This window comes from Clostridium sp. YIM B02506, from assembly GCF_022324845.1.
Classification (GTDB): domain Bacteria; phylum Bacillota; class Clostridia; order Clostridiales; family Clostridiaceae; genus Clostridium_T; species Clostridium_T intestinale.
Genome location: NZ_JAKGTG010000039.1, coordinates 1 through 42,003, shown reverse-complemented (window position 1 = coordinate 42,003; position 42,003 = coordinate 1). Strand labels below are relative to the sequence as shown.

50 protein-coding genes, 1 tRNA gene and 1 pseudogene are annotated in these 42,003 nt (G+C 30.7%); 40 read left to right on the top strand and 12 right to left on the bottom strand.

Features of this window, described 5'->3' with window-relative positions:
* A partial coding sequence (locus L1S49_RS20755) for a transposase (RefSeq protein WP_238907243.1) occupies positions 1-167 on the top strand: 167 nt, incomplete at its 5' end.
* Between the two features lie 163 nt (positions 168-330).
* Here L1S49_RS20755 and L1S49_RS20750 read toward each other — a convergent pair.
* The 5 genes from L1S49_RS20750 to L1S49_RS20730 are packed head-to-tail and all read right to left on the bottom strand — an operon-like array spanning position 331 to position 4,811.
* Positions 331-1,035 (bottom strand): ABC transporter ATP-binding protein, encoded by a 705-nt coding sequence (locus L1S49_RS20750; protein WP_021802831.1) that lies wholly within the window; start codon positions 1,033-1,035, stop codon positions 331-333.
* A 1-nt stretch (position 1,036) separates the two neighbouring features.
* Positions 1,037-1,795, bottom strand: a complete 759-nt coding sequence (locus L1S49_RS20745) for an ABC transporter ATP-binding protein (RefSeq protein WP_073017737.1) — start codon at positions 1,793-1,795, stop codon at positions 1,037-1,039.
* A gap of 3 nt (positions 1,796-1,798) precedes the next feature.
* Positions 1,799-2,755, bottom strand: a complete 957-nt coding sequence (locus tag L1S49_RS20740) for a branched-chain amino acid ABC transporter permease (protein ID WP_238907241.1) — start codon at positions 2,753-2,755, stop codon at positions 1,799-1,801.
* A gap of 9 nt (positions 2,756-2,764) precedes the next feature.
* Positions 2,765-3,640, bottom strand: a complete 876-nt coding sequence (locus L1S49_RS20735; RefSeq protein WP_073017732.1) for a branched-chain amino acid ABC transporter permease — start codon at positions 3,638-3,640, stop codon at positions 2,765-2,767.
* 31 nt (positions 3,641-3,671) lie between these two features.
* Positions 3,672-4,811, bottom strand: a complete 1,140-nt coding sequence (locus L1S49_RS20730) for an ABC transporter substrate-binding protein (RefSeq protein ID WP_238907240.1) — start codon at positions 4,809-4,811, stop codon at positions 3,672-3,674.
* Positions 4,812-5,054: 243 nt separating this feature from the next.
* Between L1S49_RS20730 and L1S49_RS20725 the strand changes: the two genes are divergently transcribed.
* Positions 5,055-5,288, top strand: coding sequence for a phage holin (locus L1S49_RS20725; RefSeq protein ID WP_073017729.1), 234 nt, complete (start codon positions 5,055-5,057; stop codon positions 5,286-5,288).
* Between the two features lie 38 nt (positions 5,289-5,326).
* On the opposite strand, the gene L1S49_RS20720 is transcribed toward L1S49_RS20725, so the two are convergent.
* On the bottom strand, positions 5,327-6,154 hold the full coding sequence (locus tag L1S49_RS20720; protein WP_238907239.1) for a PHP domain-containing protein: 828 nt from the start codon (positions 6,152-6,154) through the stop codon (positions 5,327-5,329).
* Positions 6,155-6,276: 122 nt separating this feature from the next.
* Between L1S49_RS20720 and L1S49_RS20715 the strand changes: the two genes are divergently transcribed.
* Genes L1S49_RS20715 through folK form a run of 7 tightly spaced genes read left to right on the top strand, consistent with a single transcriptional unit; the run spans position 6,277 to position 11,660 of the window.
* Positions 6,277-6,876 (top strand): aminodeoxychorismate/anthranilate synthase component II, encoded by a 600-nt coding sequence (locus L1S49_RS20715; protein WP_238907238.1) that lies wholly within the window; start codon positions 6,277-6,279, stop codon positions 6,874-6,876.
* Positions 6,860-8,218, top strand: coding sequence for an aminodeoxychorismate synthase component I (gene pabB, locus L1S49_RS20710; RefSeq protein ID WP_238907237.1), 1,359 nt, complete (start codon positions 6,860-6,862; stop codon positions 8,216-8,218). Before L1S49_RS20715 ends, pabB begins: the two co-directional genes overlap by 17 nt.
* Complete coding sequence (locus L1S49_RS20705) at positions 8,219-8,980, top strand: aminotransferase class IV (RefSeq protein WP_238907236.1); 762 nt, start codon at positions 8,219-8,221, stop codon at positions 8,978-8,980.
* A gap of 3 nt (positions 8,981-8,983) precedes the next feature.
* The gene (gene folE / locus L1S49_RS20700) at positions 8,984-9,538 is read left to right on the top strand and encodes a GTP cyclohydrolase I FolE (RefSeq protein WP_207722198.1); all 555 of its coding nucleotides are present in this window, start codon (positions 8,984-8,986) and stop codon (positions 9,536-9,538) included.
* Entirely contained in the window at positions 9,531-10,007 is a 477-nt protein-coding gene (locus tag L1S49_RS20695; RefSeq protein WP_238907235.1) for an HD domain-containing protein, read from the top strand. Before folE ends, L1S49_RS20695 begins: the two co-directional genes overlap by 8 nt.
* An 11-nt stretch (positions 10,008-10,018) precedes the next feature.
* Positions 10,019-10,831, top strand: coding sequence for a dihydropteroate synthase (folP, locus tag L1S49_RS20690; RefSeq protein ID WP_238907234.1), 813 nt, complete (start codon positions 10,019-10,021; stop codon positions 10,829-10,831).
* Positions 10,832-10,835: 4 nt separating this feature from the next.
* Positions 10,836-11,660 carry a 2-amino-4-hydroxy-6-hydroxymethyldihydropteridine diphosphokinase gene (gene folK, locus L1S49_RS20685; protein ID WP_238907242.1) on the top strand — a complete coding sequence of 275 codons (825 nt, stop codon included), beginning with the start codon at positions 10,836-10,838 and terminating at the stop codon, positions 11,658-11,660.
* Positions 11,661-11,683: 23 nt separating this feature from the next.
* On the opposite strand, the gene L1S49_RS20680 is transcribed toward folK, so the two are convergent.
* On the bottom strand, positions 11,684-12,184 hold the full coding sequence (locus tag L1S49_RS20680) for a DUF4883 family protein (RefSeq protein WP_238907233.1): 501 nt from the start codon (positions 12,182-12,184) through the stop codon (positions 11,684-11,686).
* A 114-nt stretch (positions 12,185-12,298) separates the two neighbouring features.
* Here L1S49_RS20680 and L1S49_RS20675 point away from each other — a divergent pair, with 114 nt between their 5' ends.
* Positions 12,299-12,739: a hypothetical protein gene (locus L1S49_RS20675; protein ID WP_238907232.1), complete on the top strand. Its 441-nt coding sequence runs from the start codon at positions 12,299-12,301 to the stop codon at positions 12,737-12,739.
* Between the two features lie 42 nt (positions 12,740-12,781).
* Here the strand turns inward: L1S49_RS20675 and L1S49_RS20670 are convergent, their stop codons facing one another.
* Positions 12,782-13,231, bottom strand: a complete 450-nt coding sequence (locus tag L1S49_RS20670) for a hypothetical protein (protein WP_238907231.1) — start codon at positions 13,229-13,231, stop codon at positions 12,782-12,784.
* 127 nt (positions 13,232-13,358) lie between these two features.
* Between L1S49_RS20670 and L1S49_RS20665 the strand changes: the two genes are divergently transcribed.
* The 3 genes from L1S49_RS20665 (at position 13,359) to L1S49_RS20655 (ending at position 15,226) form a co-directional block, all read left to right on the top strand.
* Complete coding sequence (locus L1S49_RS20665; protein WP_238907230.1) at positions 13,359-14,369, top strand: pyruvate kinase; 1,011 nt, start codon at positions 13,359-13,361, stop codon at positions 14,367-14,369.
* Between the two features lie 89 nt (positions 14,370-14,458).
* Positions 14,459-15,082 (top strand): hypothetical protein, encoded by a 624-nt coding sequence (locus L1S49_RS20660; protein ID WP_238907229.1) that lies wholly within the window; start codon positions 14,459-14,461, stop codon positions 15,080-15,082.
* 58 nt (positions 15,083-15,140) lie between these two features.
* Positions 15,141-15,226: transfer RNA gene (locus L1S49_RS20655), tRNA-Leu, on the top strand.
* Positions 15,227-15,330: 104 nt separating this feature from the next.
* On the opposite strand, the gene L1S49_RS20650 is transcribed toward L1S49_RS20655, so the two are convergent.
* Together L1S49_RS20650 and L1S49_RS20645 are read right to left on the bottom strand one after the other, a co-directional pair.
* Complete coding sequence (locus L1S49_RS20650; RefSeq protein ID WP_238907228.1) at positions 15,331-16,509, bottom strand: site-specific integrase; 1,179 nt, start codon at positions 16,507-16,509, stop codon at positions 15,331-15,333.
* Positions 16,510-16,578: 69 nt separating this feature from the next.
* Positions 16,579-17,157 carry a helix-turn-helix transcriptional regulator gene (locus L1S49_RS20645; protein WP_238907227.1) on the bottom strand — a complete coding sequence of 193 codons (579 nt, stop codon included), beginning with the start codon at positions 17,155-17,157 and terminating at the stop codon, positions 16,579-16,581.
* Positions 17,158-17,287: 130 nt separating this feature from the next.
* Between L1S49_RS20645 and L1S49_RS20640 the strand changes: the two genes are divergently transcribed.
* The 15 genes and pseudogenes from L1S49_RS20640 (at position 17,288) to L1S49_RS20570 (ending at position 26,910) form a co-directional block, all read left to right on the top strand.
* Entirely contained in the window at positions 17,288-17,494 is a 207-nt protein-coding gene (locus tag L1S49_RS20640) for a helix-turn-helix transcriptional regulator (RefSeq protein ID WP_181602852.1), read from the top strand.
* A gap of 73 nt (positions 17,495-17,567) precedes the next feature.
* Positions 17,568-17,804, top strand: coding sequence for a helix-turn-helix domain-containing protein (locus L1S49_RS20635; RefSeq protein WP_238907226.1), 237 nt, complete (start codon positions 17,568-17,570; stop codon positions 17,802-17,804).
* A gap of 157 nt (positions 17,805-17,961) precedes the next feature.
* A complete protein-coding gene (locus L1S49_RS20630; protein ID WP_238907225.1) occupies positions 17,962-18,885 on the top strand; it encodes a phage replisome organizer N-terminal domain-containing protein in 924 nt (307 codons plus the stop codon).
* Positions 18,860-19,561, top strand: coding sequence for an ATP-binding protein (locus L1S49_RS20625; protein ID WP_238907224.1), 702 nt, complete (start codon positions 18,860-18,862; stop codon positions 19,559-19,561). The genes L1S49_RS20630 and L1S49_RS20625 overlap by 26 nt, the downstream gene beginning before the upstream one ends.
* Positions 19,562-19,795: 234 nt before the next feature.
* Positions 19,796-20,334: pseudogene (locus L1S49_RS20620) on the top strand (CatA-like O-acetyltransferase).
* Positions 20,335-20,391: 57 nt separating this feature from the next.
* Positions 20,392-20,592, top strand: a complete 201-nt coding sequence (locus L1S49_RS20615) for a hypothetical protein (RefSeq protein ID WP_238907223.1) — start codon at positions 20,392-20,394, stop codon at positions 20,590-20,592.
* 293 nt (positions 20,593-20,885) lie between these two features.
* Positions 20,886-21,086, top strand: coding sequence for a hypothetical protein (locus tag L1S49_RS20610; protein WP_238907222.1), 201 nt, complete (start codon positions 20,886-20,888; stop codon positions 21,084-21,086).
* A gap of 185 nt (positions 21,087-21,271) precedes the next feature.
* On the top strand, positions 21,272-22,192 hold the full coding sequence (locus L1S49_RS20605; RefSeq protein ID WP_238907221.1) for a chloride channel protein: 921 nt from the start codon (positions 21,272-21,274) through the stop codon (positions 22,190-22,192).
* Between the two features lie 68 nt (positions 22,193-22,260).
* Positions 22,261-23,073: a hypothetical protein gene (locus tag L1S49_RS20600; RefSeq protein WP_238907220.1), complete on the top strand. Its 813-nt coding sequence runs from the start codon at positions 22,261-22,263 to the stop codon at positions 23,071-23,073.
* A gap of 48 nt (positions 23,074-23,121) precedes the next feature.
* A complete protein-coding gene (locus tag L1S49_RS20595) occupies positions 23,122-23,511 on the top strand; it encodes a hypothetical protein (protein ID WP_238907219.1) in 390 nt (129 codons plus the stop codon).
* A 142-nt stretch (positions 23,512-23,653) separates the two neighbouring features.
* The gene (locus L1S49_RS20590; protein WP_238907218.1) at positions 23,654-24,151 is read left to right on the top strand and encodes a DUF2947 family protein; all 498 of its coding nucleotides are present in this window, start codon (positions 23,654-23,656) and stop codon (positions 24,149-24,151) included.
* A gap of 68 nt (positions 24,152-24,219) precedes the next feature.
* Positions 24,220-24,585 carry a hypothetical protein gene (locus tag L1S49_RS20585; RefSeq protein ID WP_238907217.1) on the top strand — a complete coding sequence of 122 codons (366 nt, stop codon included), beginning with the start codon at positions 24,220-24,222 and terminating at the stop codon, positions 24,583-24,585.
* A 192-nt stretch (positions 24,586-24,777) separates the two neighbouring features.
* Positions 24,778-25,143 carry a hypothetical protein gene (locus L1S49_RS20580; RefSeq protein WP_238907216.1) on the top strand — a complete coding sequence of 122 codons (366 nt, stop codon included), beginning with the start codon at positions 24,778-24,780 and terminating at the stop codon, positions 25,141-25,143.
* 66 nt (positions 25,144-25,209) lie between these two features.
* Complete coding sequence (locus L1S49_RS20575) at positions 25,210-25,683, top strand: hypothetical protein (protein WP_238907215.1); 474 nt, start codon at positions 25,210-25,212, stop codon at positions 25,681-25,683.
* Between the two features lie 141 nt (positions 25,684-25,824).
* Positions 25,825-26,910, top strand: a complete 1,086-nt coding sequence (locus L1S49_RS20570) for a serine hydrolase domain-containing protein (RefSeq protein ID WP_238907214.1) — start codon at positions 25,825-25,827, stop codon at positions 26,908-26,910.
* A 154-nt stretch (positions 26,911-27,064) separates the two neighbouring features.
* Here the strand turns inward: L1S49_RS20570 and L1S49_RS20565 are convergent, their stop codons facing one another.
* Complete coding sequence (locus L1S49_RS20565) at positions 27,065-28,276, bottom strand: helix-turn-helix domain-containing protein (protein WP_238907213.1); 1,212 nt, start codon at positions 28,274-28,276, stop codon at positions 27,065-27,067.
* 216 nt (positions 28,277-28,492) lie between these two features.
* Here L1S49_RS20565 and L1S49_RS20560 point away from each other — a divergent pair, with 216 nt between their 5' ends.
* The 8 genes from L1S49_RS20560 (at position 28,493) to L1S49_RS20525 (ending at position 37,852) form a co-directional block, all read left to right on the top strand.
* Complete coding sequence (locus L1S49_RS20560; RefSeq protein ID WP_238907212.1) at positions 28,493-29,317, top strand: hydrolase; 825 nt, start codon at positions 28,493-28,495, stop codon at positions 29,315-29,317.
* A gap of 97 nt (positions 29,318-29,414) precedes the next feature.
* On the top strand, positions 29,415-31,391 hold the full coding sequence (locus L1S49_RS20555; protein ID WP_238907211.1) for an FAD-dependent oxidoreductase: 1,977 nt from the start codon (positions 29,415-29,417) through the stop codon (positions 31,389-31,391).
* Positions 31,392-31,483: 92 nt separating this feature from the next.
* A complete protein-coding gene (locus L1S49_RS20550; RefSeq protein ID WP_238907210.1) occupies positions 31,484-32,434 on the top strand; it encodes a flavodoxin family protein in 951 nt (316 codons plus the stop codon).
* A gap of 262 nt (positions 32,435-32,696) precedes the next feature.
* On the top strand, positions 32,697-33,332 hold the full coding sequence (locus tag L1S49_RS20545; RefSeq protein WP_238907209.1) for an N-acetyltransferase: 636 nt from the start codon (positions 32,697-32,699) through the stop codon (positions 33,330-33,332).
* Between the two features lie 41 nt (positions 33,333-33,373).
* The gene (locus L1S49_RS20540; protein ID WP_238907208.1) at positions 33,374-33,751 is read left to right on the top strand and encodes a VOC family protein; all 378 of its coding nucleotides are present in this window, start codon (positions 33,374-33,376) and stop codon (positions 33,749-33,751) included.
* A gap of 139 nt (positions 33,752-33,890) precedes the next feature.
* Positions 33,891-34,475, top strand: a complete 585-nt coding sequence (locus tag L1S49_RS20535; RefSeq protein ID WP_238907207.1) for a TetR/AcrR family transcriptional regulator — start codon at positions 33,891-33,893, stop codon at positions 34,473-34,475.
* Positions 34,476-34,694: 219 nt separating this feature from the next.
* Positions 34,695-36,632: an FAD-dependent oxidoreductase gene (locus L1S49_RS20530; RefSeq protein ID WP_238907206.1), complete on the top strand. Its 1,938-nt coding sequence runs from the start codon at positions 34,695-34,697 to the stop codon at positions 36,630-36,632.
* A 212-nt stretch (positions 36,633-36,844) separates the two neighbouring features.
* The gene (locus tag L1S49_RS20525; protein ID WP_238907205.1) at positions 36,845-37,852 is read left to right on the top strand and encodes an aldo/keto reductase; all 1,008 of its coding nucleotides are present in this window, start codon (positions 36,845-36,847) and stop codon (positions 37,850-37,852) included.
* A 210-nt stretch (positions 37,853-38,062) separates the two neighbouring features.
* On the opposite strand, the gene L1S49_RS20520 is transcribed toward L1S49_RS20525, so the two are convergent.
* Complete coding sequence (locus tag L1S49_RS20520) at positions 38,063-38,497, bottom strand: MerR family transcriptional regulator (protein ID WP_238907204.1); 435 nt, start codon at positions 38,495-38,497, stop codon at positions 38,063-38,065.
* A gap of 150 nt (positions 38,498-38,647) precedes the next feature.
* On the opposite strand from L1S49_RS20520, the gene L1S49_RS20515 reads away from it, so the two are divergent.
* The 4 genes from L1S49_RS20515 (at position 38,648) to L1S49_RS20500 (ending at position 41,914) form a co-directional block, all read left to right on the top strand.
* Positions 38,648-39,493: an aldo/keto reductase gene (locus tag L1S49_RS20515; protein WP_238907203.1), complete on the top strand. Its 846-nt coding sequence runs from the start codon at positions 38,648-38,650 to the stop codon at positions 39,491-39,493.
* Positions 39,494-39,563: 70 nt separating this feature from the next.
* Positions 39,564-40,145 carry a histidine phosphatase family protein gene (locus L1S49_RS20510; RefSeq protein WP_238907202.1) on the top strand — a complete coding sequence of 194 codons (582 nt, stop codon included), beginning with the start codon at positions 39,564-39,566 and terminating at the stop codon, positions 40,143-40,145.
* Between the two features lie 259 nt (positions 40,146-40,404).
* Complete coding sequence (locus tag L1S49_RS20505) at positions 40,405-41,163, top strand: carboxymuconolactone decarboxylase family protein (RefSeq protein WP_238907201.1); 759 nt, start codon at positions 40,405-40,407, stop codon at positions 41,161-41,163.
* 34 nt (positions 41,164-41,197) lie between these two features.
* Positions 41,198-41,914, top strand: coding sequence for an SDR family oxidoreductase (locus tag L1S49_RS20500; protein WP_238907200.1), 717 nt, complete (start codon positions 41,198-41,200; stop codon positions 41,912-41,914).
* The last annotated feature ends 89 nt before the right edge of the window (positions 41,915-42,003 follow it).

The following is a 42,003-nucleotide window of genomic DNA, read 5'->3' as shown; positions in this document are numbered from 1 at the left end:
TTCTAAAAAGCAACTATGAATTTAAGAGGTTTTTAACACGAGGGAAAAATAGTGTAAAAACTGAATTTATTTTACTTTGTTTTGGCTACAACATTAACAAATTGCATTCACAAATACAAAATGAAAGAACCCAAAATCATCTTCATGAATTAAAACCTACTGCCTAAGTATAGAACTAAATAAGTAGGTTTATTTAAGTACGTTAAAAATTCAGAAATCTCCAGAAAATTGGTTTGGCATCTCAATTCTCTGGAGATTTATTTGTTTTAACCGAGAAGGAGCACCGCTCCTGATTAAAAATTAATCATTTTGCGACACTCCCTTTTAAATTTATTCTCCTAAATATGCACTTCTTATCTTATCATCATTTAGTAGCTCTTTAGCATTTCCTTCAAGAACTATTGAGCCAGTTTCAAGAACGTAAGCTCTATCAGCTATTGAAAGTGCCATGTGAGCATTCTGCTCAACTAACAAAACAGTAGTACCAGCTTTGTTTATTTCCACAATGGTATCAAAAATCCCCTTAACAACTATAGGTGCTAGACCCATAGAAGGTTCATCTAGAAGTACCATTTCAGGTTTAGACATTAAAGCTCTTCCCATGGCTAACATTTGTTGTTCTCCACCTGAGAGTGTACCAGCTTTTTGTTTCATTCTTTCTTTTAATCTTGGGAATCTGGTAAAAACAGTTTCCATATCAGAATTAATTCCCTTTTTATCTTTTCTAAGATAAGCACCTAGTTCTAGATTTTCTAAAACAGTAAGGTCAGGAAAAATCTTTCTTCCTTCAGGTACATGTGATAAACCTAAAGAAAGAATCTTGTGAGATGGTATAGTTTTTAAAGAAGTATCTTTAAAACTTATATCTCCTGATTTAAAAGGAACTAAGCCTGAGATGGCTCTTAGGGTTGATGTTTTACCAGCTCCATTAGCTCCTATTAGAGTAACTATTTCCCCTTTATTAACCTTTAAAGAAAGATCTTTTAAAGCATGAATTCCACCGTAATATACATTAAGACTATCTATTTTAAGCATTTTAAGCCCCCTCTCCAAGGTACGCTTCAATAACTTTAGGATTAGTTTTAATTTCCTCTGGTGTACCTTCTGCAATTTTTCTTCCGTAATCTAAAACAACTATTTTTTCACAGATACCCATAACTAATTTCATATCATGTTCAATTAGTAATACAGATAACTCAAATTTATTTTTAATCCAATTAATCATATTCATTAACTCTTGAGTTTCTTGAGGGTTCATACCAGCTGCTGGCTCATCTAATAATATTAGTTTTGGCTCAGCGGCTAGTGCCCTAGCAATCTCAAGACGTCTTTGCTCACCATAGGAAAGATTTTTTGAAAGCTCATAAGCTTTACTCTCTAAACCAAAGTGAGAAAGAATTTCAAGGGATTTTTCTTCAATTTCACGTTCTTCTTTTGTAAATCTAGGTGTTCTAATCATTGCATCAAAAATTGTATATTTAACTCTATAGTTAAAACTTATTTTGATGTTATCTAAAACAGTGAGATTAGAAAAAAGTCTTATATTTTGAAAAGTTCTTGAAATTTTCTTTTTTGTAATGTTATAAGGTTTAGAACCTTGGATTTCTTCACCAAAATAAGAGATGGAACCTTCAGTAGGTGAATAAACTCCAGTAAGCATATTAAATACAGTTGTTTTACCAGCTCCATTTGGTCCTATTAAACCAACGACTTGTTTTTCACCTATATTTAAATCAAAATCCGAAACAGCTTTTAATCCTCCGAATTGTATAGATAAATTATCAACTTTTAACATGGTTTATTCCTCCTTCCCTTTTTGAGGTGATAGTTTTTTGAAAATATTAAATGATATTTCCTTTGTTCCAAGTAAACCTTCAGGTCTAAATATCATAAGTGCAATAAGTGCTACTGGATAGATGATATTTTTAAAATCCTGTAGAGATCTTAAAGCTTCTGGTAATGCTGTTAAGATAAATGTTGCTATAACAGAACCAGATAATGAACCCATTCCACCAAAAACTACAAAAGTTAAAATTTCAATTGATTTCATAAAGGTAAATGATTGTGGTTGAATGAAAGTGTAGTAGTGAGCATAAAGACCACCAGCAACACCAGCTATAAATGCAGCTATAATAAATGCTAATAGCTTATATTTAAAAGTATTAATTCCCATAGCTTCAGCAGCTATTTCATTTTCTCTAACAGAAATCATTGCTCTTCCAGGAGAAGAGTGAATTATATTATAAATAACAAGTACGGATAAAACCATTATGATGAATGCCCAAGTGAAGTTAGTATTTCTAGGAATACCACTTAATCCTCTAGCACCACCTATTAAATCAGTATTTGTAATTATACCTTTTATTATTTCTCCAAAAGCTAGGGTAGTTATGGCAAAATAGTCTCCTTTAAGCTTAAGTGTAGGAACACCTACTATTAATGCTAGAGCAGAAGCCAGTAAACCACCTAAAACTAAAACCAAAATAAAAGGTAAATGATAGGTTTTAGATAAATAAGCTGATAAATAAGCTCCTATAGCCATAAAACCTGCATGTCCAAGTGCTAATTGACCTGTGAAACCAACTACTAAGTTTAGAGAAACTGCTAATATAATATTTATAAAAGCTAAAACTAAGATACCACTATAATAAGAATTTATAACTTTTCCATTGATAAGTGTTGAAAGTACTAGGTAAACAGCTACAATAACAGCAAATGTTATTAAAGATTTAAACATTGATTTATTATTTTTCATATATTTCACCTACACTTTCTCGTTAGTTTTCTCTCCAAGTAAACCAGTTGGTTTAACAAGAAGGATGATTATTAGCAGCGAAAATGCTACGACATCTGATAATGATGTTGAGATGTATGCTTTAGTTAAAGTTTCTATAGATCCCATAAGTATTCCACCAAGAAGTGCTCCAGGTATGCTTCCTATTCCACCAAGTACGGCAGCTACGAAAGCTTTAAGACCAGGCATCATTCCCATATAAGGATCTATTGTTGGATATGTAATTGCAACCAATACACCAGCAATTCCAGCTAAAGCTGAACCAATAGCAAAAGTTAAGGATATTACTGTATTAACATTAATACCCATCAATGACGCAGCCTCCATATCTTGGGAGGCTGCTCTCATTGCTTTACCAACTTTTGTTTTATAGATAATGTATTGAAGAAGTAGAACAAGAATTGCGGATACACCTAGCATTAACAAAATTTTTCCGTTTATGTGTAGGGGACCTATATCTACAGTTCCTACAGGGAATAAATCTGGAAATGGTTTAGGATTTGGACCTACTAAAAATCTCATTCCGTGTTCTAGGAGCAATGACATACCGATTGCTGTTATTAAAAGTGCTATTCTTGGCGAATTTCTAAGTGGTTTGTACGCAATTTTTTCAATTATAACACCTAAAAGTGCTGCTGCTACCATAGAGACAACTAATGTTGGCACTAAGGATAAACCTAAGTTTGCTGACGCATAAAATCCAGCAAAAGCCCCAATCATATAAATATCCCCATGTGCAAAGTTTATAAGTTTTATAATTCCATATACCATTGTGTAACCAATAGCAAGTAGAGCATACACGCTACCTAAAGCTAAGCCGTTAATTATCTGTTGTAAAAGCTCCATTATTCTACTCCTCCATTTTAAGTATTAAATATTAAGGATTAACCTTATCAACTAGTTCTTTTTTATCTCCATTTACTTTTATTATTGAAGCTCCTTTAACAGCAGATCTATCAGAACCAAAAGTTATATTACCAGTTACTCCATCAAGTTTAGTTTTTGCTAAAGCATCTTTTATAGCAACTGGATCAGTTCCAGCAGATTTTATAGCTTCAACTATAACCTTAGTTGAATCATAAGCTAAAGCTGCAAAAGCATCAGGTTCAGCATTATATTTTTCTTTGTAAGCTTTAACGAAATCAGCTACTGTAGCATCAGTATCACCTGAATAGTAGTGGTTTAAGTATAAAGCTCCGTTAACAGCTGTTCCACCTAACTTAGTTAATTCTTCTGATTCCCAACCATCGCCACCTAGAAGTTGAGAGTTTATTGCCATGTCTCTAGCTTGTTTAGCTATAGTACCAACTTGAGTATAGTAGTCAGGTAAAACTAAAAGATCTGAATTTGTTCCTTTGATTTTTGTTAATTGAGCGTTAAAGTCTTTATCGCCTTCATTATAAGTAAGGAATTCTGTAACTTTACCACCTTTGCTTTCAAATTCTTTTTTGAATGCATCAGCTATTCCTTTTGAGTAATCTGAATCCTTGTTATATAATACAGCAGCAGTTTTTTTGCTTAATTTAGAAGTAGCATAGTCTGCTAAAGCAACTCCTTGGAATGAGTCAACAAAACATCCTCTAAATACAAACTCACCACCATTTTTTGTTATATTAGGTTCTGTAGCTGTTGGTGTTAACATTGGAATTGATCTTGATGTAGCTTGAGGTGCTACTGCGTTAGTTGCCCCAGAAGTTACTGCCCCTAATATTACAGGGACCTTGTCATTGTCTACAAGTTTATTGAAAGCTTGTATAGCTTTATCTGCATTAGCTTCATCATCTTCAAATAGAAGACTTAATTTCTTTCCGTCGATTCCTCCATCAGCATTTACTTGTTCTAAGTACAATTCAGCACCATTTTTTACTGATTGACCATAAGTTGAAGCAGGTCCTGTTAATGGTCCTATAGCTCCTATGTTGATTGTGTCGCTGCTAGCTGAACTCTTGGAACAACCAGCTAATACTGATCCCATTACAGCTGTAGCCATTAAAGCTGATAATATTTTCTTTTTCATAAAGTGTGCCCCCTTAAAATATAAAAGTAATTAATAATTTATCAAATTTATTACTTTGAAGTAATTAAATAGTTAAAGATTCTAAAAAATCTTTAGTGATATAGTAACATAGAGTAGATGAAATTACAATATATGAATTTTAAATATTTTCATTAAATAATTAAAGAAAACACGAAAAATGTAAAAATATGTTTCAACATCTGGTGATTATGTGAATAAACTAATGTTGAGGAGTGATGATAAATGAATGATAGTTCAAGGTTCAAGAATTATGCACTATGGATATCTGTTTTTTCACTTATTCCATTGATATTAGAGGCTTTTGGTCTAAATATAATCCCTAAGAATTATAATGAAATAGTTACTGCTGTTTTGTCAGTATTAGTAATGGCAGGAATCATTAATAATCCAAGTACTGAGAGTAAATGGTATCTAGATGATGAAAAGAAAAATGAGAATTCTGTAGAGGAAAAATAACTAAAAGAAGAGGACAGTCTTAGACTGCCCTCTTTTGCTTACCTATATGCACTTAGAAACCTTTCTAATAATTCTTCAGGTATTTCTGTAATTCCTAAATCTCCATGTCGATCATCTCCAGCTAAATCACCGTGAAAATCGCCACCAGCAGAGACTAATAGATTTTTTTCTCTGCATAATTTTAATAATCTTTTTGTATCATTTTTTTTATTTTGGAAATATATAGCTTCCAACCCATCAAAATTAAAACTTAAAAAGTCCTTTATTGGAGTTTTTCTTATTAAAATAGGATGAGCAAGAAAAACTAAAGCATTATATTTTTTTAATAAAGCTATACCTTCTTCTACACTAACTTGTTTATTTTCAACATAAGCAGGACTGTCTTTTGAAATAAATTTATCAAAAATCTCAGCTTTAGTATAAGGGTAGCCATTGTCTATTATTGCCTCTGCAATATGAGGTCTAGCGATAACCCCTTTTCCTCTTTTTAAAACATCTTCATAGGATATTTCGATATTAAAATAGGTTTTTAGATTATTAACTATTTTTTCTCCTCTAGTTCTTCTATGTTCTTTTAAACCAAATAAAAAATCCTGAAGTTCCTTAGACTTATAGCTATCATCTCTAAAAAAACCTAACATATGAATAGATTCATTATTGTGAATAGTAGAAAGCTCAATACCTGGAATAAAATCTATAGAAAATTCTTTAGATGCGGCAATTGCTTCTTCTAATCCAGCTGTAGTATCATGGTCTGTAAGTGCCATAAGAGTACTACCTTTTTCTTTAGCTCTTTTAACTAAATCCCTTGGAGACAACCTTCCATCTGATGCTTTAGAATGAGTATGTAGATCAACTTTTACCATAACAATCTCCTTTCAGTTTAGAAAATATATTAATCCTATTGTAATATTATTTTTAGAAAAAACCAATTCTTCTGTAAAACTAATCTTCTTGCTATAATATAAGAATGACCAAGGAGGTATATATGTTTTTAATAATAGATAATTATGATTCTTTTACATTTAATTTGTCTAGGTATATAGAGGAACTAGATGAAGAAGTTAAAGTATATAGATGTAATCACATAACTGTAGATGAAATAAGGCACATTAATCCTTTAGGAATAATAATTTCACCAGGTCCTAAATCTCCTAAGGAAGCCAAAGAATCTTTGAAGATAATAAATGAGTTCAAAAAAGATATACCTATACTGGGAGTATGTTTAGGTCATCAATGTGTAGGAGAAGTTTTTGGTGGAAAAATTGTTAAAGGCACTGAACCTGTACATGGGAAAATATCTAAAGTAACTCATAAAGAAAAGGGGATATTTAAAGGAATAAAAAATCCTATAAATGTAACTAGATATCACTCATTAATCATAGATAAAGAAACTATTCCAAAGGAGCTTTATGTTACTGCAATCACTGATGACGGAGTTATAATGGGAATAGAACATAGAGATTATCCTATATATGGGGTTCAATTTCATCCAGAGGCAGAATTAACAGAGTGTGGACATTTACTTTTAAAAAACTTTATAAATATTTGTAGAGAAAGGATAAAGCTTAATGGAGGTATTAATTAAGGAAATAGAAACTTCTTTAAATATCGCAGAAATATATGCACATTTTAATAGTAGAAATAATATAATGTTAGATTCCTCTAAAGAAGATAAAGAATTATCAAAGTTTTCATTTATTGGAGTAAATCCCTTTTTAATATTTAAATGGTTTGGAGAATTTGGAGAAATAATTAAAGATGAAGAAATAGAAAAATTTGAATCCGATCCTTTAGAAAAATTAAGAGAATTAACTGAAGCTTATAAGATAGAAATAGATAACAAAATTCCTTTAGTTTCAGGGACAATAGGATATATTTCTTATGATTATGGAAAAAGAATTGAAGGGATAGAGGGAGTAAGTAAAAAAAATATAGAAATTCCTGAAATTTATTTTGTTTTTTATGATAATATAATAGTCAAAGATTTGAGTAATAATAAAACATTTGTAACTTCTAGAGGGATTTTAAAAGATAGAAAAATTAGTATAAAGGAAATAGAAGATAAAATACATAATATAACTAAAACTAAAGATGAGAAATTTAATTTTCATACAAATAAATTCACCTCTAATTTTTATAAAGAAGACTATTTAAAAGCTATCAGTAGGATGAAAGATTATATAGTTGATGGACATATTTATATAGCAAATATGACTCAAAACTTTTGCTGTGAAAACAGTGAAGATTCTTTTTATACATATAGAAAATTAAGAGACATTAATCCAGCTCCTTTTTCAGCATATATGAACCTTGATGGATTTGAAGTAATATCATCTTCCCCAGAAAGATTTCTAAAGCTAAATAGAGGTAAGGTTGAAACAAAACCCATAAAGGGAACTAGAAAAAGAGGGAAAACCTTAGAAGAAGATGAAAAAAACAGGAGAGAACTTGAAAATTCAGAGAAAGATAAAGCTGAACTTTTAATGATTGTAGATTTAGAAAGAAATGATTTAAGTAAGGTGTGTAAACCTCATTCAGTTAAGGTTGAGGAATTATTTAAAATAGAGGAATATTCCACTGTTTTTCATTTAGTATCCAAAATAGTTGGAGAACTAAGAGAGAAGGAAGATATTTTTTCATTACTAAAGGCAACATTTCCAGGAGGTTCTATTACAGGAGCACCTAAGCTTAGAGCAATGGAAATAATTTATGAACTAGAAAAGCTAGAGAGAGGCTTATATACAGGCAGTATAGGATATATTGACTTTAGAGGAAATAGCGATTTTAATATTGTAATAAGAACTATAATAAAACAAAAGGATAAAGCTTATTTTGGAGTAGGTGGAGGGATAACCTACGACTCTTTAGAGGAGTCAGAATATGAGGAGACTTTAGATAAAGGAAAGGCTCTAATGAGGGTATTATAAATGGATTGGATAAAGGTTTATAAAGGTGAATCTAAGATAGATATAGATGAAGGAATATTTTTTGGAAAAGGTGTATTTGAAACAATATTGATACTTGAAAAGCCAGTTATGCTAAAAGAACATCTAAAAAGATTAAATACTTCTCTAAAAAAATTATCTATAGATAAAGAGATTAATTATAATGAAGTAGTAGACATAATTGAAAAAGATAATATAAAAAATAAGGCTCTAAAGATAACAATTACTCCTAAAAATAATATAATTTCTTTAAGGGATATACCCTATAAAAAAGAGGATTATGATAAAGGTTTTTCCTTAGGCATATCAGAGATAGAAAAGGACTCTAATGCTTTTTTAACCTCAATTAAATCTACCTGTTATTATGAAAACATACATATAAGAGATGAGGGCTTAAAAAAGGGATTTAATGAAATGCTTCTTATAAATAGTAAAGGAAAAATCACAGAAGGAACTTTGAGTAATATATTTTTTATAAAAGAAGAAAAAATCTTCACACCATCTCTTTCTTGTGGATTATTAGATGGGATTATGAGACAATGGTTAATAAATAATTATGATGTTCAAGAGGGAGAGTTTAGAGCTCAGGATTTATTACTTGCAGAAGAAGTTTTTATAACTAACTCTTTAGTAGGAGTAATGTGGATAAACAGAATTAAAGATAATAAACTTTATAAGGGAAAAATAACAAACAATATAATAGAAAGATATAAAACATTTTTGAAAGAAAATGGAGGGGCATAAATGATTGATAAAAACAAAATAGAAGAAGCTGTTAGGATGATGTTAGAGGCTATAGGAGAAGATCCTGATAGAGAGGGACTTAAAGAAACACCATTAAGAATAGCTAAGATGTATGAAGAAATATTTGATGGAATAGGTAAAACAGCTAAAGAGCATTTAGAAAAGACTTTTACAGTAGAAAGAGATGATTTAGTAATAGAGAAGGATATAACTTACTATTCTATGTGTGAGCATCATCTAGTTCCCTTCTTTGGAAAAGCTCATATAGCTTATATACCAAATGGTAAGGTTGCTGGATTATCTAAACTTGCAAGATGTGTAGAAATCTATTCTAAAAAACCACAACTACAAGAAAGGCTGACAGCAGAAGTTTGTGATGCACTTATGGAGTATTTAAAACCAAAGGGAGTTATGGTTTTGGTTGAGGGTGAACACATGTGTATGACTATGAGAGGTGTTAAAAAGCCAGGTACAAAGACAATAACCTATAGTTATAGAGGTGTTTTTGAAGAAGATGCAGAGCTTAGACGAGAAGTTAGAGAACTTATTAATGGATAGAGTTAATGAGATTTTAAATAATCCTATATATAAAGAGAATTTAACTAAGATTAAAGCTTTAGAAAAAGACAGGATTTTTTGTAAGCATGACTTAGAACATTTTATTAATGTGGCAAGGATATGTTACATAATTAATTTAGAGCGAAATTTAGGATTTTCTAAAGAAATAATATATACTATTGCACTTTTGCATGACATAGGAAGAGGGGAGCAATATGAAAATGGAACCCCTCATGAAATAGCTTCTTATGAGATAGCTAAAGCGATAATTAAAGATATTCACTTTAGCTTAGAGGAGCATAGGTTAATAGAAGATGGAATTATAGGTCATAGAAAAAATGAAAAAGCATCTATTATAGGTAAGCTTATGTATGAAGGTGATAAAGTTTCTAGAGAATGTTATAACTGTCCTTCTAAATCTCTATGTAACTGGAAAGAAGAAAAGAAGAATTTAAAGATTAAGTACTAGGAGTGAAATTAATGAAAATAGGTACTAAAGAATTTAACTTAGGTGAAAGAACTTTCATAATGGGGATATTGAATGTTACTCCAGATTCTTTTTCTGATGGAGGAAAGTTTAATACCTTAGCTAAAGCCTTAGAGCAGGTAGATAAGCTTGTAGAAGAGGGAGTAGACATAATCGACATAGGAGGAGAGTCTACTAGACCTGGATTTTTATACGTTGAAGAAGATGATGAGATAGCTAGAGTAGTACCTGTTATAAAAGCAATAAAAGAAAAATATGATATAGCTATATCTATAGATACATATAAGTCAAAAGTTGCAGAAGAAGCTGTTAAAGCAGGAGCAGATTTAATTAATGATGTTTGGGGATTTAAAAAAGACTTAAATATGGCTAAGGTTGCTGCTAAATACAATGTGCCATGTTGTCTTATGCACAATAAAAGTGAAAAAGAATATGAACATTTAATAAAAGACATGCACCATGAACTTCAAGAAAGTATAAATATTGCTTTAGAGGCTGGAGTTAAAAAAGAAAATATAATTTTAGATCCAGGTATAGGTTTTGGAAAAACCTATGAGCATAATATAGAAGTTATGCACAATTTAGAGAGGTTTTTAGATTTAGGATATCCTATGCTTTTAGCTACTTCAAGAAAATCAATGATAGGCTTAACCTTAGATTTACCTACAGAAGAACGAGTTGAAGGTACTATAGCAACTACTGTAGTTGGGATTATGAAGGGTTATGATTTTGTAAGAGTCCATGATGTAAAAGAAAATAAAAGAGCAGCACAAATGACTGATGTTATTATTAGAAGAAAAAGGTGAGTACATGGATAAGATTTATATAAAAGATTTAGAGGTATTTGCATACCATGGAGTTTTTAAAGAGGAAAAAAAACTAGGACAGAAATTTTTAATATCTATTGAATTAGGATTAGATTTAAAAATCCCAGGAAAAACTGGAGATTTAGATACATCTGTACATTATGGAGAACTTTCTCATAAAGTAGAAGAGGAATTTAAAAAAGTAAGCTATGATTTAATAGAGACAGCTTGCAATAAGACTTGTGAATTTATACTATTAGAATATCCTATAGTAAAAGAAGCTAAGGTTTCAATAAAAAAACCTTGGGCACCTATACATAGGAGCTTAGATACTGTAAGTGTAGAAATAAATAGGGTAAGAAGAAAAGCAATAATTGCATTAGGTTCAAATCTAGGTGATAAAAAAGACAATTTAGATAATGCAATTAAACAAATAGAAAAAAATGATTTTTGCAAGATAACTAAAACTTCAAGTTATATAGTAACAGAGCCTTGGGGGTATACAGACCAGGAAGAGTTCTTAAATGGAGCAATAGAAATAGAAACTATATTATCTCCAAGGGAACTTATGGAGCTACTTTTGGATATAGAAAAGGGATTAAAAAGAGAGAGAATTCTTAGATGGGGACCTAGAAGTATAGACTTAGATATTATATTTATGGATGATATTATATCTAATGACGAGTATATTATATTACCTCATCCTAGAATGCATTTAAGAGAGTTTGTACTAGAACCTATAAATGAAATAAGTCCGTATTTTTTACATCCCCTAAAAAACAAAAGAGTTTTTGAACTGTTAGAGGATTTGAAAAAACAGGAAAGTTAAAAAGGTAGCTTTAGGGCTACCTTTTAGTTTTTCTTTGAAGTATTGCTATTATTTTTATCTAATATATAGTTACAGAAAGTAGTAAGTTTATTTCCAAGAGGAATAGATTCCTCTTTTAATACATCTTCCTTAAATACTCCATCCCAAGGAGCTATAGATACATACTGATCTTGGAATACTTTGATTTGATACTTAGTATTATCTATTGTAACGTAAACTCTAAATAGGCATTTTTTACTGCTATCAATTGCTTCTTCAGTAAAATTATCGTCTTTTATGGATTTAAGAAAAGACTTAAAAGATTTCTTATCTTCGTCATCTACCGGCATTTGTTTGTAATAATTTGAATCAAAGACAACTAAAGAAAAATCTTCAGAGCTATTTAAAGCATTATTTAATTCTTGAGTATAATAATCATTTGAGGGCTTAGATTTTAAGTTTATGTATTGAGAACTATTAAAACTACAGCCTGACAAAAAGAATAAACATATAAATAAAAATGTAACATAAAAAATCTTTCTCATATGAACTCCTTTTAGTGTACTTTATTATAATTTATTAATATATGTAACTTCTTAGAACCTTTTTACATTAAATACATAATATATTAATAAAGTGAATTATGGAGGAATCCATATATGAAGTATGGCTTGGATATTAAATCAGACTTTTTAAGAGAAAAAATTGAAAAAGCTTTAAGGGATGAAGGACATACAATTATATCTATGGATAAGCTTGAATACTACAATAAAGGAGATTTGTTAGTTAAAAAGGTACTGTTAGCTAATCAAACAAGAGTAGACTTCTATATTAAATTAGATATAAGTGAAGATGTAGAGAATAGATTGATTTTTTATGGAGATAGAAGTGTTAAATCTCTAGAATTATATGAAAGTTTACATGAAGAAAAAGAACTTTTTAATAGTGAAGATATAAAATATATTGAAGGTCTTAATTATTATCTTATAAAAAATATTAAGGGAAGTGTTGTATTTTTAGATATACACCTTAAAGAATTAGAACCTCAAAAAATAGCAGATTATGTTATTAAGACACTGCTGTCATTAAAGGACAGTTGATGTATAAAAGTCCGTAGTGAGCCTACGGACTTAGGATTAAGATTAGCAAATATCGTTTTTTTTAGATTTTGATAAATAGTTTTTGTCTTCGACATCACTTAAGGCTTTAGACATTGAGGTTAGAAATCCGACTGAAGCAAACAATAGATTTTTAAATTCACCTATAGGAGCAGAATTTAAGCTGGTGAAAGTGAACTCACTAATAATTAATATTAATGTTGTAATTAAGGCTACAAAACCAGCAACATAAATTCTAAATCTCCTGCTACCAATACTTTCTATAACTGAGTTGTTGCTTTGACCAAAGATATATCCAAAAATTGATAACATTATCGAGCGAATAGCTTCATCCGAAGAATTGTTTATATTTTTAACAGAGAAAGTTGTTATTATCATATAAGATAAACTAGCGAAGCAAATCACCGTCAAAAATTTAGTTGATAAACATAAAGAGTTCCAAACTCTTCTAAGATCTCTAATAGTTTTAAGCATAAAATCACCCTCTTAATGAATATAATATGTACAAGTACCAATTATGTTAAGAAATTGTGCATTAAATTTGTAATAATTTTATTTATATAAGTATAGGATTAAATGAAGCACTTTTTAAGGAGATTATATGGATATAATTATAACTTTAGGACCAAAAACCTTGGATGGGACTAGCATTAAAGATATTAAAAGTTATGGTGCTACTGCAGTTAGATATAATTTCTCGCACTTTGACGAGGAACTGTTTAATCAGAATATTAAAGAAATAAAGGAAGGTAACATAGATTTAAAGCTTATAGGAGACATACAAGGTAGCAAAATAAGGGTATGGAGAGGTTTAGAAGCTCCTATGAAATTAAAAGAAGGAGATCAAGTTAGATTTTGCTCACATGAGGTTTACGAAGATAATTTTAAAGATAAGGATAAATTAATACCTCTAAATCTTAACTTAAATATGTTTAAAAAAATAAAATCAAAAGAAATTAGTTTAAAAGATGGAAGTATAATAATAAAAGTTCTAAAAATTCAAGAAGAATATGTAATTGGACAAGTAGTTAAAGGTGGATTAGTAAGAGGAGAAAAAAGCTGTAATATAAAAGGTTATATAAGAGAAAAAGGTGCATTAAATAATAAAGATAAAAAGGATATAGAGTACTGTATAGAAAATGAATTTGATACAATTGCCTTTTCATATATTGAAGATAAAGAAAGCCTTATAAAATATAAAAATTATATAAATAAAATGGCTATCGAGTTATCCAAAAAAACTCCTAAAATTTTCGCTAAAATTGAGACTATTAAAGGTGTAAAGAATATAAAAGAGATTAGTGAAGAATCAGATGGAATCATAATAGGGAGAGGAGATTTGGTACCAGAGATAGGCATAGAAAATATCCCTATTGCACAAAGGATAATAATAAATTGTTGTAAGAATAAAGAATTAATAATAGCTACACATGTGTTTAATTCCATATCAACAGGAATAGGCATATCACCAGCTGAGGTTAATGATATATATTGGTTTATTAAAAGTGGTGTAAGTGGATTTATGCTTGCAAAAGAAACCACAATATCATCAAATCCTAGAAACGCCATAGAAAGCTTAAATAAGTTGATGAAAAAATATATTAAAGAATAGAAAAACAATTTAATTTCCTTCATATTTAATTCAATAATTGGTATAATTTAATAAATTGTACGTAAAAATTTGATGAATTTGGAGGAAATATGCACAAGAAAAAACTTTTAATAATTATATATGCTTTGGTTATAGTAGCAACAATTTTTGGAGGCTACAAATATTTTGATAAATCAACAAAGGTAGATAAAGATAGTGTGTTAGGAACTACATCTAAAATGGAAGATGATGAAAAAAGTAGTTCAGAAGATGAAGATAAGTTAGAAGAAGTAAAAGAGGTTAAGGAAGCTAAGATAGAGGATACAGTCGAAGAAAAGAAAGAGGAACCAAAAGATAATACAAATTCAAATCAAAATAATACATCAACTACTAGCAATAATAACTCTAATAAAAGCTCTAGCACTAATGTAAATAAGAATAACACCTCTAATAATGGTGGCAGTAATGGTAGTGGGAATAGTAGTAATACTAATGGCGGATCTAGTTCCACAGAGGAAAATCAAACCGATGGTACTGAAACAGGAAATTCAGACAATCCTACAAATGAAGAAACTCCACCAAGTACTGATCCCAAAAATGATGATAATAAGGAACCTGAGGTTAAACCACCAGTTGAAGAACCAAAAAACGAACCTCAAGATGGAGGAAATGAAAATAATAATGGGGTAGATAATAATCAAAACAATTCACAGACACCTCCAGCTACTTCATAATTGGAAAATTATGTTCTTGCATTGGTAAAAAATCTGTGATAATATGTTAAAGTAACTTGCCGATGTGGCGGAATGGCAGACGCAGTGGACTCAAAATCCACCGGTGGCAACACCGTGCCGGTTCGACCCCGGCCATCGGCACCAAACATTTTTAGAAATGGCTCTATTACTTGGTTTAAGTACCTTGTAATGGGGCTTTTTTGGTACCTTTGTTACAATATTTGTTACAACTGAAAATAAAAAATATATCACAGAAACATTTCATTGATTTTTTCGTATTCTTTTAAGTTTTTATCTTTATTTACTTCGGCATATATATTCATGGTAATAGAGATGTCAGTATGACCAGCCCAATCCATTACAGTTTTAATATTTATATCTTTGCTTATACAATTAGTTATAAATATATGTCTTAGACTATGGAAATGTAGGTCAGAATCTATTCCAGCTTTTTTTAGAGCTGACTTTAATCTTCTATTAGGTTGTTTATCATCTAAGTAATCTCCATTCTCTTTACAGAAAATCAAATTGTTATCAAAATACATTTCTCCGTATTTCAACTTTTTCTCTTTATTTTTAGTTATATAATTTTTTAGAATTGGAATTAGTGAAGCTGGGAAAGGAACTTCTCTTATACTTTTTTTAGTTTTAGGGATTGTGACTTTATTTTCATATATTCTTTTATTATCTTTGGTGTAAGCACCGTTCCAGCAATGTTTTACAGACTTATTTATTTTAATAATTCTATTATCAAAGTCTATATCGTTAACAGTTAAGGCTAATATTTCGCCTAATCTCATTCCACATGTTAAACCTAGTAATATGACTCCTTCTAAAGCATCACCTTTTATAATATTTACTAGCTTTTTTTGTTGTTCTTCTGAGATATAGTCTTTCTTTTCATCAACTACACTATGGTTTTTGGGGTATATAATACTGGTTACAGGATTAATTTTAACTTTACTTATAGAAACTGCATATTTAAAGCAATTTCCTATGGCTCTATTTAAGTTTCTAACCTGACTAAGTGTATGAGTCTCCAAAAGCTTATTAGTGACCTTCTGAAGATATAAAGGGTCTATATCGATTAATTTTGCATTATAGAGCTTTTTATTATTCTTGATGTAATTTCTATATATTCCTTCCAATCTATCAAAAGTACTATCTTTAAACTCTACTTTCTTTATATTCCATAACCAGTCGTAGAAGAAACTTCCCAAAGTAGAGTTATCACTATTTGCTGCTACAGTTTCTAAATATGCCTTATATTTAGATTTAGCTTCGGCTTGAGTTTTACCATAAAAGGATTTTCTTTTAGCATCACCTGTTAATGGATCATATCCATCTGATATTGTTATACACCAATATTTAATACCATTTCTTACTACCCATCTTGAAGAACCTTCTCCATTAGAACGTTTGCTCATTTTAACCACCTTTCTTTACGTTTTAACTCAGAATACATTAATATTATTTCCTTAATAAGCCATTAATATTTATGAATTGGTATTATCTATTTTACTTATTTCATCAGCTAAATTACTTGTTAGAGTATTAAATTTTTCAAAATTATCTTTAGTCAATTGAGGCTCTAAATGTATCTCTAAAATAGATCTATACAAATCATGAATAACTTGCAAGACCTCAGTGTTTTGAGTTTTTACATATTCGTTAATAGTTAAAAAACATGTATCTATGATGTTAGAAACCAATTTAGAAACATCTGGAGTTACGGTTTCAGTTAATTCCAGTAGGTACTTCATATCTTGCAGCATTAGATTGCTGCTATATGACTTAAATTTACTTTTACCTAATAGATAATCAAATTGAATTCCAAGCACACTGGCAAGGGCGTATAAGATATCTAATTCAGGTTCCCTCTTCCCATTTTCATATCTACTAATAGAAACTCTTGAAACTTTATACTCAGAAATGTTTTTAATATTTTGATTTATTAATGTGTCATTTTCTAATTCAGAATTCAATCTATTATTAACTAGATCAGCAAGCTGCTGTTGGGTTAGATTATTATTAATTCGTTCCGATTTAAGTATTTCAGAGAATTTTGATTGCATTTTATATTCACCTCAAAGATATAATATCATACAAAGTACCGAAATGGAACAAAAAAATATGGAAAGTATTGACAAGTTCCAAAATGGTACAATATAATTAAAGTACCATGATGGTACAAGGGGGTATGAAATGAAATTTGATATTAATAAAATCAATATTATTAGAATAACCCAAGGGTTATCTATAACTCAATTAGCAGAAAAATCACAATTATCTAAGGCAACAATATCAAGAATATTAGGGGAAAAGACAAATGCTAGAGCCAATAATATAGGGAAAATTGCTAAAGCTCTAGATGTCGGAATTGAGCAAATAACAGTTAGTGATGAATCATAAGAAACATTTAGTGAAAGGTTTATGATAAATATTTAACAATAACATAGTGGTTAATTAGGAAGGGGGATGGAGGTTGAATATTAAGAGTTTAGAACAACAACCAATTACTGTACAAGAGTATAGAGAAAGATTAAAAAAGAAAACTTGCAATATCCAGGAACTATCGGAGATTTTAGGGGTATCAAAAGATAAAGCTAGAAGACTAACTCACATCGAAGGATTTCCTAAAATAAAAATAGGTAGAGATATAAGAATAATATTAGGGAAATTAGACGGTTTTTTAGAAGAGCATATTGGGGAGATATTGTAAGTTAAAAATTTATTCAAAGGTAGGCGAAGTTTGGTATGAATATTAAAATTCTACAAGCTTATATAAAAAGGTGTTCAAATATGAACATTATTCCTAGCTGGAGAGGATTACGAAATTTTAAGTGGTTCTATTTTTAAAAGTTTAAAGGGAGGCTATTATGGCTGATAATAAGAAATATTACTATCTGAAACTAAAGGATAACTTTTTTGATGCTGAAGAAATAAAAATATTAGAAAGTTTACCAAATGGCATATATTATTCTAATCTATTAATCAAGCTGTATTTAAAATCATTAAAATATGATGGGGCATTAAAATTCAATGATTTTATACCCTATGATGAAAATATGATAGCTACAATAACTAACTTAAATATTGATACTGTTAAAAGCGGACTTAACATATTAAACTCTATGAAGCTTATAGAGCGCCTAGATGATGGTACTATGTACATGATGAATATACAAAGTTTTATAGGAAAATCTAGTAGCGAAGCTGATAGAAAGAGACTTTATAGAGAAAGAATAGAAGAGGAAAAGACTTTAATAGGTCAAGGTAAAAGGGAAAATATTGGACAAATGTCACAAAAAAGTCCTAAAGATGTCTCAGAAACCAATGGGACATTTTTGGACAAACATTCACCAGAGAGAGAGATAGAGAATAGAGATAAAGAGTTAGAGTTTAAAGAGAGAGATAGAGAAAAAGAAAGTTACAATAATCATAATGAAGATATAGAAAGTCTCTCTCAAGGTCTATTAAGTTACTTTAGTGGTATAACAGGGGATACAGAAGAAATATCACTAACAGGAGTTAAGGTATCTATAGCTAAGTATGGAGTTGAACATGTAAAGATGGCTATGCACACTGCATTAGAGAGAAATAAACCTACTATGAAATATATAAATGGGATACTTAGAAATTGGGAGAAAGAGGGGTATCCAGTTAAAGGGGAGGAGGATTTAAATGGAAGCATTAACGAGAATAATGAAACAGGTGCAGGAGAGAAGTACAACCTTAAAAAGCAATGGGGAAGAACACTCACTGAAAGAGAAAGAAATGAAATATGTGAAGAAATCTTATAAATGTGAAAAGTGTCGTGATACTGGTTGGATATTAGTGCCTCAAAGCAATAGTGCACCTATAGCAATTAGCTGCAAATGCAGAGAACTAGATAAGATAAAAAATGATTGGAAGAGATCAGGAATAAAGATAGAACAAAATAAGCTAACATTTTCAAATTTCTCTGTTTGGAATGAAAGCTCAAGAAAGGCTAGAGATATAGCGCTAGCATATTATAAAGACTTTAATTCTATAAGAACCTTTAGGAAAAACAGTATCCTCTTTTGTGGACAAGTTGGTGGAGGAAAAACACATCTATCAATTGCTTTAGCCTTAAACTTTTTAAAGAAAGGTATAAAGGTTGTGTATATGCCATATAGGGATAGCATTATGAAAATTAAGCAAAATATAATGGATGATGAATACTATCAGAAGATAATTTCTAAATATCAGCTAGCAGAAGTGCTCCTTATAGATGATCTTTTCAAAGGAAAGATTAGTGAATCTGATATAAGCATAATCTTTGAGATTCTTAATTATAGATATCTAAATAATCTCCCTATGATAATTAGTACAGAATGTGTATTAGACAAGCTTCTTAACATTGATGAAGCAATAGGTTCCAGAATATATGAGATGTGTAAGGGGTATATTATGGAGATTCAGAAGGAGAGCGGTAATAATTATAGGCTGAGGTAGGGTGATAGTGAGTAGGAGCTTAAGCAGGAGGAATCCTTCTTTTGTATGGGTGATTTTGATTAGGGATTTGGAATTATAGCTAAGAAGTAAGTTGTTTAATCATTGAATGATAATATATCGTAAGTTATGCTATAATTACTTCATATTAGTTCGCTTACACAAGGAGGTCTAAATGCCTAGAACACGGAAAATAGCCTTCTAAAATAGAATAAAAAATTTTAGGAGGTATAAATTATGAAATTTAATTTAATAGATATTGAGAATTGGAGTAGAAAGACATACTTTGAGCACTATCTAAATAATGTTAGATGTACTTTCGCACCTGTTTTAATGAGAATAATGATTTAGGATGTTGGGATGAGCTAAATCCATGCTATACTATTTTTCATAAGGAAAATGAGACATTCTCAAATATTTGGACAGAGTATAATGAAAAATTTTCATTGTTTTATAAGAGCTATCTTTATGATATAAAGAAATACGGTGATATTAAGGAGTTTAATCCAAAGTTGAATGATTATAATAATGTATTCCCAATATCAAGCATTCCTTGGGTAAGCTTCACAGGATTTAACTTAAATGTGTATAATGATGGAACATATTTAACACCTATTTTTACAATAGGAAAGTATTTCAAACAAGATGAAAAAATATTTATTCCTATAGCAATACAAGCGCATCATGCTGTTTGTGATGGCTATCATGTGAGTCGATTTATTAATGAGATGCAGGAATTAGCTATAAGTTTTGAAGAATGGTTAGAAATTAAATAAATATGATATAATTGATTAATATTTGCGAAAAAAGTGTAAATATGAGGAGGATTTAATATGGCAATTGTTACTTTTCTCATTATTGGCTGGATTCTTAGTTGGTTTAAATTCGAGGGAATAATTATTCAAACATTCAAGGAGTTGTTTAATAAGGATATAACAAAGGCGACCTACTATTTTATATTTTTTTGTTTGGGTACTTTTGGTGAAATAGTTTTACTATTTCAAGGTGCTTATTATGAATATTTCTTACGTTAGGTAAGATTACAACTTAAATTTATGCTATTTTACAGATTTCTATATTATCCAATTGAATAAATAAGATAAACAAAAATGAGATACTTTATTATTCAGAAATGAATGTATGGTATCTCTTTTTATTCTACAACAAAGTAATAATATCATGTGTTTTGGATTATTGAGAAATAGATACTCCTCCAAAAATCGAGCAAAACTATACTGTATACATATGGTACAATAAATTTATAGATATATAATATTACGAATTTAAATAGGAGATGAGTTTATGGGAATATACGAAATAGATTCTCATGCGTTTTACAATAGAATCAAGTGGATTAGCCTGTCATGGAAAAAACTTAAGGATGCCTTGGGAAGAGTTAAGAGATATCCAAGCTATTGATAGAGAGGAATATAACTGGTTTCTATCAATGGGATACATACCATCTGGTGTACTACCTAACATCTATGGAGAAAAATATCATGGAATTCTATTAGTAAAAACTTTATAACTTAAATATTGATAGTTCTTGGGATAAAAGAATAAGTTTGAAAATGCCGTAGTATTCAATGAATATACGGCATTTTCTATTATAAAATAAATAGCCTTCTGAAGATTTAGTATTACAGAATATATTAAAGATGATATGATTAAGCTATGATTATTATTTATATGATATTTCTGGAGGAGACTTAAATGACAATTTTTAGATTCAAAAAATTTGCTTCTCAAAAGGATTGGAAAATTAGAAAAAACATTGCGTATGGACAAGAAAATGGATATATATTTACAGCTATAGCTGAACAAGGAGCTAAGTTGTTTATTTGCCCATTACCTTCCATTAGCGAAGAAAATAAGAAAAAGGTAATTGATTATTTAAAAGATAACAAAAGTATACTTAAAGTTAATGAGTTTTTATTTGAAGATAGTGTATTACTTATAAAGTTTAAAGAAATTTTTAGAAGTACAAAAATTGAAACCATGAATAATTTAATATCAGAGTTAACTAACTATCTCAATTCTATTAATGTAAAAGGAAGTGGAAGCTGTATATTTTGTGGTGAAGATAATGCTTATGAAACTATATATATTGAAAATATAATGTATCACGTACATGGTGAATGTTATTATCATCATATTAATGATCTAGAAGAGGATATAAAAGAATATGAGGAATCGAATAAAAATTACTTTAGAGGCTTTATTGGAACTTTAATAGCTGGGGTCATAATTTCTATGATATGGAGTTTAACACAAGTATATATAATTGAAAATTTTGCAGGACTTTTCTCTATATTATTGAGTTTTGGATTGTTGAAAGCCTACTATATGTTTAAGGGAAAGTTAGGAAAAGGAACTATATGGATTATAGCTATAGGTACCCTTATATCAGTAATAATATCACAAGTTATGGTAATTGAAATTGAAATGCTTCAGCATGGCTCTACGCTTAAACCAAGTAATTTTGAAATATTATTTGGTATTACCCAATTAGCAGTGTATTTTAAGAGAAATGTTTTAGTTTGTTTAGGGATATCATTTGTCGGTTTTTTATTTGTATTTTTTTCTTTAAAGGGAGGAGTGAGAGGTCTTCTACCTAAAATAGAAAAAGAGTAGGAGGTTTTTATGGAGAAAAGGTCAATTATACCTACTAATAAGCATGATTTTGAAAGGGAGAAAGGAATATGAGGGAGACTGTCTGGATTAATATACCACTAGAATTTAAAGGTTTACTTGATACATGGAGAGAATATTATGCTTATGATACAGAAGATTCGGAATTAGGAAGATTAGTTTCTTATAGAATAGATACTAATATAAGCGAATATGCGAATTTAATAAGTTTTTTAGAAAAGAATGATATTTATTATTATATATTTAGAAGATGGTATAGATTCACAAAAAAAGAGAAAGATGAATCTGAGATTTTATCATTTTGGACTGATGATGATGCACAGGACTCATATACATCGAAACCTAAAGAATATATCTGTGATAAATGCGGTAAGAAGGTTCCTCTAGTAGAAAGAGGCAGACTTTATGTAGATTTAAAAAAGATAAAGAAATATGATATAATGTCCACTTATAATGGAGATGAAGAGACAATAGTTTCTGAAAAAGTAAAACAATTGTTTATAGAAGAGAATATTTTAGGAGTAGAATTTGAACCTTTATATCAGATAAATACAGAAAATAAAATAATTGATGGCTTTTATCATTTAATATTAAAAGAGGGAATTGGTGAAGTAGTGGAACCATCAATTATAGAAAAAAAGGATTTATGCCCACAATGTGGATTATATGATGAATACATTTGTAAAACAACATTGAGTTTTAAAAGAAGTACGTGGGAAGGTTTAGATATTTGTTATACAAAAGATTGGTTTAGTGCTCCTCCGAAGTTTAAGCATTTAATTATATCTAATAAACTGTATAAAGTATTGATGGATAGTAAGATAAGAAATGTATATTTTCAACCTGCATACTTTATTGATTAATTAAATATATCATTTTTCAATTAAACTAGAAAGGAGAGATTCTAAATTATGAGTTTTTGCTATAAGTGTAATAAGGAGATTGATGAAGTAGATAAATTTATAGCATTTTATGGGGCGATATTATGTAATGAATGTTCAAAAGGAGTAGAACCTTGTAGCTCTATGTTTAGACTGCTACTGGACATTCCTAAAGATTTATCAGAGGTATATTATTATTTTCACAAAGCAGATTTAACAATTAAATCACAAATAATCTCGGTTGAACATAGTAGGGAAGATATTTATATTCAATTTACAGCTGGTAGTATAGTAATTTCAGATACATCAACAATAAGAAAGGTAAAGAAACCAAGTGGTAACACAAATTTGTTTGAATTTTGTTATATGATAAAAAATCCTAATAATGAAGTAATCGGATATATAGGAAAACAAATATAGTTAGTTAAAGTTTGAAGATAGTGAAAAACTTGAGTTTGTAAAAAGACTTTTGAGAAATCATAGGGTGAAGAATGTTTATGAGTTTCGAGAAGATGGGATACTATGTAGGCTTATTGAATAACAAGATTTTAAGGAGTATTATATGGAAATCAACCTTAATGATAAGTATATGAATATGGATGAGTATCGTCAAAATTGGTATTTTTACGACGAAGAAATTAGAGTTCCAAGTGAAGATATAAAGGAAATAAAACCTCTACTAACAAGATATAGTGAGATCCTATGGGAAGAATACATTAGTAAATGTAATCATCATTTTATGCTTCTTGATAGTAAAGATAAAATATTAATGTTAAGAAAGCAGGATTACAATTGGCAAGAGGACTGGAATAGTAGCATATATAATAACTTTAGGGATTACCTAAGTAAAGCTTTACCTTATAATCATGAAGATACAATTATAGTATTTTGGTCTAAGGGGTCAGCTGTAGAAACAACCTGGAGCATATTTATAAAACACTGGGCTAACTTCTTATTTGATGATGAAGGGGTAGTACTAATTAATACAACCAATGAAATAGTATTAGTATTCTGTTCGGATGGTGTTTTACTAAAGGGAAATAGGGTTTTAGAATTATGATACTAATTGAGTAATATTAATATATATTGTGCAAATTTAAAAATCAGAAAATAAATGGGGTGTTTATTTTGGATAGAGTATTTATAAAAGAAACTATTAAAGATTGGATTTTAAGAATAAATGATGAGGAGGTATTACCAGAGAATATAGAAGCTTTAAATTTTGGTATATTCGAACCTTACGGAATTGAACTTATTGGATCGTCAACTTATGATGCAGAAGATGATGATTGGGCATGTGAAGAAGATTTTGTCCCTGAAGAAAGGGTATGTAATGAATTAAATATATCACATGAATATGAATGGGAGACTGTATTAAACGAGATTCAACTAATTTTAAAAGAATTAATTGATGAATTAAAAGATTTACCACTTTTGAATGTGGATAATATAACAACTGGCTTTTCTGATGGGGATCTAGTTGTTTTAAAATAATTGAATTTGATAAAAATGATAGTATTTTAAGAAGTATAGAAATTAAGATATTTAAATTATCATAAGGGGGGAGCGGCAATAGAAAAATATAACTTAGATAAATTTTTATGGACAACTGGTGATTTTGAAAAAAAGTTTTGGCATGATTGTAAGATTCATGCAATTGCATTTGATGAGTTTAATTATAAGCTGATGCTTGATTTAGATTATATATTTAAATGGGTTGGTCCAGAAGAGGATGGATATTATGGATTTTGGATTTCACCAGTTACACTAATTTTTGAAAATGTATATGATTTAGATATTAGTTTAGGTTACACATTAGGAACTATTATAGAGAGTTTAGAAAGAGATAATCCAAGTAAACCTAAGAACAGTGATTATATTAATAAAGATGTTGAGTGGGAGTGGACAATTGAAACTAGAAATGGTGTAATTAGTTTCAAATCAGTTGGCTATATTCAATATGTTAGAAAAGCACCTGTATATCAAAAGTCTCAAGAGATTTCTTTTAAAGATCGTGGAGGATATTCATTTTCAGTTGAGGAATCTGAGTAATATAATTATCAAATTTATTGTAATATAAATACCTTGAATTTAAATATTTCTTTGGGGGAACGGTTTATGAAAAAGAAAACTAGAGACTTAAAAAAGCATTATAGGGAAGTTGAAAGCACTCTACGTAATTTTGATATTGACCTCTCTAAAGAGTCTTGGTACAGTATGTGGCACACTCATTTAGATTGGAGTGGGGTAACTTCTTTAAGTAGTAAACACAGAAAAATTCATTTTTTATATTATCTTAAGATTTTTAAAAAGATAGAACTACAAACCAAAGATACTAAGAGAGACTTTCAAACATGGATATATATAGATGGACATGATGGCGCTTATGATGCTATTTATTTTCACACAGAAAATCCCCACGGTAATTTCCCTTATTACTTAGATAATATTAAATGGAATATAGAAATTCCATCAATGCTTTTAGATGTGGTAGATTTGTCAGAATTAAATGTTGGAGTAATAAAAAATGAGAAAGAAAATTCGAGTTCTTATATAATTCAGAAAAAAGCCTTAGGGATAAATATGATATAAATATAGACTTTATTGAAAAGTAGTAGGATTTTATAAATCTTACTACTTTTCTTTATTTGAAGTTATTGAAAATTGAACAATGCTGCTTTGGCAAAATATGGTATAATTTACTTGCAATTGTAAATAAAGAAGGAGAATAACATGAGAAATTTTATGGAGAAAATATGTGATTACTATGGAGCAGAAAGAAATTTCAGTGGAGTATGTATGCTTAAAATTAAAGGAGAAACAGTATTTGAAAAAGCATATGGCTTTGCAAACAGAGCATTTAAAATAGAAAATAAAGTTGATACAAGCTTTGATACAGCATCAGTAACTAAAATTTTTACGGCAGTAGCTATACTGAAACTTGTTGAACAAGGGAATTTGAATTTAGATGATAAAATAGTAAATATAATTGATTTAGAGGGAACAAAGATACCTAATGATGTTACTGTTGAGCAATTATTAAATCATACATCTGGTATTGCGGATGATGCTGACGAGGAAGCTGGGGAAGACTATGCAGATTTATTTATTCATAGTCCTAATTATGCAATAAGAGAATGTAAAGATTTCTTGAAAAACTTTGCATATAAAGAACCAAACTTTAAAGCAGGCAGCAATGTTAGATATTGCAATTGTTCTTTTATACTTCTTGGGCTTGCAATTGAAAAAATAACAGGAATGAAATATCAAGATTATGTAGCTAAAAATATATTTAAAAAAGCGGGTATGAGTGGATCAGGATTTTTCTCGATGGATGAGATTAATGAGAATACTGCAGAAGGATACATAAATATTACAGATACAGAGGAGAAGATAATTGGTTATAAAAAGAATATTTACTCCTATCCTCCAACAGGAACAGCAGATGGGGGTGCATATACTACTGCAGAAGATTTGAATAGATTTTTAGTGGCTGTTAAAAATGGTATACTTCTTAGCAAGGAATACTCAGATATATTAATGCATGCTCACTGTGATTTTTGTGAGTCAAAAGAAGGTTATGAAATACTAGGATTACATAAAAGAAATGGATATGCATTTGAATTCTTTATGATAAACGATGAAAAAGAACCCTTTTGCATATATAAAGATGGTTGCAATTATGGTGTGTCAGCAATGTTTTCTTACTACCCAGAAAAAGATATAAGTCTTGTAATTTTATCTAATCAGGAATGCAATGTCTGGGCTATGAGAAAAGAGATTCAGTTAGAGTTATATAAAAAGTATTATATAAAGTAAATCTCAGCGTAAATAAATGAGATTTTTACAAAACTCTCCATTGAAGTGCAGTATTTTTAAATACTTAAAAATAAGATGATTAAGGAATGCCTAGTAATGTTGTAAGAACTAAGCATTCCTTTTAATTAATCAATTTAATTATTGTATAACATTATTAGAGTAAATCCAAAATTCTCAAAGAGACCTCATAAGCGAAAAGTTTGTTACTTTGGTTCAAATCCACATTCAGCAGTTCAGAAATTTTATTCATTCTATAAAAATAAGTACTTTTATGGATATTTAAGAAAACTGATACTTTATGAACATTACGATCATTCTTTAAATAAGCCAGTAATGTAGAAAGATATTCTGTATTATTTAAATGATCGTATTCTTTTAAATATTTAATATCTGGATGAATTAAGGAATCTAACTGTTTTGGAGAAGATTTTTGCATTGCTAATGATTGTATGCAATGTTCTTCAAAGTATATAATTGATTCACTAGGTTTTTTTGAGTGAATATCTAATATTTGTTTTGCCTGCTCATAATACAAATGAGTCTGTAAAATATCCGAATATTCATAGCTTACCCCTACTCTCATTTGATTTAAAGTAAGAAAATTCAATAAACGTTCTTTTTCACCTGGCATAAAAATCAGCTTATCTCTTCTAGATACTAAAAGTACAAGATTCCCTTTATAATAAGAAGCCATACTATTGGATAGTATCGAAACCAACTGTTCCATTATAAGATTTTTACTGATTTTAGAATAAGGATCAGATTCTTCTGAAAACACAAACATTCTATAGTAAGGGAAAGGATCCCTCCCAAGTAAACGATATCTTTTGATTGCAGACTCTAAATCAGTAAAATCACCGTTTATCAGTTCTGTCATAAAATATTCGTATTTAAATCCTGTTTTATTTGTAAATACTTCTGCCTTTTGCATTTCTAATGAAATAATTTGACTAAGTAGTTCTACAAATCTGTAATCATTTTCATTGAATTTACGACTACTTTCTATTACACAAAGATATCCTACTACAGATCTTTTAATCCACACACTGCAAAACATAAACTTTTTATTCAATTCCGCTCTTTCAGATATAAAAGCGTGATGCTCTTTAAACAACTTGTCTACAATTTTCTTATTATACAAAGTCATAACTCCATCTGTAGTTAGGAACCATCTGCTGTTTCGGAACTCAAAATCTATTTTGTTGTTATGGTCTGACGAGCTTTCTAATATGGAAAAACTGGTATCACAAAGTACGATAGGATTTTGAAGGTATAAGGATGCTACTTGAAGCAATTCACTAAATCCAGTTCCATCTACCAACGCATTAAATAATTTAGAGCTATATTCATCTGCAAAAATATCCATAGGTATCACCTTCTATCATCATTTGAATTTTAGTTCAAAATTATCATTTTTATACTGATTAAGTTTGGATTTGAGTCTAACGAATTTTAATTTTATCTTTGTTATAATTATATCAAGTTCAGTTGGGTAAGTAAATCGTTGAAGTATTGATAATACTTTATTTCTCTTGAAAAGATTTTCTTATTAAATATATAAAGGTTATTTAGGAGGAGTGGAATGAAGATGAAAGAATTGAGAACAGAATTAACTACAGCAGAGAAGCAGAAAAGTTATGCAAAATACTTTGATCAGCCTATAGCAAAACCAAATGAAGAATTAATGGAAATTCTAAGAAAAGGACCAATGGATACTAGTGAGGCTTTAATGCCTGAAAATGTAAACGAATTACTTAAAGATGGGTATGGACCTGGAGAGACTGGATACTGTGTTCTTCCAAATGGAGCAGGTTATGTTGCTGTAAATAATAAGTTTCCTGGGGTTACTTTGGAGATGATTAAGTGGTGGTTTGCATGGCACGGACTTGAAGACCTAAGGTATATGTTATGGTTTAGAAAAGGTCATTATGGTATATCTGTGAGTGAAGAAGATAGAGCAAAGATAATAGACCCTAATACTACAATGCTGGAAAAATTTCAAGATTGTACTCATCATGTAATTGAAGATGCAGGTAATGGACCGGAAGATATTGAAATATCATTTTTGAAGACAGAAGACTTAGGCTTTGATATGGATACGTTTAACTCAAAATCTTTAGTTGTTGTAGCAGGTAACGGAATTTCTCAAGCTCGTGCAGGCGGACCAAAAGCACCTGCCATTATGATTCATCTTTTCAGGGAAGTACCTGGTGGCATAGAATCTCGTTCTCGATTCTGGATGGGATATCATATGATTGATAAAAGGCCAGTTAAACTTCTTCCAGATGAAATACAAATTCCAATTCAAGCACCTATGGGACTTGCTTTTCACAGTGTAGAAGAGTATAGCAACTTAGCTGCAATTCTACCAAGTCTATATAAAGAAATGGAAGGAAAGATAGAATAAATTCAGTAATACTTTAGAAGGCTTCAAGTCGCTAAGTTTTTTAATGATTACTGATTAATAATATAATCTAAATTTTATTGAAAAAGGAGAAAATACAATGGGAAACTTTCCAAAATTATTCGAACCATTAAAGGTTAATAAATTCACATACCGTAACAGAATTGTTAGTGCACCTATGGCTTTAGCATTCGTTGTTCAAGAAGAAAAAGCTAGAGAAAAGTCTTACAGAAAAATTGAAGTCATAGCGAAAGGTGGAAATGGAGCTGTAATCGTAGGAGAATGTAATATTAATTTTAAGGATGCAAACCGTATTCCATTTCGTCCAGTAGATTTTTCACTACGTTCAGGAGAAGATTTCGAACTTATAAAAGAATATCCAAGAAGAATTAAAAAGCATGGTGCTGTTTCTTTAGTGGAGCTTGTACATCCAGGAACAGAAAAAATCCCCTTTGGTCCAGGAGAAGAAACAATAGGACCGAATGATGAAGTAATGCCAAACGGTATCAAAGTAAGAGCTATGGATGCCTCTGATATGAAGCGTATTGCAAATGACTTTGCAAATGCAGCAAGCTACATGAAGGATGCTGGCTTTGATGGAGTACTAATTCATGGTGGACACGGTTTTTTATTCACTCAATTCCTTTCACCTTTACTAAACCGTAGAACAGATGAATATGGTGGACCTTTTGAAAATAGAGTAAGATTACCAATTGAAATATTAAAAGCTATCCGTGAAGCAGTAGGACCTGACTTTATTATTGAGCTTCGTTTAAGTGGTAGTGACCATAAAGCAGGAGGCATAACACCAGAAGAGTCTGGAGAATTCTGCCACATGTTAGAAGGTATAGTTGATGCTATACACGTATCTAGTGGAATTTACTATGAGCCAATACTTACTCAAAATGTAAGCTCAATGTTTATGGAGCATGGGTGCAATGCAGAGATTTCAGCTACTATTAAGAAGTACACAAATATTCCAGTAGGAGTAGTAGGGGGAATAAACTCTCCAGAACTTGCTGAAGAAATCGTGGCTACAGGTAAGGCTGACTACGTAATCATGGCAAGACAGATGTTAGCAGATCCAGAGTTTGCAAACAAAGCAAAAGATGGTAAAGAAGATCAAATTCGTCGTTGTCTTCGTTGCTACAAGTGCTTCCCTGGTTCTCCAGAAGGTGGTTACGATGATATCCCTTACACTAGCAAGGATCTTGCTCAAATAGTAGGTCAATGTACAATAAATCCAAGAGCTGGTATTCATTTTGATCCTGATGCAGTCGAACCTGCTAAAACTTCAAAAGAAGTTATGGTTGTTGGTGGTGGGGCAGCTGGTATGCAGGCTGCAATAGATTTATATGATAGAGGGCATAAAGTTACCTTAGTTGAAAAGTCAAATAAATTAGGTGGATTGCTTTATTTTACAGATGTAGATATTGATAAACCAGATTTAAAAGCATTTAAAGACCTGCTAGTAAGAGAAGTAAATCTTAGAAAAATACAAGTAGAACTAAATACAGAAGTTACACCAGAGTATATTAAAACATTAAAACCAGAAGTTATTATTCTTGCAACTGGTTCTTTGCCTGTAACTCCACCTATCCTAGGAATTGAAAAGGCTTCACAAGCAATGGCTGTTTACGACAAAAGTATTACTCTAGGAAAAAATATTATCATGATTGGAGGAGGCTTAGTAGGTTGTGAAACTGGTTTATTCCTTGCAAAAACTGGTCATAATGTAACGATTGTTGAAATGCTCCCACGCCTTGCTAATGATTCTTTCGGGATGTATAGAGAAGCGCTAATACGTGAAATGGAAAAGTGTAATATGGTTACTTATACAAAAACAAAATGTTTAGAAATCTTAGACAAGAGCGTGCGCATTGAGGTAGAAGGAGAAGGAGAAAAACAATTATCAGCAGATACTGTTTTATATGCACTTGGTATGAAATCAGTAAGTACAACTCATCTTAAAGAAGCTGCTGGTGATATTCCGGTTTATGAAATAGGAGACTGTATAACACCAGGTAAAGTAGATTCAGCTGTGAAAACTGCATATTTTACAGCAATAGAAATATAGAGTTATATTGTAAGAATTCAGAATATTTAATTAGGTAATTTACGAAAAATAAGCTTTTATGAGAAAGTAATTTTATAAAGAGGAGTGTTATTATGACTTTTAAAGTAATGGGAATTACAGCTGGGAGAAAAGATTCTAATTCTGAAATTTTATTAAAAGAATCACTTCTAGCTTGTCAAGAACAAGGCGCAGAAGTAACAATGATTAACATTAGAGACTACAATATTTTAGATTGTACAGGCTGTACAGCATGTACACATGCTATGTCCCAAGGCAAATATTTTGGTTGTACACTAGATAATAAAGATGACAAAAAAGCAATTATGGATGTTATGTTAAACCAAGATGCAATCATCCTTTCAGCACCAACCTATGATTTAATGCCAACTGCAACATTTCTAAAATTTATGCATAGAAATTTAAGTTACGAATCTGCATTTTTAGAATCAATTGGTGTAATTGAACATAGGGATAAAGTTGGTGCATTGATTGCTGTAGGTGGTTCTACTCGTTCATGGCAGTCTATGGCATTAGAATGCATGCAAGCAACTTGTTTTACAAATGATTTTAAAGTTGTTGATATGTTTTTAGCTACACGTGTACCAGCGCCAAAACAATGTTTATTGCATGATGATATGATAAAACGTGCCTATGAAATAGGTGAGAATGTTATGATGTCATTAAATACACCAGTGGCTGAAAGAAAGTGGTTGGGAGATGAAAATATGGGCTGGTGTCCAAACTGTCACTCTAACGCTTTAATTTTAGGTGAAGTCCAATGGGATGGATTACATTTTCCAATTGAGTGTCAAGTATGTGGAGCCGGTGGGGATTTAGAAAAAACGGAAGACGGTAAATGGAAATTTGTTATTGCTGAAAATGGATTAAGTCGTGACCGTACTGATACTAAGGGCAGAGGATTCCATGTAGAGGAAATCATTCATACACAAGGTGGTTTTTATACAGAAGAAAATCTTGCAATTGTCAAAGAAAAGTTTGTTAAATATAAGGATTTAAATTTTTCAACAATTAAAATAGATTGATATTTTGTATCAAAATAGATATTAAAATTAAAAATTAACTTTGTTTATTAGTAGTAAGATTTTATGAATCTTACTACTTTTCTTTATTTGAAGATATTAAGAAATAAGTGGCTCTTTGAAAATTGAACAATGTTAGTTTTGGGAAATATGATATAATTTACTTGTAATTGTAAATTTAACGTGAAATGTTTGGACTATGAGAAAAGAGATTCAGTTAGAACTATATAAAAAGTGGTATTAGATATATTATGGGAGGGTTAAAATGATTAAGATTAGGAATGAAGAAAAAACAGATTATGAGAAAGTTGAAGAAATCACAAGAAAAGCCTTTTGGAACTTATATGTCCCTGGGTGTGGTGAACATTATTTAGTTCACGTTATGAGATCCCACAAAGATTTTATTCCAGAGTTAGACTTCGTCATTGAAGTTGATAATGAAATAATCGGGAATGTTATGTATACAAAAACAAGGCTAGTTGATGAGTCTGGGCAAGAAAAAGATATCCTTACTTTCGGTCCGGTTTGCATTGTACCAGAATATCAGAGAAAGGGATATGGGAAAAAGTTATTAGAGTATTCCTTTGAAAAGGCTATAGCACTTGGTTATGATGTGATCGTAATATTCGGAAACCCTGGCAATTATGTAAGTCGTGGATTTAAGAGCTGTAAAAAGAACAATGTGTGTCTTGAGAATGGGACATATCCGTCGCCAATGATGGTTAAAGAACTAAAACCAGGTGTTTTAGATGGTAGAAAGTATGTTTATTATGAGAGTCCTGTATTTGAGATAGATGAAAAAGATGTAGTAAGTTTTGATGAAGGTTTAGAAAAGTGGGAGAAAAAATACCAAGAGAGTCAAGAAGAGTTTTATATACACAGTCATTCTATTATACAGTAATTTAACTCTAATGGGATAAGAATAAAATAGGAGGAGTAGTTATGAAAAGATCAATGATGCAAGCATATGTTACAAGAAGCGATGAGGCTGTGGCTCTTTATCAAAAGGCTTTTGATGCAGTTCTAATCAGTAGTTATCTAAATGAAGATGGAACATTTTTTCATTCAGAGCTAGATATTGAAGGGGAAATTTTAGCCGTGGCAGAACGAAATTCAGATATTGGTAAAGAAACGGTTACTGGCAATGTAATGCAGTTTTGTTTACATTATGGAGAAGGTAATGAAGATAAGGTAAGGAAAGCTTATGAAGTGTTAAAAACTGATGCTACAATCTTGATGCCCCTTGCACCATGTGAATTCAGTTCACTTATGGCAGATTTCATTGATAAGTATGGTATTAGATGGTGCCTGTTTGTGTAACATGACTTTTTTAGGTAAAGAATAAAATGAGTACAAATCCAAATCATGCTGAACAGGGCTACTACAAACCTGTTTAAATAAATATAGATATAGTTTATAATAAAGCTTAGTAGAATTGTAGATGGGAGCTTATTTTGAAATGAGAGAATTGAAAAGTGTTGAAGAGAAAATTTTAGATAGAGCATTATATTTAATAGGAAAAAACAAGACAATGGATGTGCCTGTTCGTGCGATTGCAAAAGAAGCAAATGTAAATGTAAGTGCTATAAATTATTATTTTAGAAGCAAAGAGGAAATGTTAAAGCAAGTAAGACAATTTTATTTAACTAATACCGAATCAGTAGTAGTAATATTAAATAATGAAGAATATGCAAATGAAGAAAAGTTAATGTTAGCTGCTAATGAAATAATGGAGTATATGTTAAGATTTCCAGGAGTAACTGTAATCTTGAGAGAGGCTTTAAAAAACAATAAAAATGATGAAATTTCAACACTTATAGTAAATGAAAATAATAATATGTATAAGAAAATAGAAAGATTATTAGAGGAAATAACTATAAATAATAAAATGCCACTGCAACATAAAATGGCAATATTTATGGCATCTATTACACACATAATTGAAAATAATGATATTATGGAATTTAATAGCGGTGCTATAGACACGAAAGAAGATAGAATAGGATTTATACAAAATTTAATCAAGATTTTAAAGACTGCTTAAAGATGTAGTCTTTTTATTTTGAAATAATTATCTGAATATTACGAAATTAAAACAAAACGTATTAAACATATTGATTTAAATTGTTAAACAATCTATAATATTTTTATAGATTATATTTAAAAACAGTACTGTAAACAATTAAATTAAGATTTAGAAAATTTTTTTTGAAAAAATAATGTTAAAAAAATAACTAAAGTACAAAACTAGGAGGAGAATTAAATGGCTTATAATAAACTATTTAGTGAAATAAAAATTAAGGGGTTAGAGTTAAAAAATAGAATTGTATTTCCAGCCATGGGAACAAAGATGGCAACAGAGGATAAGTTTGTAACACAGCAAGTTATTGATTATCATGTAGCAAGAGTAGTAGGTGGATGTGGTCTTAATTTTACAGAGGTTTGTTCAGTATACGCTCCTGCATCACCAAAGAAATTTTTATCCATAGCTGAAGATAAATATATAGACGGATTAAAAAAATTAACAGATGCAATTCACGAAGCTGGTGGTAAGGCAGGAGTTCAGCTTTGGCTTGGTGGACTAGCTGTTGCAAGCGATCCAGAGGCAATGGTTATTATTCCAAGTGATATTCCAGTACCAGGTACTGAATATACTATGAAGGGTGCAAGTATTGAAACTATAAAAGAATCAATAAAAGCTTTCGGTGAAGCAGCAAGACGTGCAGTTGAAGCAGGATTTGATACAATAGAATATCATGCTGGACATAATTATGTTCCTCACTCATTTTTAACACCTTTCTTTAACAGAAGAGAGGATGAGTATGGCGGTTCTCTTGAGAATCGTGCAAGATTTTCAATTGAAGCTATAAAAGCAATTAGAGAAAATATACCAGAGGATATGCCTTTATTTATGCGTATAGTTGCCCATGACGATTATTTAGAAGGTGGACTTACTATAGAAGACACTATTGAGTTTTGTAAAATGGCAAAAGAAGCTGGAGTTGATGTAGTAGATGTATCTCGTGGTAATTTCTCAAGTGCTGCAATAAAATTTGAAGTTCCTCCAGTTGACTTGGAAAGAGGATTTAACGTAGAAAATGCTGCTAGAATAAGAAAAGAAACAGGTCTTGTAACTGTTGCAGTAGGAAGAATAAACGATCCAGTTCTTGCAGAAGAAATATTAGAAGATGATAAAGCTGATATGGTAGTAATGGGGCGTGCACAACTTGCAGACCCAGAATTCTGTAATAAAGCTAAGGACGGTAAGGAAGATACTATTGTTAAGTGTGTAGGTTGTAATCAAGGTTGCTATGATGGTTTTGTATCAACTGAAATGCCATTTATAACTTGTCTTAGAAATCCTGCTTTGGGAAGAGAAGGGGAGTATTCTTTGGTTAAAACAGATTCACCTAAAAAAGTTCTAATTGCTGGTGCTGGAATTGGGGGACTTGAAGCAGGTATTATATTAAAGAGAAGAGGACACAATCCTATAATTTGTGAAGCTTCTAGCTCTTTTGGAGGTCAATTCGCATTAGCTGGAGAGGCTCCTAGAAAAGAAGAAATGAAAGAGGCGGCTCTATCTAGAGGTAAGCAGGCAATAAATGAAGGTGTAGAAATAAGATTAAATGCGCCTGTTACAGTAGAGTTAATTGAAGAAATTAAACCTGATGAGGTTATTATAGCTATAGGTTCTGCACCTATGAGTTTAAATGTCCCAGGAGCTAACCTTTCACATGTGACTAATTCTCATGATGTACTTGCTGGTAGATCAAATGCTTCTGGTAAAGTTGTAGTAATAGGGGGAGGATTAGTTGGACTTGAAGTTGCAGAATATCTAAATGGAAAAGCTGAAAGTATTACTGTTGTAGAAATGCTTGATCAAGTTGCTAAAGATCTAGGTCAATTACGTAATATTTGTGTAATGGAAAGTCTATATACTGAAGGGGTAAAGACAATAACTAGTGCAAAATGTGTTGAAATAGAAGAAAAATCAGTTGTTATCGAGAAGGATGGAAAACTTGAAAAACTACCATGTGATTCAGTTATAGTTGCAATAGGTGCAAGATCAAGAAACTTTGATGATATAAGCAAATATTGTGAAGACAAAAACATTCCATTCCATGCAGTTGGTGATGCAGTTCGTGCACGTAGAGCACTTAATGCTGTAGCTGAAGCAAGTGAAGTGGCTAGAGTAATTTAATATTAATAAATCTTAATTTATGTAAAAAGGTTTAGCGTGAAGCTAAACCTTTTTTTCAAAATATGAAAATCTATTGACTTGGAGTTAACTCAAAGGAATATGATTAGCTTAGAAATATAAGTAAAGACTAGAAGGAGTGAAGTGGGAATACCATAGACTCATTAGATAGTTTTGAGTTCATTAAAATTTGAATACTTAAGGAGGAGCTAATAATGAAAAAAAGTATATTAGGATCAGGGAAAAGTACGCTTGAGGTTTCTACTATTGGGTTAGGATGTATGGGAATGACACATGGATTTGGTGGGGTATCAGATGAAGCGGAAATGATAAAAGTTATTCGTGGAGCTGTAGAAAGTGGAATTACAATGTTTGATACAGCAGAATGCTATCAGAATGAGGATGGAACTATTTTTAATGAAACATTGGTCGGAAAGGCATTGAAGTCTTATAGAGATCAGGTTGTTATTGCAACAAAATGTGGAATTAAAGTTGTTGATGGAAAACAGGTTTTAGATGCTAGACCAGAAGTAATTAGAGATTCATTAGAAGGATCATTAAAAAGATTGCAGACAGACTATGTGGATTTATATTACTTACACAGAGTTGATCCCAATACTCCAATTGAAGTGGTAGCACAGACAATGAAGGAGTTAATGGAGGAAGGCAAGATTAAACATTGGGGACTTTCAGAGGCTGGAATTGAAACTATTAAAAAAGCACACGCTATTTGCCCTTTAACAGTTGTAGAAAGTGAATACTCTATGCTTTGGAGAGAGCCTGAAAAAGAATTATTACCTTTATTAGAGGAATTAGGGATTGGATTTGTACCCTTTGCACCTTTAGGAAAAGGTTTTTTAACAGCCACTATAGATACTAATCAAACCTTTGCAAAAAATGATACAAGAAGTAAACAACCACGTTTTAAAAAAGAAAACATGGAAGCTAATCAAGTATTAGTGGATTTAGTTAAAAGGATTGCAGCTGAAAAAGATGTAACACCAGCACAGGTTGCATTAGCATGGGTAATAGCTCAAAAACCATTTATTGTGCCAATCCCAGGAAGCAGAAAACTAAGCAGAATCGAAGAAAACATTGGAGCCTTAAATATAGAATTAACTACAGAAGAATTAACAAGAATAAGGGAGGCTTTAAATAATTTAGAGCTAAAGGCAGATCGTTGGGATCCAAACTCAGCTAATGCAAAGAGAGTTGGTAAATAACTATAGGATCATCATAAAATAGATATAAATAAAGTAAATCCTCTGTGTTGTTATATTTATTAGTATAACGGTGCAGAGAATTTTTATATTATTAAATTAATCAATCTCAATAAGCTTTTCAATATATGAAAATAAGTCTGCTGGCTGCTCTTTGCATGATATTTTATAATAATTTAGAGATATAGATATTTAAGAAACTAAATGCTCAACTTAAGGTGTAGAAGTTTCCTCTGATGATTCTGAATCAGAAAGACTCCATTCTCCAGGGTTACTTGTATCAGGTATACGGTGATTCATGATGTCCTGATACCAGGTTACTTTATGCTGAATATATCGATATCGTTCATTCATTTCTCTTAACTGTTCCTCTAACTGTTTCTTTTGATTTAAAATAATTTCATACCTTGTTTCTATAGTGGATTCTCCTTGTAAACACAAGTTTACATAGTCCTTCACTGCGTGTAAGGACATACCAGATCCCCTAAGATTTCTTATTCCGACAAGCCAATTTTTAGAGCGCTCATCAAAAAGCCTCTTACCACTCTTATCACGTTGTAAAGAAGGAACTAAGCCTAGATCTGTATAATATCTTACTGTATGTTCTGACATATTAATAAGTTTTGATATCTCTTTTACTGTATACATTTTTACCTCCTCAAAAAAACACTTGACTTAGAGTTACTCTAATAGAATAAAATTATTTTAACACAGAAAAGGTAATTATGTAAGTATAGCTGTGATTCATAACTAATAAAGAACAAGATAAAATTGGTGTAGATGAGAGGAGAAATAAATATGGAATTTGTAGAATTAAACAATGGTTTAAAAATGCCAATTTTGGGATATGGAGTATTCCAAATTGCAGATCAAAAAGAATGTGAAAGATGTGTACTAGATGCAATAGAGGTAGGATATCGTCTAATTGATACTGCTCAAGCTTATGGAAATGAAGAAGCAGTTGGAAAAGCAGTAAAAAAATGCGGTGTTCCAAGAGAAGAATTATTTATAACTACGAAAGTGTGGATAGCTAATGCTGGATATGAAAAGGCAAAAGCCTCAATTGAGGAATCTCTTAGAAAGATGCAATTAGATTACTTAGATTTAGTATTGATTCATCAACCCTTTAATGATTATTATGGAACATATCGTGCAATGGAAGATCTATATGAAGAAGGAAAAATCAGAGCAATAGGAGTAAGTAATTTTTATCCTGACAGATTAATTGACATCACTAAATTCAATAAAATAGCTCCAGCAGTAAATCAAGTTGAAACACATGTGTTTAATCAACAAGTAAAACCACAAGAAATTATGAAGAAATATGGAGTACAGATTCAAGCTTGGGCACCATTTGCAGAAGGGAAAAATAACTTATTTGCTAATGAAACATTAAAAGAAGTTGGAGATAAATATAATAAGTCAGTTGCACAAGTTGCTTTAAGATATCTTGTTCAAAGAGGGGTATCAGTACTACCTAAATCAGTTAGTAAGGAAAGAATGATACAAAACATTGATGTATTTGATTTTGAGTTAACATTAGAGGATATGGATGCTATAGCAGCTTTAGATAAAGCAGAAAGTCTATTTTTCTCACACTATGATCCGCAAACTGTTGAATACTTAACAAGTTTAGTAAGATAGAACTAAGGGTTATATGTAATTTATAGAAAATATAGAAATAAAAATTATACAACAAAGTATGGGGGAGAATATGAAGAAAACATTATATCTAATGAGACATGGGCAAACTTTATTTAATCTTAGAAGAAAGGTTCAAGGATGGTGTGATTCACCATTAACTGAATTAGGCATGAACCAAGCGAAAATTGCAGGACAATATTTTAAAGATAACAATATTACATTTGATCATGCTTATTCATCTACATCAGAAAGGGCTTGTGATACTTTAGAACAGGTTGCTGATATACCTTATGTAAGAGTAAGAGGATTAAAGGAGTGGAATTTTGGAAGGTTTGAAGGAGAGAGCGAAGACTTGAATCCAAAGCTTCCTTATGGAGACTTTTTTGTTCAATTCGGTGGAGAAGGTGAAATGGAATTGAGAGATAGAGTTTCAGCTGCACTACTGGAAATTATGAATAAAGAAGATCATCAAATAGTATTAGCTGTTTCTCATGGGGCTTCATGCAGAAGTTTTATGAGAAAATGGGCGCATACTAGTGATGTTGATCAAAAAGAAAGACTTGGAAACTGTTGCATATTAAAATTTGAATATGAAAATAATGAATTTAGGCTTGTAGAAATTATTAATCATGATTTTGATAAGCTTATTTAAGAATTTATAAATCAAATAGAAATTTGACTTGGAGTTACTAAGTAATTGCCCAATAAATTTTAAATAAAATTAATAGAAGTACCTCAAAAAAATTTTTGAAGTACTTCTATTTTTTAAGTGATGAAACTTCACTACTTTTTATCTAAAACATAAAAAAATACTTGACTTGGAGTTAACTCAAAGGAATATGATTGACCTATTAAAAGATGAAAAAATTGCTAGGACACCATAGTCGCCTATGTATGGAGGGAGTAAATTTATGAAAATTACTGATTTCGCAAAAGAGTATCATGAGAAAATGTTTCCAGGGTATGAATCTAAGTTTTTAGAAACAGATCCAGAGTTTATAGAAAGATTTGATAATTTTGCATTTGATGAGGTGATAAATAGTGATGATTTAGATGGACGTACACGTATGATAGCTATTGTTGCTACACTTGTTGGAGCTCAATGTTTAAATGAATATAAAGCCATGATGAAAGCTTCAATGAATTTTGGTGTTACTCCAGTTGAAATTAAAGAAATTGTTTATCAGGCAGTAGCTTATCTAGGAATAGGAAGGGTATTTGACTTTTTACATGCTACAAATGATGTATTAACTGAATGTGGTATTCCATTACCCTTAGGAGGTCAATCAACTACAACAATAGAAAACAGATTAGAAAAAGGAATTCAGGCACAAATAGATATCTTTGGCCCTCAAATGGAGGAGTTTTATAAATCTGGGCCAGAAGAATCACGTCATATAAATAATTGGTTAGCAGATAATTGTTTTGGAGATTATTACACACGTACAGGACTTGATTATAAAATGAGAGAAATGATTACATTTTGCTTCTTATCAGCGCAAGGAGGCTGTGAACCACAACTTACCAGTCACGCAGCAGCCAATATGAGAATTGGGAATGATAAACAATTTTTGATTAATATTATATCTCAATGTATTCCGTATATAGGATATCCAAGAAGTTTAAATCCACTTCGTTGTGTAAATGAGGCAGCAAAATTTGAAAAGTAAATTGACACTAGAGTAAAAATAAGGAGGAATTATAATGAAAGAAGTTATACTTTGGACCGGTGCTGGGCAAATTGGCATGTCGATAGCAAGAAGAATCGGCTTTGGTAAGAAAATTGTTGTTGGTGACAAGAAACTAGAAAATGCCAAGGTTATTGCTAAAGTTATGAATAAAGCTGGATTTGATGTGGTACCTGTGGAAACAGACATTTCTTCCAGAGAATCTATTTTGAATTTAATTACAGAAGGTCAGAAATATGGAGAAATAACTGCGCTTATCAATTCAGCAGGTGTTTCACCTAGCCAGGCGCCTATTGAAGTGATTTTGAAGGTGGATTTATACGGAACGGCAGTACTATTGGAGGAAGTCGGTAAAGTAATAGCTCCAGGAGGTGTTGGGGTGACAATTTCAAGCCAGTCAGGACACAGAATGCCTCAATTGGGAATTGAAATTGATGAACAATTGGCAACCACACCAACTGAAGAACTTCTAAGCTTAGAAATTCTTCAGCCAAAAAATATTAAGGATACATTGCACGCTTATCAAATAGCGAAACGATGTAATGAGAAGCGAGTAATGTTTGAATCTATACGCTGGGGTGAAAAAAATGCTCGTATAAACTCTATTTCTCCAGGGATTATAGTAACCCCATTAGCTATTGATGAATTCAATGGTCCAAGAGGAGATTTTTATAAAAATATGTTTGCTAAGTGTCCTGCCAGACGTCCGGGCAATGTCGTCAACTTAGCATAGTATAAATAATAAAATTACGCATAAATAAAAAAAATTAAGCTATTTACATTAAAAAATGGTATAATTAATAGACCTACTGGAAAAGTAGA

Bases quoted from the DNA above. Each gene is read 5' to 3' on its own strand.
- L1S49_RS20750 (WP_021802831.1), bottom strand. From the start codon at position 1,035: ATGCTTAAAATAGATAGTCTTAATGTATATTACGGTGGAATTCATGCT.
- L1S49_RS20745 (WP_073017737.1), bottom strand. From the start codon at position 1,795: ATGTTAAAAGTTGATAATTTATCTATACAATTCGGAGGATTAAAAGCT.
- L1S49_RS20740 (WP_238907241.1), bottom strand. From the start codon at position 2,755: ATGAAAAATAATAAATCAATGTTTAAATCTTTAATAACATTTGCTGTT.
- L1S49_RS20735 (WP_073017732.1), bottom strand. From the start codon at position 3,640: ATGGAGCTTTTACAACAGATAATTAACGGCTTAGCTTTAGGTAGCGTG.
- L1S49_RS20730 (WP_238907240.1), bottom strand. From the start codon at position 4,811: ATGAAAAAGAAAATATTATCAGCTTTAATGGCTACAGCTGTAATGGGA.
- L1S49_RS20725 (WP_073017729.1), top strand. From the start codon at position 5,055: ATGAATGATAGTTCAAGGTTCAAGAATTATGCACTATGGATATCTGTT.
- L1S49_RS20720 (WP_238907239.1), bottom strand. From the start codon at position 6,154: ATGGTAAAAGTTGATCTACATACTCATTCTAAAGCATCAGATGGAAGG.
- L1S49_RS20715 (WP_238907238.1), top strand. From the start codon at position 6,277: ATGTTTTTAATAATAGATAATTATGATTCTTTTACATTTAATTTGTCT.
- pabB (WP_238907237.1), top strand. From the start codon at position 6,860: ATGGAGGTATTAATTAAGGAAATAGAAACTTCTTTAAATATCGCAGAA.
- L1S49_RS20705 (WP_238907236.1), top strand. From the start codon at position 8,219: ATGGATTGGATAAAGGTTTATAAAGGTGAATCTAAGATAGATATAGAT.
- L1S49_RS20695 (WP_238907235.1), top strand. From the start codon at position 9,531: ATGGATAGAGTTAATGAGATTTTAAATAATCCTATATATAAAGAGAAT.
- folP (WP_238907234.1), top strand. From the start codon at position 10,019: ATGAAAATAGGTACTAAAGAATTTAACTTAGGTGAAAGAACTTTCATA.
- folK (WP_238907242.1), top strand. From the start codon at position 10,836: ATGGATAAGATTTATATAAAAGATTTAGAGGTATTTGCATACCATGGA.
- L1S49_RS20680 (WP_238907233.1), bottom strand. From the start codon at position 12,184: ATGAGAAAGATTTTTTATGTTACATTTTTATTTATATGTTTATTCTTT.
- L1S49_RS20675 (WP_238907232.1), top strand. From the start codon at position 12,299: ATGAAGTATGGCTTGGATATTAAATCAGACTTTTTAAGAGAAAAAATT.
- L1S49_RS20670 (WP_238907231.1), bottom strand. From the start codon at position 13,231: ATGCTTAAAACTATTAGAGATCTTAGAAGAGTTTGGAACTCTTTATGT.
- L1S49_RS20665 (WP_238907230.1), top strand. From the start codon at position 13,359: ATGGATATAATTATAACTTTAGGACCAAAAACCTTGGATGGGACTAGC.
- L1S49_RS20660 (WP_238907229.1), top strand. From the start codon at position 14,459: ATGCACAAGAAAAAACTTTTAATAATTATATATGCTTTGGTTATAGTA.
- L1S49_RS20650 (WP_238907228.1), bottom strand. From the start codon at position 16,509: ATGAGCAAACGTTCTAATGGAGAAGGTTCTTCAAGATGGGTAGTAAGA.
- L1S49_RS20645 (WP_238907227.1), bottom strand. From the start codon at position 17,157: ATGCAATCAAAATTCTCTGAAATACTTAAATCGGAACGAATTAATAAT.
- L1S49_RS20640 (WP_181602852.1), top strand. From the start codon at position 17,288: ATGAAATTTGATATTAATAAAATCAATATTATTAGAATAACCCAAGGG.
- L1S49_RS20630 (WP_238907225.1), top strand. From the start codon at position 17,962: ATGGCTGATAATAAGAAATATTACTATCTGAAACTAAAGGATAACTTT.
- L1S49_RS20625 (WP_238907224.1), top strand. From the start codon at position 18,860: ATGAAATATGTGAAGAAATCTTATAAATGTGAAAAGTGTCGTGATACT.
- L1S49_RS20615 (WP_238907223.1), top strand. From the start codon at position 20,392: ATGGCAATTGTTACTTTTCTCATTATTGGCTGGATTCTTAGTTGGTTT.
- L1S49_RS20610 (WP_238907222.1), top strand. From the start codon at position 20,886: ATGCGTTTTACAATAGAATCAAGTGGATTAGCCTGTCATGGAAAAAAC.
- L1S49_RS20605 (WP_238907221.1), top strand. From the start codon at position 21,272: ATGACAATTTTTAGATTCAAAAAATTTGCTTCTCAAAAGGATTGGAAA.
- L1S49_RS20600 (WP_238907220.1), top strand. From the start codon at position 22,261: ATGAGGGAGACTGTCTGGATTAATATACCACTAGAATTTAAAGGTTTA.
- L1S49_RS20595 (WP_238907219.1), top strand. From the start codon at position 23,122: ATGAGTTTTTGCTATAAGTGTAATAAGGAGATTGATGAAGTAGATAAA.
- L1S49_RS20590 (WP_238907218.1), top strand. From the start codon at position 23,654: ATGGAAATCAACCTTAATGATAAGTATATGAATATGGATGAGTATCGT.
- L1S49_RS20580 (WP_238907216.1), top strand. From the start codon at position 24,778: ATGCTTGATTTAGATTATATATTTAAATGGGTTGGTCCAGAAGAGGAT.
- L1S49_RS20575 (WP_238907215.1), top strand. From the start codon at position 25,210: ATGAAAAAGAAAACTAGAGACTTAAAAAAGCATTATAGGGAAGTTGAA.
- L1S49_RS20570 (WP_238907214.1), top strand. From the start codon at position 25,825: ATGAGAAATTTTATGGAGAAAATATGTGATTACTATGGAGCAGAAAGA.
- L1S49_RS20565 (WP_238907213.1), bottom strand. From the start codon at position 28,276: ATGGATATTTTTGCAGATGAATATAGCTCTAAATTATTTAATGCGTTG.
- L1S49_RS20560 (WP_238907212.1), top strand. From the start codon at position 28,493: ATGAAGATGAAAGAATTGAGAACAGAATTAACTACAGCAGAGAAGCAG.
- L1S49_RS20555 (WP_238907211.1), top strand. From the start codon at position 29,415: ATGGGAAACTTTCCAAAATTATTCGAACCATTAAAGGTTAATAAATTC.
- L1S49_RS20550 (WP_238907210.1), top strand. From the start codon at position 31,484: ATGACTTTTAAAGTAATGGGAATTACAGCTGGGAGAAAAGATTCTAAT.
- L1S49_RS20545 (WP_238907209.1), top strand. From the start codon at position 32,697: ATGATTAAGATTAGGAATGAAGAAAAAACAGATTATGAGAAAGTTGAA.
- L1S49_RS20540 (WP_238907208.1), top strand. From the start codon at position 33,374: ATGAAAAGATCAATGATGCAAGCATATGTTACAAGAAGCGATGAGGCT.
- L1S49_RS20535 (WP_238907207.1), top strand. From the start codon at position 33,891: ATGAGAGAATTGAAAAGTGTTGAAGAGAAAATTTTAGATAGAGCATTA.
- L1S49_RS20530 (WP_238907206.1), top strand. From the start codon at position 34,695: ATGGCTTATAATAAACTATTTAGTGAAATAAAAATTAAGGGGTTAGAG.
- L1S49_RS20525 (WP_238907205.1), top strand. From the start codon at position 36,845: ATGAAAAAAAGTATATTAGGATCAGGGAAAAGTACGCTTGAGGTTTCT.
- L1S49_RS20520 (WP_238907204.1), bottom strand. From the start codon at position 38,497: ATGTATACAGTAAAAGAGATATCAAAACTTATTAATATGTCAGAACAT.
- L1S49_RS20515 (WP_238907203.1), top strand. From the start codon at position 38,648: ATGGAATTTGTAGAATTAAACAATGGTTTAAAAATGCCAATTTTGGGA.
- L1S49_RS20510 (WP_238907202.1), top strand. From the start codon at position 39,564: ATGAAGAAAACATTATATCTAATGAGACATGGGCAAACTTTATTTAAT.
- L1S49_RS20505 (WP_238907201.1), top strand. From the start codon at position 40,405: ATGAAAATTACTGATTTCGCAAAAGAGTATCATGAGAAAATGTTTCCA.
- L1S49_RS20500 (WP_238907200.1), top strand. From the start codon at position 41,198: ATGAAAGAAGTTATACTTTGGACCGGTGCTGGGCAAATTGGCATGTCG.